59 protein-coding genes and 1 pseudogene (2 of these 60 only partly in view) are annotated in these 54,683 nt (G+C 65.7%); 22 read left to right on the plus strand and 38 right to left on the minus strand.

Annotated features, from left to right (window positions below; all coding sequences use genetic code 11):
• Positions 1–532: the 3' portion of an SDR family NAD(P)-dependent oxidoreductase gene (locus tag MTAI_RS11515; protein ID WP_027886468.1), read on the plus strand. 131 nt of this gene lie to the left of the window's left edge; the window shows 532 of its 663 coding nt (coding positions 132–663); the start codon falls outside the window, past its left edge; the stop codon is at positions 530–532.
• Between the two features lie 93 nt (positions 533–625).
• Here MTAI_RS11515 and MTAI_RS11520 read toward each other — a convergent pair whose 3' ends face one another.
• The gene (locus tag MTAI_RS11520) at positions 626–1,033 is read right to left on the minus strand and encodes a nucleotidyltransferase family protein (protein WP_027886469.1); all 408 of its coding nucleotides are present in this window, start codon (positions 1,031–1,033) and stop codon (positions 626–628) included.
• Positions 1,030–1,413 carry a HEPN domain-containing protein gene (locus tag MTAI_RS11525; RefSeq protein WP_027886470.1) on the minus strand — a complete coding sequence of 128 codons (384 nt, stop codon included), beginning with the start codon at positions 1,411–1,413 and terminating at the stop codon, positions 1,030–1,032. The genes MTAI_RS11520 and MTAI_RS11525 overlap by 4 nt, the downstream gene beginning before the upstream one ends.
• A gap of 61 nt (positions 1,414–1,474) precedes the next feature.
• Between MTAI_RS11525 and MTAI_RS11530 the strand changes: the two genes are divergently transcribed.
• Complete coding sequence (locus MTAI_RS11530) at positions 1,475–2,344, plus strand: ion transporter (protein WP_027886471.1); 870 nt, start codon at positions 1,475–1,477, stop codon at positions 2,342–2,344.
• Here MTAI_RS11530 and MTAI_RS11535 read toward each other — a convergent pair.
• Complete coding sequence (locus MTAI_RS11535) at positions 2,316–2,819, minus strand: DinB family protein (RefSeq protein WP_027886472.1); 504 nt, start codon at positions 2,817–2,819, stop codon at positions 2,316–2,318. The two genes, MTAI_RS11530 and MTAI_RS11535, sit on opposite strands and share 29 nt — an antisense overlap.
• A gap of 44 nt (positions 2,820–2,863) precedes the next feature.
• On the opposite strand from MTAI_RS11535, the gene MTAI_RS11540 reads away from it, so the two are divergent.
• The 3 genes from MTAI_RS11540 (at position 2,864) to MTAI_RS11550 (ending at position 5,112) form a co-directional block, all read left to right on the plus strand.
• Complete coding sequence (locus MTAI_RS11540; RefSeq protein WP_036196736.1) at positions 2,864–3,478, plus strand: lysophospholipid acyltransferase family protein; 615 nt, start codon at positions 2,864–2,866, stop codon at positions 3,476–3,478.
• A gap of 65 nt (positions 3,479–3,543) precedes the next feature.
• Entirely contained in the window at positions 3,544–4,620 is a 1,077-nt protein-coding gene (gene prfA / locus MTAI_RS11545) for a peptide chain release factor 1 (RefSeq protein WP_043981902.1), read from the plus strand.
• 15 nt (positions 4,621–4,635) lie between these two features.
• Positions 4,636–5,112, plus strand: a complete 477-nt coding sequence (locus MTAI_RS11550; RefSeq protein ID WP_027886475.1) for an NUDIX hydrolase — start codon at positions 4,636–4,638, stop codon at positions 5,110–5,112.
• Between the two features lie 3 nt (positions 5,113–5,115).
• On the opposite strand, the gene pheT is transcribed toward MTAI_RS11550, so the two are convergent.
• From pheT to MTAI_RS11635, 17 genes are all read right to left on the minus strand, one after another.
• On the minus strand, positions 5,116–7,470 hold the full coding sequence (gene pheT / locus MTAI_RS11555; RefSeq protein ID WP_043981899.1) for a phenylalanine--tRNA ligase subunit beta: 2,355 nt from the start codon (positions 7,468–7,470) through the stop codon (positions 5,116–5,118).
• Positions 7,471–7,486: 16 nt separating this feature from the next.
• A complete protein-coding gene (pheS, locus tag MTAI_RS11560; RefSeq protein ID WP_043981898.1) occupies positions 7,487–8,557 on the minus strand; it encodes a phenylalanine--tRNA ligase subunit alpha in 1,071 nt (356 codons plus the stop codon).
• A gap of 231 nt (positions 8,558–8,788) precedes the next feature.
• Positions 8,789–8,962 carry a hypothetical protein gene (locus tag MTAI_RS11565; RefSeq protein ID WP_182482364.1) on the minus strand — a complete coding sequence of 58 codons (174 nt, stop codon included), beginning with the start codon at positions 8,960–8,962 and terminating at the stop codon, positions 8,789–8,791.
• A gap of 40 nt (positions 8,963–9,002) precedes the next feature.
• On the minus strand, positions 9,003–9,800 hold the full coding sequence (locus MTAI_RS11570) for a DUF1932 domain-containing protein (protein ID WP_043981895.1): 798 nt from the start codon (positions 9,798–9,800) through the stop codon (positions 9,003–9,005).
• Positions 9,800–10,453, minus strand: coding sequence for a 4-carboxy-4-hydroxy-2-oxoadipate aldolase/oxaloacetate decarboxylase (locus MTAI_RS11575; protein WP_043981893.1), 654 nt, complete (start codon positions 10,451–10,453; stop codon positions 9,800–9,802). Before MTAI_RS11575 ends, MTAI_RS11570 begins: the two co-directional genes overlap by 1 nt.
• The gene (locus tag MTAI_RS11580; RefSeq protein WP_063843251.1) at positions 10,450–11,163 is read right to left on the minus strand and encodes a PIG-L deacetylase family protein; all 714 of its coding nucleotides are present in this window, start codon (positions 11,161–11,163) and stop codon (positions 10,450–10,452) included. Before MTAI_RS11580 ends, MTAI_RS11575 begins: the two co-directional genes overlap by 4 nt.
• On the minus strand, positions 11,160–12,092 hold the full coding sequence (locus tag MTAI_RS11585) for a DUF6282 family protein (protein WP_027886478.1): 933 nt from the start codon (positions 12,090–12,092) through the stop codon (positions 11,160–11,162). Before MTAI_RS11585 ends, MTAI_RS11580 begins: the two co-directional genes overlap by 4 nt.
• Positions 12,089–12,769 carry a GntR family transcriptional regulator gene (locus MTAI_RS11590; RefSeq protein WP_027886479.1) on the minus strand — a complete coding sequence of 227 codons (681 nt, stop codon included), beginning with the start codon at positions 12,767–12,769 and terminating at the stop codon, positions 12,089–12,091. The genes MTAI_RS11585 and MTAI_RS11590 overlap by 4 nt, the downstream gene beginning before the upstream one ends.
• A 1-nt stretch (position 12,770) precedes the next feature.
• Positions 12,771–13,775 (minus strand): catechol 2,3-dioxygenase, encoded by a 1,005-nt coding sequence (locus tag MTAI_RS11595; protein ID WP_051349779.1) that lies wholly within the window; start codon positions 13,773–13,775, stop codon positions 12,771–12,773.
• 83 nt (positions 13,776–13,858) lie between these two features.
• On the minus strand, positions 13,859–15,067 hold the full coding sequence (locus MTAI_RS11600) for a 4-hydroxybenzoate 3-monooxygenase (RefSeq protein WP_027886481.1): 1,209 nt from the start codon (positions 15,065–15,067) through the stop codon (positions 13,859–13,861).
• On the minus strand, positions 15,060–15,314 hold the full coding sequence (locus MTAI_RS11605; protein WP_027886482.1) for a hypothetical protein: 255 nt from the start codon (positions 15,312–15,314) through the stop codon (positions 15,060–15,062). The genes MTAI_RS11600 and MTAI_RS11605 overlap by 8 nt, the downstream gene beginning before the upstream one ends.
• A 9-nt stretch (positions 15,315–15,323) precedes the next feature.
• Positions 15,324–15,836: an aromatic-ring-hydroxylating dioxygenase subunit beta gene (locus tag MTAI_RS11610; protein ID WP_013014931.1), complete on the minus strand. Its 513-nt coding sequence runs from the start codon at positions 15,834–15,836 to the stop codon at positions 15,324–15,326.
• A 9-nt stretch (positions 15,837–15,845) separates the two neighbouring features.
• Positions 15,846–17,180 carry an aromatic ring-hydroxylating oxygenase subunit alpha gene (locus tag MTAI_RS11615; RefSeq protein ID WP_027886483.1) on the minus strand — a complete coding sequence of 445 codons (1,335 nt, stop codon included), beginning with the start codon at positions 17,178–17,180 and terminating at the stop codon, positions 15,846–15,848.
• A gap of 15 nt (positions 17,181–17,195) precedes the next feature.
• The gene (locus MTAI_RS11620) at positions 17,196–18,644 is read right to left on the minus strand and encodes an ATP-binding cassette domain-containing protein (protein WP_051349777.1); all 1,449 of its coding nucleotides are present in this window, start codon (positions 18,642–18,644) and stop codon (positions 17,196–17,198) included.
• Entirely contained in the window at positions 18,637–19,587 is a 951-nt protein-coding gene (locus MTAI_RS11625; RefSeq protein WP_027886485.1) for a branched-chain amino acid ABC transporter permease, read from the minus strand. The genes MTAI_RS11620 and MTAI_RS11625 overlap by 8 nt, the downstream gene beginning before the upstream one ends.
• Complete coding sequence (locus tag MTAI_RS11630) at positions 19,584–20,447, minus strand: branched-chain amino acid ABC transporter permease (RefSeq protein ID WP_027886486.1); 864 nt, start codon at positions 20,445–20,447, stop codon at positions 19,584–19,586. The genes MTAI_RS11625 and MTAI_RS11630 overlap by 4 nt, the downstream gene beginning before the upstream one ends.
• Positions 20,448–20,449: 2 nt before the next feature.
• A complete protein-coding gene (locus MTAI_RS11635; RefSeq protein ID WP_027886487.1) occupies positions 20,450–21,637 on the minus strand; it encodes an ABC transporter substrate-binding protein in 1,188 nt (395 codons plus the stop codon).
• 173 nt (positions 21,638–21,810) lie between these two features.
• Here MTAI_RS11635 and MTAI_RS11640 point away from each other — a divergent pair, with 173 nt between their 5' ends.
• From MTAI_RS11640 to MTAI_RS15620, 7 genes are read left to right on the plus strand one after another with little or no spacing between them, the layout of a single operon-like run.
• Positions 21,811–22,614, plus strand: a complete 804-nt coding sequence (locus MTAI_RS11640; protein WP_027886488.1) for an IclR family transcriptional regulator — start codon at positions 21,811–21,813, stop codon at positions 22,612–22,614.
• A gap of 2 nt (positions 22,615–22,616) precedes the next feature.
• Positions 22,617–23,411: a 3-oxoadipate enol-lactonase gene (pcaD, locus tag MTAI_RS11645; protein ID WP_036196737.1), complete on the plus strand. Its 795-nt coding sequence runs from the start codon at positions 22,617–22,619 to the stop codon at positions 23,409–23,411.
• Positions 23,401–23,802, plus strand: a complete 402-nt coding sequence (pcaC, locus tag MTAI_RS11650) for a 4-carboxymuconolactone decarboxylase (protein WP_027886489.1) — start codon at positions 23,401–23,403, stop codon at positions 23,800–23,802. Before pcaD ends, pcaC begins: the two co-directional genes overlap by 11 nt.
• Complete coding sequence (pcaH, locus tag MTAI_RS11655; protein WP_027886490.1) at positions 23,795–24,514, plus strand: protocatechuate 3,4-dioxygenase subunit beta; 720 nt, start codon at positions 23,795–23,797, stop codon at positions 24,512–24,514. Before pcaC ends, pcaH begins: the two co-directional genes overlap by 8 nt.
• Positions 24,514–25,065 (plus strand): protocatechuate 3,4-dioxygenase subunit alpha, encoded by a 552-nt coding sequence (gene pcaG / locus MTAI_RS11660; RefSeq protein WP_027886491.1) that lies wholly within the window; start codon positions 24,514–24,516, stop codon positions 25,063–25,065. Before pcaH ends, pcaG begins: the two co-directional genes overlap by 1 nt.
• Positions 25,066–25,068: 3 nt before the next feature.
• The gene (gene pcaB, locus MTAI_RS11665) at positions 25,069–26,427 is read left to right on the plus strand and encodes a 3-carboxy-cis,cis-muconate cycloisomerase (RefSeq protein ID WP_027886492.1); all 1,359 of its coding nucleotides are present in this window, start codon (positions 25,069–25,071) and stop codon (positions 26,425–26,427) included.
• Positions 26,424–27,770: a 3-oxoacid CoA-transferase gene (locus MTAI_RS15620; RefSeq protein WP_081698338.1), complete on the plus strand. Its 1,347-nt coding sequence runs from the start codon at positions 26,424–26,426 to the stop codon at positions 27,768–27,770. Before pcaB ends, MTAI_RS15620 begins: the two co-directional genes overlap by 4 nt.
• On the opposite strand, the gene MTAI_RS11675 is transcribed toward MTAI_RS15620, so the two are convergent.
• The gene (locus MTAI_RS11675) at positions 27,733–28,320 is read right to left on the minus strand and encodes a glycerol-3-phosphate acyltransferase (protein WP_027886494.1); all 588 of its coding nucleotides are present in this window, start codon (positions 28,318–28,320) and stop codon (positions 27,733–27,735) included. The two genes, MTAI_RS15620 and MTAI_RS11675, sit on opposite strands and share 38 nt — an antisense overlap.
• Positions 28,321–28,607: 287 nt before the next feature.
• Here MTAI_RS11675 and MTAI_RS11680 point away from each other — a divergent pair, with 287 nt between their 5' ends.
• The 8 genes from MTAI_RS11680 (at position 28,608) to MTAI_RS11715 (ending at position 35,571) form a co-directional block, all read left to right on the plus strand.
• The gene (locus MTAI_RS11680; protein WP_027886495.1) at positions 28,608–29,801 is read left to right on the plus strand and encodes an argininosuccinate synthase; all 1,194 of its coding nucleotides are present in this window, start codon (positions 28,608–28,610) and stop codon (positions 29,799–29,801) included.
• Between the two features lie 11 nt (positions 29,802–29,812).
• On the plus strand, positions 29,813–30,310 hold the full coding sequence (locus MTAI_RS11685; protein ID WP_027886496.1) for a GNAT family N-acetyltransferase: 498 nt from the start codon (positions 29,813–29,815) through the stop codon (positions 30,308–30,310).
• Between the two features lie 13 nt (positions 30,311–30,323).
• Entirely contained in the window at positions 30,324–31,760 is a 1,437-nt protein-coding gene (gene argH, locus MTAI_RS11690; protein WP_027886497.1) for an argininosuccinate lyase, read from the plus strand.
• Positions 31,747–32,292, plus strand: coding sequence for an N-acetyltransferase (locus tag MTAI_RS11695; RefSeq protein WP_027886498.1), 546 nt, complete (start codon positions 31,747–31,749; stop codon positions 32,290–32,292). Before argH ends, MTAI_RS11695 begins: the two co-directional genes overlap by 14 nt.
• 59 nt (positions 32,293–32,351) lie before the next feature.
• Positions 32,352–33,446 carry a type II toxin-antitoxin system HicB family antitoxin gene (locus MTAI_RS11700; RefSeq protein WP_027886499.1) on the plus strand — a complete coding sequence of 365 codons (1,095 nt, stop codon included), beginning with the start codon at positions 32,352–32,354 and terminating at the stop codon, positions 33,444–33,446.
• A gap of 77 nt (positions 33,447–33,523) precedes the next feature.
• Positions 33,524–34,690 (plus strand): glutamine-hydrolyzing carbamoyl-phosphate synthase small subunit, encoded by a 1,167-nt coding sequence (gene carA / locus MTAI_RS11705; RefSeq protein WP_027886500.1) that lies wholly within the window; start codon positions 33,524–33,526, stop codon positions 34,688–34,690.
• Positions 34,691–34,946: 256 nt separating this feature from the next.
• Positions 34,947–35,234 (plus strand): nucleotidyltransferase family protein, encoded by a 288-nt coding sequence (locus MTAI_RS11710; protein ID WP_027886501.1) that lies wholly within the window; start codon positions 34,947–34,949, stop codon positions 35,232–35,234.
• A complete protein-coding gene (locus MTAI_RS11715; RefSeq protein ID WP_027886502.1) occupies positions 35,224–35,571 on the plus strand; it encodes a HepT-like ribonuclease domain-containing protein in 348 nt (115 codons plus the stop codon). The genes MTAI_RS11710 and MTAI_RS11715 overlap by 11 nt, the downstream gene beginning before the upstream one ends.
• Before the next feature lie 48 nt (positions 35,572–35,619).
• Here the strand turns inward: MTAI_RS11715 and MTAI_RS11720 are convergent, their stop codons facing one another.
• Positions 35,620–36,246, minus strand: a complete 627-nt coding sequence (locus MTAI_RS11720; RefSeq protein ID WP_027886503.1) for a TapB family protein — start codon at positions 36,244–36,246, stop codon at positions 35,620–35,622.
• A gap of 179 nt (positions 36,247–36,425) precedes the next feature.
• Between MTAI_RS11720 and MTAI_RS11725 the strand changes: the two genes are divergently transcribed.
• A complete protein-coding gene (locus tag MTAI_RS11725) occupies positions 36,426–37,277 on the plus strand; it encodes an alpha/beta hydrolase (RefSeq protein WP_027886504.1) in 852 nt (283 codons plus the stop codon).
• A 186-nt stretch (positions 37,278–37,463) separates the two neighbouring features.
• On the opposite strand, the gene solA is transcribed toward MTAI_RS11725, so the two are convergent.
• Both solA and MTAI_RS11735 read right to left on the minus strand, forming a co-directional pair.
• The gene (solA, locus tag MTAI_RS11730) at positions 37,464–38,648 is read right to left on the minus strand and encodes an N-methyl-L-tryptophan oxidase (RefSeq protein ID WP_027886505.1); all 1,185 of its coding nucleotides are present in this window, start codon (positions 38,646–38,648) and stop codon (positions 37,464–37,466) included.
• The gene (locus MTAI_RS11735) at positions 38,645–39,616 is read right to left on the minus strand and encodes an NADPH:quinone oxidoreductase family protein (protein WP_198525948.1); all 972 of its coding nucleotides are present in this window, start codon (positions 39,614–39,616) and stop codon (positions 38,645–38,647) included. The genes solA and MTAI_RS11735 overlap by 4 nt, the downstream gene beginning before the upstream one ends.
• 84 nt (positions 39,617–39,700) lie before the next feature.
• On the opposite strand from MTAI_RS11735, the gene crtI reads away from it, so the two are divergent.
• Positions 39,701–41,353 carry a phytoene desaturase family protein gene (gene crtI / locus MTAI_RS11740; RefSeq protein WP_036196758.1) on the plus strand — a complete coding sequence of 551 codons (1,653 nt, stop codon included), beginning with the start codon at positions 39,701–39,703 and terminating at the stop codon, positions 41,351–41,353.
• Between the two features lie 26 nt (positions 41,354–41,379).
• Here the strand turns inward: crtI and ilvA are convergent, their stop codons facing one another.
• The 14 genes and pseudogenes from ilvA to MTAI_RS11810 form a co-directional block, all read right to left on the minus strand.
• Positions 41,380–42,612, minus strand: a complete 1,233-nt coding sequence (gene ilvA, locus MTAI_RS11745) for a threonine ammonia-lyase (RefSeq protein ID WP_027886507.1) — start codon at positions 42,610–42,612, stop codon at positions 41,380–41,382.
• A gap of 78 nt (positions 42,613–42,690) precedes the next feature.
• Complete coding sequence (bshA, locus tag MTAI_RS11750; protein WP_027886508.1) at positions 42,691–43,956, minus strand: N-acetyl-alpha-D-glucosaminyl L-malate synthase BshA; 1,266 nt, start codon at positions 43,954–43,956, stop codon at positions 42,691–42,693.
• 208 nt (positions 43,957–44,164) lie between these two features.
• Positions 44,165–45,595, minus strand: coding sequence for a phosphodiester glycosidase family protein (locus tag MTAI_RS11755; RefSeq protein ID WP_051349778.1), 1,431 nt, complete (start codon positions 45,593–45,595; stop codon positions 44,165–44,167).
• A gap of 242 nt (positions 45,596–45,837) precedes the next feature.
• Complete coding sequence (locus MTAI_RS11760; RefSeq protein WP_027886510.1) at positions 45,838–47,616, minus strand: acyl-CoA dehydrogenase; 1,779 nt, start codon at positions 47,614–47,616, stop codon at positions 45,838–45,840.
• 30 nt (positions 47,617–47,646) lie between these two features.
• A complete protein-coding gene (locus MTAI_RS11765) occupies positions 47,647–48,456 on the minus strand; it encodes a [LysW]-aminoadipate kinase (protein ID WP_027886511.1) in 810 nt (269 codons plus the stop codon).
• Positions 48,457–48,522: 66 nt separating this feature from the next.
• Entirely contained in the window at positions 48,523–49,047 is a 525-nt protein-coding gene (gene yjjX / locus MTAI_RS11770) for an inosine/xanthosine triphosphatase (protein ID WP_027886512.1), read from the minus strand.
• A gap of 3 nt (positions 49,048–49,050) precedes the next feature.
• Positions 49,051–50,091: an N-acetyl-gamma-glutamyl-phosphate reductase gene (argC, locus tag MTAI_RS11775; RefSeq protein WP_027886513.1), complete on the minus strand. Its 1,041-nt coding sequence runs from the start codon at positions 50,089–50,091 to the stop codon at positions 49,051–49,053.
• A gap of 3 nt (positions 50,092–50,094) precedes the next feature.
• Positions 50,095–50,940, minus strand: a complete 846-nt coding sequence (gene lysX, locus MTAI_RS11780; RefSeq protein WP_027886514.1) for a lysine biosynthesis protein LysX — start codon at positions 50,938–50,940, stop codon at positions 50,095–50,097.
• 48 nt (positions 50,941–50,988) lie between these two features.
• Positions 50,989–51,153 carry a lysine biosynthesis protein LysW gene (lysW, locus tag MTAI_RS11785; protein WP_027886515.1) on the minus strand — a complete coding sequence of 55 codons (165 nt, stop codon included), beginning with the start codon at positions 51,151–51,153 and terminating at the stop codon, positions 50,989–50,991.
• A gap of 22 nt (positions 51,154–51,175) precedes the next feature.
• Positions 51,176–51,487: a paraquat-inducible protein A gene (locus MTAI_RS11790; RefSeq protein WP_027886516.1), complete on the minus strand. Its 312-nt coding sequence runs from the start codon at positions 51,485–51,487 to the stop codon at positions 51,176–51,178.
• A 21-nt stretch (positions 51,488–51,508) separates the two neighbouring features.
• Positions 51,509–52,012, minus strand: coding sequence for a LeuD/DmdB family oxidoreductase small subunit (locus tag MTAI_RS11795; protein ID WP_027886517.1), 504 nt, complete (start codon positions 52,010–52,012; stop codon positions 51,509–51,511).
• Positions 52,005–53,255, minus strand: a complete 1,251-nt coding sequence (locus MTAI_RS11800; RefSeq protein WP_027886518.1) for a 3-isopropylmalate dehydratase large subunit — start codon at positions 53,253–53,255, stop codon at positions 52,005–52,007. Before MTAI_RS11800 ends, MTAI_RS11795 begins: the two co-directional genes overlap by 8 nt.
• A 56-nt stretch (positions 53,256–53,311) precedes the next feature.
• A complete protein-coding gene (locus MTAI_RS11805; RefSeq protein WP_027886519.1) occupies positions 53,312–54,550 on the minus strand; it encodes a LeuA family protein in 1,239 nt (412 codons plus the stop codon).
• Positions 54,551–54,613: 63 nt separating this feature from the next.
• Positions 54,614–54,683, minus strand: a pseudogene (locus MTAI_RS11810) (integrase core domain-containing protein) (it continues 1,087 nt past the right edge of the window).

Raw genomic sequence — 54,683 nt, forward strand, 5'->3', positions numbered from 1 at the left:
AGGGGCCCTGGAACTCGATGGCTGCACGGTTCAAACCTTTCCCGCCGATGTAGCCCGCACCCCCCAGCTCATTTCGGCCATTCGGGAAGCCGAAAGGCAGTTAGGCCCCATCGAGGTGTTGGTGTACAACGCCTATAGCTCGCTGGGCAGCCGGGCCTCGGAGCTGAGCCTGGAGGCCCTCGAGCAAACCCTCCAGGTCAACCTTCACGGGGCTTTGCTGGCAGCCCAGCTGGTCATCCCCGGCATGCTCTCGCGCCGCAAGGGCACCCTGCTCTTTAGCGGGGGCGGCCTGGCCCTGAACCCCCAGCCCGACCAGGCCGCACTCGCGATTGGCAAAGCCGCCCTGCGGGCTTTGGTGGGCGCCCTGAGCAAGGAGCTCTACCAGGAAGGTATCCATGTCGCTACCGTGACCATCGCCGGCCCAATCCGGCGCAACACCGCCTTCGACCCCGACCTGATCGCCGAAAAGTTCTGGGAGCTGCACGCGCAGCCTCCGGGCCGGTGGAAAACCGAGGTGATCTATCAGGGTTAGCGCACCCACAAAGCCTACAGATCTCAACCGCAGCCATCGCCCCAAATGGCGTTATAGGCAAGGGCCCGCGGAGCAACCCAATTGGCACCAGAGCTAGCCTTTAGCGCCCTGGCCTAAAAAAGCTTTGTTTCCCTCTCGAAACCTGGCCCATGCCCCCGCCCGTTCGAAGAAGCAGAGACCCTCCGCGAGGGCGGGCCGGATGGGGCCCAGCCCTTCGCGGGCCAGGGCCAGGGCCTCGTCCCAGGTGTAGGGAAAGACCTCGAGCCCCCGAACCCCCGGAAGCCGGTAGTCCACCAAGCGCGCCTCAAAAGGCAAGGGTGTATCCGCTAGCAGAACCAGGATATCCGCATCGCTCATGGCCGTGGCCCCCCGCGGGCCCTGCCGGGCCAGGGAACCAAAGAGCACCACCGCCAGAACCTCCGGGCGCTCCCCCAGCATCTGGGCTGCCCTGCGAATCTCCTGCAGGCGGGCCTCGCGGTCAAAGCGAAACACCTGGGTCATACATGGCTCCTGGCAAACTCCAGCACCTGCGCTGCCAGCCGCACGGCCTCCTCGGCCTCCCGGGCCACGTAGTGGCGCGCCGCCGGCCCGGCGGGGTGGGCGTCGGGGTAGCGGGTGGGGATGTAGTACTTGTCCAGAATTTTGCCCGCGTCTATAAGATCCTCCGGGATCTTGAGGTTTGCCGGAAGTGCGGTCAGAAGATCCAGGATGGAGTGACCCCAGGCCACCTGCCCATGCGCCAGATGCAGCCCTTTGAGGGCCGCCTCCGCGGCCTGCTGGGCCGCAAAGCAGGCCCAGGCATAATCCCCCAGCCCCAAGGAAGCCTGGGCATGGCGCAGGTTGTACTCCGACTGTTCCAACCAGTCCTGGGCCCGGTTCACTTTTCCAGTGTATCAGCCTGCACGCCCGGCCAGGAGGTTGCCAGGGCCTATACTTTGGCCTGTGAGCACCTCTGCACCAAACCCCCTCGGCCGCCTGGTGGCCTCAGCCCCTTTCAACCGCTTTGTTACCGGCGTTATCGTGTTTGCCGCCGTACTGGTGGGCCTCGAGACCTACCCACCCCTGATGGCGCGCTACGGCCCCGCCCTCCACCTGCTCAACGACCTGGTGCTGGCTATTTTTGCCCTCGAGGTGCTGCTGCGCATGGGGGCGCTCTGGCCCCGTCCGCTGCGCTACTTCCTCGACGGCTGGAATGTCTTCGATTTTTTGATTGTGGTGGGGAGCCTGCTGCCGGGGCTGGGGGCCTACGCGGTGGCAGCCCGCCTGCTGCGGCTTTTGCGGGTGTTGCGCCTCATCCGCACCCTCCCCGACCTGCAAATTATTTTGGGTGCGCTACTGCGCAGCATTCCTTCCATCGGCTACGTCTTGCTGCTGATGCTGCTTTTGCTCTACGTCTACGCGGTGGCCGGGGTGTTTTTGTTCGGTGCCAACGACCCCTTCCACTTCGGCAACCTGCACACCGCCCTGCTCACCCTCTTCAGCATCCTAACTTTAGAAGGCTGGGTGGATGTGCTGCGCATCCAGTACTTTGGCTGCGCGCGCTTCGAGCTGCCCAACCCGGCCCTGTGTACCCAGCCCCAGGCCCAGCCGCTGGTTGCGGTGGTGTACATGGTCTCGTTTGTCCTGCTGGGCACGCTGGTGTTTTTGAACCTGCTGGTGGGCATCATCGTTAATAGCATGGACGAGATGCGCAAGAGCCTGCAGGAGCGCAAAGCGCCATCCTCCGACCTCGAGGCCCGGCTGGAAGAGGTACAGGCCAAACTCGATGAGGCTCAGGAATTGCTCAAGTTGCTGGGGAGAGCGAAGGACTGACCAGATCGGTTTCGTAGCTGTCCGGAACCGGATGGCCCAGCCCCCGCCCCAGTGCCAACATCTGCCCCTTATGGTGAAACTCGTGCGTGATGGGGTGCATTAGCAACCAGCGCTGGCTCACATTGATCTTCCAACCCATGCTCGGATGCGTCCAGACATAGACCTCGTCCAGCCGGTCAAAGGAACTTAAGGCTTCCTCCACCAACCTGTCTACCCCTTCAAACACCGCCCTCACCGCAGCAACATTCGGAAAGTCTGCCCCCTTAAGGTCGGCCTTGGGGTGGCCCATACCAACTACCCCCACCCACCATAAGTAGCAGTCGGCTACATGGACGTGCAGGTTGCGGATGCTACCGTAGCCGAAGTCGGAGCGCTCCTGGGTATAGATTTCCGGGGGCAGCGATTCACAATAGCGAAAGAGGATTTCGCGGGAACGCTGCACCCAGCCGTAGAAAACCCGTAGATCATCGTTCATGATGAAGAAGCATACCACTGCCCGGTGTGGTATACCATGTAACAATGGTACATCCCTATGCGATTCAGCCCCGGACGCCCTGGCAGCGCTTTGGGGTATGGGCTTTGCAGCGGCTGGGCTGGACGCCCGTAATGGCCCCACCCCCCGGCCAGAAGTTCGTGCTGGTGGGCTACCCCCACACCTCCAACTGGGACTTTCTGTATGCCTTGCTGTGGGGGATGGCCTCGGGCACCCGCTTTAGATGGGTGGGCAAGAAAGAGCTGTTTCCGCCGGTGCTGGGCGTGGTGATGCGGTGGCTGGGGGGCATCCCGGTGGATCGGGCCAAGGCAGGCGGCGATTTTGTGGGCCAGGTGGCGCGCATCTTCGAGCAGCACGACAACCTGTGGGTGGTGGTGGCCGCCGAGGGCACCCGCAGCCGCGCCCCCTACTGGAAAAGCGGGTTCTACTACATGGCCCTCAAAGCCCGCGTGCCCATTGCCCTGGCCTATATTGATTACCGCAAGAAGGAGGTGGGGGTGGGCGGCTACCTTACCCCCACGGGCGACCTCGAGGCCGACTTCGAGCAGATCCGGGCCTTCTACCAGGACAAGGTGGGCAAAGACCCCCGCAAGCAAAGCCCCATCCGCCTCAAACCCAAAGACGGGCCGCCTCCAGCCTAGCCAAAGCAAGCCCGCGCCTATCCGCCCAACCGGTTCCGCGCTATTCTGGTAAATAGTGACCGTGTATGCTGGAGAAACTTGAGTCCTTAGAAGCCGAGTACCAGGCGCTCGAGCGCCAGCTGGCCGACCCGGCGGTGCTCACCAATCAGAGCGAGTATCAGCGCATCAGCAAGCGCTACGCCGAGATGGGCCACCTGGTCGAAACCATCCGCAGCTACAAAGAGGCCCTGACCCACCTGGCGGAGGCCCGCGAACTGCAGTCCGACCCCGAGCTGGGCGAGATGGCCCGGGCCGACATCGCGGCCCTCGAGCCCCGCATCCGCGAGCTGGAAGCCGAGCTCGAGCTGCTGCTGCTGCCCAAAGACCCCCTCGACGAGAAGAACGCCATCGTGGAGATCCGGGCCGGCACCGGGGGCGAGGAGGCCGCGCTCTTTGCCGCCGAACTGCGCGACATGATCATGGAGTACGCCCGGCAGGGCGGCTACCGGGTCGAGGTTCTGGACACCTCGCTCACCGACCTGGGGGGGGTCTCGAAGGTGGTCTTCGAGGTGAGCGGGCCGGGGGCCTACGGCTACCTGAAGTACGAAGCCGGGGTGCACCGGGTGCAGCGGGTGCCCGCCACCGAGACCCAGGGCCGCATCCACACCTCCACCGCCACCGTAGCGGTGATGCCCGAGGCCGAGGAAGTGGACGTGCAGCTCGACCCGGCCGACCTCGAGATCACCGTCTCGCGGGCCTCGGGGCCGGGGGGCCAGGGGGTCAACACCACCGACTCCGCGGTGCAGGTGCTGCACAAGCCCACCGGCCTGATCGTCTCCTGCATGGAGTCGCGCAGCCAGATCAAAAACAAAGAAAAAGCCCTCGCCATTCTGCGTTCGCGCCTCTTAGAGATCAAACGGGCCGAGGAAGCCGCCCGCCGCCGGGAAGACCGCCTGGCCCAGATTGGGGCCGGTGAGCGCTCGGAGAAGATCCGCACCTACAACTTCCCCCAGTCGCGCGTGACCGACCATCGCATCGGTTTCACCACCCACGACCTCGAAGGGGTGCTGGCGGGCGACCTCTCCAAACTGCACGAGGCCCTGCGCAAAGCCGACCAGGAACGGCAGCTCGAGGCTTTGTCCACCGCATCCAAGACCGCCTAGGCGCAGGTGGTCGGTATGCACGGGTTACGGCGTGACCTATTGGTGGCAGCCGCCATCCTGATGGACAAACAGGGACGGGTTTTGCTGGTCGCCAACGACTGGAGCCGCCGCGGGCGGGTGCGCTATACCCTGCCGGGGGGGATGGTCGAGGCTGGGGAGACCGTGCTGGATGCCATTGTGCGCGAGGTACAGGAAGAAACCGGCCTGCGCATCAAGGCCATCCAGCACCTGGCCTACGTGGTGCAGGTAGAGGATGCCCGCAAAAGCGAACGTACCATCGCCATGGCCTTCCGCGCCGATTACCAGGGCCTGCTCAACCCCAAAGACCCCGATGGGCACATCGTGGAGGCCCGCTTCTTTACAGCTGAGGAGGTTGCGGTCAAGCTCGACGAACACCGGCCCCTCCTGGAACCCCTCATGGACTATATCCGCGGGGAGCGGGGCCGGTTTTATGCCTACTCGAGCTGGGGCGGCGAAGGCACCCGGGTGTAAGCCTCAACGGCGAATGGCAAAACCTTTTTGCTCGAGCACGGCCATGATGTTTTGCATAAACCCATCGGTCTCCTGGTCGGTCAGGGTGCGCTCGGGGTGGCGGAAGGTGAGGTGGAAGGCCAGGCTCTTCTGCCCCTGCTCGAGCGGCTTACCCCGGTAGACATCGAAGATCTCGAGCTTTTCCAGGTAGGGCCCCGCGCTCGCGTAAATCAGGCGCTCGACCTCGGCATAGGGAATTGCGTCCGGTACTACCACGGCCAGGTCGCGCATGGCAGCCGGGTACCTGGCAATATCCACAAAGCCGCCGGAGCCCTTGCTGAGGGGAAGGGCCAGCTCGAACAGGAAAACCTGCGGCAGCTCCAGCGCCGCGGCGATGGCCGGGTGCAAAGCCCCGATATGCCCTGCTTTCTCCCCGTTCCACCAGACCGCCCCGCTGATGCCGGGGTGCAGGTAGGGCACAGCCTCTTTCTCGACCCGCACGCGGCTCCCCAGGTTGCGCGCAGCCGCCTCGAGCAGCCCCTTGAGGGCGAAGAAACTGCCTTCCAGACCCTTTTGCCACAGCCCCGGAACCGGGTCACCACACAGCAAGGCCGCCAGGTGCAGGGATTCGACCCGCCTGAAGACCTTGCCCACCTCAAAAAGCAGAAAAGGCCCCTCCTCCCCCTGGGCCCGTGCGGTCTGCAGGTTCTTGAGCAGGCCGGGGTAGAGGGCGGTGCGCAGGGCGGTGCGCTCGGGGGTCTGGGGGTTCTGCATGAACACCGTGGGGGCTGGCGCCCGCATCAGGGCGCATTCCTCGGGTGACGACCAGGAGTAGTTCAGCACTTCCTGAAAGCCCAGCCCTGCCATCACCTGCTTGAGCCGCTCGCTGGCCTCGTAGGGGGCCTCCACGCCCAGGTTGTCGGGGTGTGGGAAGAAGCTGGGTAGGGTGGTAGGGATCTGCTCGTAGCCCACGATGCGGGCCACCTCCTCCACCAGGTCTTCCTCGATCTTCAGGTCTACCCGGTAGCTGGGCGGGGTCACCGCCCAGACGCCGGCCTGCTCGGTGGGCTCCACGCTGCAGCCCAGGCGGCGGAGCACCTCGGCCTGGGTGGTCTCGGGGTACTCGAGCCCGACCAGCCTCGAGGTGTACGCGGGCCGGAAGGCGATGGGCGGGTGGGGCTGGGTGTGGTTGAGGTCGAGCCGATCCTGGGCCACCTGCACCCCCGGGCCGCCCCAGGCTTGCAGCAGCTCCATAAAGCGATCGGCGGCCAGAAGCTGCCCATCTTTGTCCACGCCGCGTTCGAAGCGGTAAGAGGCCTCGGTCTTGAGGCCCAGCCGCCGGGCGGTGCGGCGCACCCGCACCGGGTCGAAGTGGGCCACCTCCAGGGCCACCGCGGTGGTGGTCTCGCGGATCTCGTCTTCAAGACCCCCCATCACCCCCGCCAGCCCGGCCGGGCGGGTCTCGGGGCCGTCCTTGACCGCGATCAGCAGGTCACGCTCGTCCAGGGTGCGCTCCTGCCCGTCCAGGGTGACCAGCTTTTCCCCGTTGCGGGCCCGGCGCACCACCAGGCCCTCCCGGATGAAGGCGGCGTCGTAGGCGTGCATGGGGTTGCCCAGCTCGAGCATGGCGTAGTTGGTAGCGTCTACCACGTTGGAGATGGGCCGCATCCCCGCGGCATACAGGCGGCGCTGCACCCAGAGCGGGCTGGGCCCCACCCGCACCCCCTGCGCATAGGACAGGGTAAAGCGGTCACAGCCCTCGGGGTCTTCGATCCAGACCCCAAACGGCAGGGGCAGGGGGGTGGTCTGGGGCTTGGGGCTGGGCCGCACCAGGGTCAGGCCCAAAGCGGCCAGGTCGCGCGCCACCCCGTAGACCGAGAGCCAGTCGGGGCGGTTGGGGGTGATCTCGACCTCGATCACCTCTTCGGGGCCCCAGACCTCGGCCAGGGGCGTGCCCGGGGGCAGGGCCTCGGGCGCAAACTCGAGCAAACCCCCGGCATAATCGCCCACCCCCAGCTCCTTGGCCGAGAGGGCCATCCCGTAGGACTCGAGGCCGGCAATGCTACGCACCCGCAGCTCGCTCCCATCGGGCAGCACCGTCCCCGGCAGGGCCAGGGCCACCCCCAGGCCCGGCCGGGCGTTGGGCGCAGCGGAGAGCACCTGCACCTCCCGCCCAATGTCCAAAACCAGCCGGCGCACCTCCTTGCCCTCGAGGGCCTCGACCTGCAGCACCCGGCCAAACACCACCCCACTGGGCGGCGGGGCCAGTTTGCTGATGGACTCGGTCTCGAGGCCCAGCCCGGCCAGCAGCTCCTCCAGCCGCTCGCTCTTGGGCGCATCGGGTAGAAACTCCTTGAGCCAGCTATACACGATTTTCATCTGTAAACCCCACGGATTAGCCTCTAAACTGCCGCAAAAAGCTCAGGCGGTTCTGGTAGAAGTAGCGGATATCGGGGATGCCGTAGCGCAGCAAAGCCAGCCGCTCAACCCCCATGCCAAAGGCCCAGCCGGTCATCCCCTCGTAAACCCTGGGCAGGCCCTGCCGCTCGCGGTAGTCGTCCACCGCTTTGAACAGGTAGGGGTGAACCATGCCGGCCCCGCCCAGCTCGAGCCACTTCTGACGCTCAGGCCACCACATGGCAAACTGCACCCCCGGCTCCACAAAGGGGAAAAAGGTGGGCTGAAAGCGGGCCTTGCCCTCCTTGCCAAAAAGCCCCCGGGCCAGCTCGCTGATAGCCCCCTTGAGGTCGGCCATGGTGATGTTCGGCCCTACTACCAGGCCCTCGAGCTGGTGGAACATGGCCTCGTGCGAGGCATCGGTCTGCTCGTAGCGAAACACCCGCCCGGGCACCACAATTTTGAAAGGAGGGGTGTGCTGGATCATGTAGCGGATCTGCATCCCCGAGGTGTGGGTGCGCAGCACCGCCCCACCCAGCCCACTCACATCCTCAGCAAAAGGCCCCTGAATGGTAAAGGCTTCCTCGGTAGCACGGTTAAGCTCCACCCAGAAGGTGTCCTGCATATCCCGCGCCGGGTGCCACTCGGGCATGTTGAGGGCGTCGAAGTTGAAAAACTCGCTCTCCACCTCGGGGCCTTCCACCACGCTAAAGCCCAGCCTGCGAAAGATGTTCACCAGCTCGAGCACAATCCGGCTGGTAATGTGCAGCCCCCCCGAGGGAAAAGCGTAGCCCGGCAGCGAGACATCCAGGGCTTCCTGCTCGAGCCGGGCCTGCAGGGCCTGTTCCTTTAGCTGGGCTTCGCGCACCTCCAGGGCCTCCTCGAGGGCCTGCTTCCAGGCATTCAGCACCCGGCCCTTTTCCTTGCGCTCCTCAGGGGGAAGCTGGCCCAGGGTTTTCATCGCCTGGGTCACCTGGCCGTTTTTACCCAGGTACTGCACCTTCAAGCTTTGTAGGCTATCCAGGTTAGGTGCTCTGCTAATCTCTTCCAGCGCGGCTTCGATGTCCATGTAACCTCCAAGCAACCTTGCCCAGTCTACTCAAACGCGGTGGGCGGCACGCAGGCCGCCCACGAGAGAAGTGCATCTCCCGCGGGCCTAACTAAAAAACCACCCCCCTGCCATACTTGCGGGTTAGCCTACCACCCAATCAAAACCCCGGTCAATCACAGGCATCCCCCAGCACCGCAGGGAAAGCCCCATCCCTTGGCCGCCCGACAGCCAGCGGAGTACGGCACATTGCTAGCCGAGGACAAACAACAGCAGCCCTAGCACAGCCGTCCCCACCGCGCTGACCATCAGGATGGGGAAGGCTTTGTTAAGGTTTGGGTTGCGCGGGGCCAGCACCCGCCAGAGCACCACCTCCACCGCACTTAACACCAGCAGCAGCAGTCCCGCCAGTTTGATAGCTTCCACAGGCCCATTATATTGATAGGCTCATTGCTGCTGGCCTCGCTTATTCAGCGGGGCGTTGCTGCGATTGCTCGAGCAGAGCAGCCAGCCAGGCCTCGGTGGCCTGGGCCATGTGGGGGGTGATCCCCAGCGCCTTGAGCATCTCGGCCGCGGCGGCCATCTCCTCCCGCCGGCGCCGGGCGTGGCGCCGGCTGCCTTCTACAAGCCGGTCTACCAGGTGGGCATCGGCGGCGGCCAGGGTCTCGGCGATGTTCTGCTTTGTCTCCTGCTCGAAGCCGAGCCGGCGGGCGGCCTCGAGGGCCTCCCCCACGGCGGCCGCCATCCCCTTGAAAAACACGCTGCGCACCAGCTTGCGGGCGGCTGCCGCGCCCGCCTCCGGCCCCACCGGCTCCACCGGCATCCCCAGGGCCCCAATGGTTTCAACGAAGCGGGCCGCCCCCGGCCCCGAGACCAGGGCCGGGGTGCGCAGGCCCTTGCCCGGCACCGGGCTCATCAAGGCCACATCGGCGAAGAGGGCCCCGCTGGGGGCCAGCACCGCAGCCAGCGACCGCTTGAGGGCCGGGGCGGCGGTGTTGAGGTCGGCAAAGAGCTGCCCCGGGCCGAGGGCCGGGGCCACGGTTCGGGCCACCTCGAGGGCCACCCGGGCCCAGTTGACGCTCAGGATCACCCGAGCACCCCGAACGGCCTCGAGCTCGCTCCCCACCCGCTCGAGGCCCGCCACGCTGCGCTCGGGGATGGGGTCGTACCCCCGCACCCGCACCCCCAGGCCGACCAGGTCGGCGGCGATGGCCGAGCCGGCCTCCCCCAGGCCCAGAACAGCCACAACAAGCGGTTCGCCCACTACCCCTCCTTAGCCCTGGACAGCTCTTCTTCCACCTGGGGGCGCAGCCCGTAGAGGTCGATGGACAGCACCCCCGCCGCAAACTGCTCGCGCAGACCGGCCTCGCGCCGGGCCCGGGCCTGGGCCGCTTGCAGGACTTCTTCGGCCCGCTGAGCGGCCACCACCACCGCACCGTCGGTGTCCAGCACCACGATGTCACCGTTGTGGATGGTCGTGCCCCCCAGGGTGAGGGGCACCCCCAGCCGGCCCGGGGTTTTGCGCTCGGCCCCCCGGGCCCGGATGTAGCGGGCCCAGATGGGCAGGCCCATCTGGGAGAGCGCCTCGGCGTCGCGCACTGCAGCGTCGATCAGCATTCCGGCCACGCCGCGCCGGAGGGCCTGGGTGGCCAGCAGCTCCCCCACCAGGGCCACCGGCTGGGCCTCGGGCATGGCGATGACCAGCACCTCGCCCGGCTGGGCCACGGCCATCGCCGCGTGCACCATCAGGTTGTCGTTCTGGGCGCACAGCACCGTGCGGGCCGGCCCGGCCACCCGGCTGCCGGGGTTGAGCGGTTGCAGCGGGAGATCCACCAGGCCCTGCCGGCCCGAGGCCTCGTAGACGGTGGCCACCCCCAGCCCGGCCAGGGATTGCAGGGCTTCTTTGCTCAGACTCATAAGCTCCTCACCACCTGCGGCAATACCCGTTGAAAAGCCTCAGCCCGCTCGATGTCTTTGTAGCCGGCGATGCGCCGGGCGTGGTTGGCCCGGTGGGCGGCCCGCTCGCTGTAGTACTGGCGCAGATAGCTTTGCGAAGCGAAGACCGCCATGGCCTGCTGCTTCTTCTCCCAGACCGGGGTGATGTCCAGAAAGACGTTGGGCACGAAGCCGCACAGCTCGGGCTGGTGTGGCTCGAAGAGCAGCAGCTCGGGGGGGCGCACGGTGCGGAAGGCGCTGGCCACCCCGGAGCCGCTGGCCAGCTGGCGGGCCCGCTCGGTGGCGGCGTAGGCCACCGGGTGGTCGGGGTTGAAGGGATCCTGCTGGGCGTGGGTGAGGATCAGGTCGGGGGCGGTCTCCACGATGATGGCGGTGAGGCGCTCGAGCGCGGCTTTGTCCACCTCGAGGGGGTAGTCCCCCAGATCCAGGCACTCGAAGCGGGCCCCCAGGAGGGCGGCGGCCTCGCTGGCCTCGCGGTGGCGGATCTGCTTGACCCTCTCCTCGGTCTGGCCCGGCTCCTTCCACAGCTCGCCCGACTCGCCCCGCTCGCCGTAGCTGAGGGCCACCACCCGCGCCACCCCGCCCGCTGCGACAAAGGTGGCGATGGCCCCACCGGCCCGCCACACAAAGTCGGCGGCGTGGGCGCTGATCACCAGCAGGCTCCGGCTCATGCGCGCCCCCCTGTAGCCAGCCGGACGGTGTTGGTCACCGCCATAACCCGCACCTCTTCCTCGCTGAAGCCGGCCTCGAGCAGCCGGTCGGCAAACAGGGCCAGCCCGTCCTCCACCGGGGGGTTCTGGGGCTGGCCGAGGTCGGTGGACAGGAACGAGTGCGCCGGCCCGGTGGCCCGGATGGCCTCGAAGGTATGCTCCCAGGAGACCTTCCCGCTGACGATGGGGGCCAGGCAGCGCTCGAGGTAGGCCCCCTGCCGGGCCAGGGCCTGCTGGTCTTCAAAGGAGAGGTTCTGGGTGGGGTAGTCCGGGTGGGTGATAACGATGTGCTGCACCCCCTCCTCGCGGGCGGCCTGCACCACCGCCATAATCTCGTCGCGCCCGAGGTGGCCTGTGGCCAGTACCAGGCCGTGCCGGGCGATCACCTGCAAGACCTGCCGTAGCGCAGGACGCACGGTTCCGTCCGGGTTCAGCACCTCGATGGGCGGCAGCGGCAGGCCGGCTTCGCGCAGCTCGAGCTGTAGCTGGGCCCACAGGGGCAGCTTGCGCCCCGGTTTGGGTTCGGCCTCGTGGGCCTCGTTGGCCGCGTCCACCGTGGGCAGCCAGACGATGCGGGCACCCCCCCGCGCGGCGATCTCCACCGCCACCGGGTTCAGCCCGCCCACCGCGTGGTTGAGCACGATGGCCCCCAGGGCCTCCACCCCCGGCACCGCGGCGCGCACCACGGCGGCGCGCTCGGCGGTGGGGGTGTAGTGCGACTTAAGCACGAAGCCCCGCAGGCCCAGCTCGCTGTAGCGGCGGGCCAGTTCCAGGTCGCTGATGCGGCGGCGGATCACATCCGGCTCGATGTGCACGTGCAGGTCGTAGGCCCCGCGCACGAGTTCGCGGGCCCCTGCGCTGGGCGAAGGGATGGGGGTGGGTTCGCTCATGCTTCCTCCGGGTTGGGTTTTGACCTGTCTGAAGCCGCAGCCTGGCGCAACGCCTCGGCCACCTGGCTGAGGTGCTCGAGCATGGCCTGCGCGGCCTTTTCTTCGTCGTGGGCGGCCACCGCCTGCACGATGCGGCGGTGCTCCTCGAGCGAACGCCTCGAGCGGCCCGGCACCAGGATGGTGCGGAACTGGTGGCGCACGTTCTGGGCCCGCAGGCTCTCGATGAGCCGGGCGGCGGTGCGGTGTCCGGCGATCTCCAGCAGGCGCTGGTGCAGCTCGCTATTAAGCTCCGACATGCCCAGCAGGTCGCCGGCCTCGTAGCGGGCCTGCATCCGCTGAAGAATATCCTCCAGATGGCGCACCTGTTCGGGCGTGGCCTTGCGGGCCGCGTAGCGGGCGGCCAGGCTCTCTAAGGCCGCTCTGGCCTCGAGAATCTCCACCGCCTCGGCCTCGTCAATGGCCCGCACCGTGGCCCCGCGAAAGGGCTCGCTCTTCACCAGCCCCTCCTGCTCGAGGCGGGCCAGCGCGGTGCGGATGGCGGCCCGCCCCAGCCCGAAGCGCTCGGCCAGCTCCTTCTCCACCAGGCGCTGCCCCGGCAAAAGCTCCTCGGCCAGGATGGCCTGGCGCACCCGCTGGTAGGCGGTCTGGGTCTCGGTGGGTTTCTCGACTACCGGCATATCACTCCTTCAGGGCCTCCACCGGCGGGGTGCCGTAGGTGTGGAAGGTGGGTACGGTCTGCAGGCCCCAGGCCTGGCCCCGCTTGCGCTCCTCCTCGTTCCAGACGATGGGCTTCCAGTCCGGGGCCAGCAGCAGCCGGGCCCCCGGGCAGGCGATCTCGAAGCGGTTGCCCCCCGGCTCATACACGTAGAGGAAAAAGGTCTGCTGGATGGCGTGCTTGTGCGGCCCGGTCTCGATGAACACCCCATGCTCCAAGCAGATGTCGGCCGCCCGCAAGACCTCCTCCCGGCTGTCCACCGCGTAGGTGCAGTGGTGGAAGCGCCCCCGGGCCCCCAGGTGGTCCTTGGTGATGGCTACGTCGTAGGTTTTGTTGTTGGAGGTGAGCCAGACCCCCTGCTCGTCGCCGCCGCTGAAGATGATCTGCTCGGTCACCTTCATGCCCAGGCCCCCCTCCATAAACACCCGCATGGCCCGCACGTCCGAGGCCAGCAGGTTGAGGTGATCCAGCCGGCGCAGGTTGGCGCCTTTGCCCGGAAAGCGGGCGGCCTGGTTTTTCAGCGCAGGCCGGGTGGCTTCGCTGGGGGTGTACCAGCGGGTCTCGTAGTACAGCTCCATGGGGTGGCCGTCGGGGGTGGTGAAGCGGTAGGCCGGGCCGTGGCCGGCATCGCCGTCCGTCCAGCCCCCGCCCCAGCCGAGGGCCTCCAGTTGCCGCACCCGCCGCTGCAGGGCTTCGGGGCTTCGGGTGCGGAAGGCGAAGTGCCCCAGGCCGCTGGTCTTGGCGGCGGTGAGCTTGAGGGTGTGATGCTCGTAATCGTCCCAGCCGCGCAGGTAGACCGAGGCTTCCTCCGTGCCGCTCACCGTCAGGCCCATGACCTCGGTGAAGAAGCGCAGGCTCTCCTCCAGCCGCGGGGTGAGGAGTTCCAGGTGGGCCAGGTGGGCCAGGTCGCAGTAGGGCCAGACCCCTTCCTGGGCCGGATTGGCAGGTTGTGGATGTTCGGTAGACACGCGCACCTCCTCAATGGGTCAACTACATTGTCAACAATATTGTAGACGATAAACCGGCCTCGAGGGCGAAACCTCAAGGCCCTCTATCCCCGCACCGGGGCGCGCAGCACCCCCACGTAGCGCCCGCTGGTGTGCAGGCCCACGTAGTTCTCGGCCAGGAAGCGCTGCAGATGGGGGCTCTGGCCCAGGTGGCGCAGGTGGGCCTGGCGCAGCCCATCGTCGAAGGGGTCGGCGGGGGTGTGCAGCAAGGTGGTCATGAAGTAGGAGAAGAGTTCTGCTTGCCAGACGTGGCGCAGGGCCTCCGGGGTGTAGGCCTCGAGCGGGCCCGGGTCTTTCTGCTGGTAATAAGCCTTGAAGGCCCGGTACAGCAGCACCGCGTCGCACAGCGCCAGGTTCATCCCCTTGGCCCCGGTGGGCGGGACGATGTGGGCGGCGTCGCCCATCAGGAAAAACCTCCCGTGCTGCATGGGGGTGACCACCATGGAGCGCAGGGGGGTCAGGCTCTTTTCCAGCAGGGGGCCGGGCTCCACCTGGGCCACCCCCTCCAGCCGCCGGTTCAGCTCCTCCCAGATGCGCGCGTCGGGCCAGTCCTCCAGCCGCTCATCCACCGGCACCTGCAGGTAGTTGCGGGCGATGCTGGGCGAGCGCATGCTGAAAAGGGCGAAGCCGCGGGGGTGGCTGGCGTAGATGAGCTCCTCGGCGGCCGGGCGGGCCTGGGCCAGGATGCCCAGCCAGGCGAAGGGGTAGGTTTTCTGATGCACCTGGGCCCCCGGAATCTGGCTGCGCAGGAGGCTGTGCGAGCCGTCCGCCCCCACCACAAACTCGCAGACCAGCCGCTCGGTAGCGCCCTGGGGGGTGCGGTAGACCAGGGTGGGCTCTGCCTCGAGCGCCTCCAGGCCCACCACCTCGTGCTCGAAGTGGATGGTATGGCCCTTTTCCAGGTACAGCCGGATTAAGTCCTGCACCAGGTACTGCTGGCCGTAGACCCAGATGCTCCGGCCCTCGGTGAGCGCGGGGAAGTCGAGGCGGTGGAGGGCCCCGTCGAAGGCCAGGTAGACCCCCCGGTGCTCGAGGCCCTGCCTCAGCATGCGCTCGCCCAGGCCGGCTTGCGCCAGGATCTCCTTGCTGCCCCACTCCAGCACCCCGGCCCGGATGCGGTGGGGGCTTTGCTCCAGGTACTCGCGGCTGCGGGCCTCGAGCACGGCCACCTCGAGGCCCTCCCCAGCCAGCAGGTGGGCCAGCAGAAGCCCCGCCGGCCCCGCCCCCACGATGCCCACCTGCACCCTAGGCATGCTCACCCCCAAAAAGAATCAGGTCGGAAAGGGGCCGGGCCTCCACCCCATCCTCGTCGGGGCCGTAAGGGGTGGAGAGGAGCCTGGAAAAGGTCTCCACCGTCTGCCAGGTGAGGGACTCCAGTTCCAGCGGGTCGAGCTCGATGCTGTAGCCCAGGCGCGGGGAGGTGATGCGCAGGCGCTCGCCGTTGCGGGTGGCAATTTTCTCCACCGTAACGGTGGTGAACTCGTTGGTCAGGGTGAGCACAGGAACCCCCTAGAAGAAAAAGGCCAGGTTGTGGGTGGGCAGGGTGGCGCTGTCCAGGATCACCGTTCGGCGGGCCAGCCGCCAGCCTGCCGGGCTGTACCGCCATACGTCGCGGCGTTCGGCGGCGAGCAGGGTGTAGTCGGGGCGATCCCAGCGGCTGCGGAAGACCAGCAGGTTGGAGCGCACCGCGCTTTCCTCGCCCTGCGGGGTGGGCTGGGGGTCGCCGATGCGCACGTTGGTGACGAAGTGCCGCAGGCGGGAGGGGGGGTCTTCGGCCCAGGCAAAGCCGGTCTCGAGGCGCGCGACCCGCATCTCCAGCGAGGTGTAGTCCTCGTCGAGGTGGTACATCCCCTCCATCACCCCGCTCACCCCGCCCTCCGGGCCGCGCTCCTTGGTGACCCGTACCGGCACGCGGTAGCAGATGTCCTCGGCCAGCAGGCCCAGCCACTGGCGGTACTGCCCCTCGTCCAGCAGCTCGGCCTCCTGGTACAGCGTGTTGAGCAAGGCTTGGGTGCGATCCATGGGCTACCTCTAGGAAAGCAGCATCTCCACGTAGCGGCGGTGGAAGTTGCGCATGTTGGCGTCGGTGAAGTTGAGGCCGTAGGCCACCCCCGGCCCCGGCCAGTTGGGGTCGGGCTCGAGGGAGAGGCCCATGCGGTAGTTGAGGCGCAGCGTCCGGCCCTGGCTGCTGCTGGCGTTGTGGGCCACGTGGCTCCAGATCTCGGTGTCGTCCTGCTCGAAGGTGCCCGAGGAGCCGAAAAAGCGCAGGTAGGAGTGGCGGGTTTTCTCCTTGAACCAGTCCGGTGCGTCCTTTTCCACCAGGGCCCAGGAGAAGATCTCGATGCGGCCGGGGCCCAGCGGGTGCCAGACCCGGAAGGTCAGCATGGGCACGGTGCCCTGGTACTTGTGGTCGGGCTTGCGGATGGGGTTGTGGAAGGAGAAGTTGGGAAAGAGGGTGACCAGCAGGATGCGGGTCTCCTTGGCGGTCTCGAACTGCTCGCGGCTGGGGTAGGAGGCTTTGGAGCGCTCCATCATCTCCTCGGGGTAGCCCCAGAAGGGCGGCAGCTTGGCCCCCGGCGGGGCGCCCACCACCATGCTGCCGTGCCCCTTGCCGGGGATGTGGATCTGCTCGCCGTACATGGCGTACTTGGCGTCCTTGGGGGCGATGCCCAGCTCGATCAGCGAGCGGTGGGTCATGAGGGTGTGGTAGCTGTCGCTGAGGAAGGTCTCCAGGGCCAGCTTCCAGTCGGTGTTCACCACCCAGCGCTGGGGCGGCCCCAGCACCTCCAGGCCCGCCGGGCTGCGCTTGGTGACGAGCTCGAGGTACCAGCGGATCTCGCCCAGCCACTCCTCCAGCGGGGGGGCCTGGGGGTCCAGGTTGCCGAAGATCATCCCGTCGAAGACCTCGAGGCGGGGGATGGGGCGAAGCCCCCACTCGGCCTTGTCGAAGCCGGGGCCGAAGGCCTCGCGCTCGGCTGGCACCCCCACCAGTCTCCCATCGTTGCGGTAGGTCCAGCCGTGGAAGGGACAGCGGAAATGGCTGGCGTTGCCCAGCTCCGCCCGGCAGACCCGCATCCCCCGGTGGCGGCACATGTCCAGCAGGGCCCGCACCGCCCCGTCCTCCCCCCGCACCACGATGTAGGGGTTGTTGGCTACGTAGCGCAGCACGTAATCCCCTGCCTGGGGAATCTCCGACTCATGGGCCATATAGACCCAGGAACGGCTGAAAATCTTCTGCTGCTCCAGCTCGAAAAGCTCCGGATCGTTGAAGATCCAGGCCGGCACCAGCCCATCCTCGATGCCCTCGAGCAGCTCCTCCAGCATCTGGTTGAGCCGCGGGGAGACCCCGGTTTTGATTCTTGCCATCCGCACTCACCTCGCTCAGACGCCCAGGTAGCGGTGCAGCACCGCCTGGCTGGCCTCCTGGGGCCGGCCCTCCCAGACCACCTGGCCGTGCTCGAGGATGTAGACCCGGTCGGCCACCGAAAGGGCCATCTGCACGTTCTGCTCGGCCAGCAACACGGTCTCACCTTCTGCCTTGAGCGTGCGTATAATCTCGGCCACCTGCCGCACCATCAGGGGCGAGAGCCCCTCGGTGGGCTCGTCCATCAAGACCAGCCGGGGGTTGCGCAGCAGGGCGCGGGCGATGGCTACCATCTGCTGCTCCCCGCCGGAAAGGGCCCTCGAGGGGCTCCGGCGGCGCTCGGCCAGCCTCGGAAAGACCTCCAGCACCCGCTCCACCGTCCAGCGCCCCCGCTGACCCCAGGCCGCCATCTGCAGCTCTTCCTCCACGTTCAACCCGTCGAACATCCGCCGGCCCTGGGGCACCAGGGCCAGGCCCAGCGCGGCCCGGCGGTGGGGGGGCAGGCGGCCAACCCCCTGGCCCAGAAAAAACACCTCCCCTTCCTGCAAAGGCAGCAGGCCCATCAGGGCCGAGAGCAGGGTGGTCTTGCCCATACCGTTGCGCCCCAGGAGGGCCACCACCTCGCCCTGGGCGACCTCGAGCCGCACCTCCGAGAGCACCTGCATAGCCCCGTAGCCAGCGCAGAGCCCCTCGCTCCGCAGCACCTCCGGGCCTTGGGTGGTTGCTGCCCCGGTTTCAACGGCCCAGCCCGCCCCCACATAGATCTCCTGCACCTGGGGGTTCTGCCGGATCGCCTCCGGCCTGCCCTCGGCGATTACCTGGCCGTAGTGCAGAACCGTGACCCGCTGGGCAAAGCGCAGGGCGTACTCCAGGTCGTGCTCCACCAGCAGCACGGTCATCTGAGGATCCAGTCCCAGAATGAGCTCCCCAATCCGCTCCCGCTCGGCCCCGGAAAGCCCGGCCAGGGGCTCATCCAGCAGCAGCACCGAAGGGTTTTGCACCAGGGCCATGGCGATCTCGAGCTGCCGCTTCTCCCCGTGCGAAAGCTGGCTGGCTACCACATGGGCCCGCTCAGCCAGGCCCACCTGCTCCAGCACCCGCTGCACCCCCGGCTCCGGCCTCAGGGGCTGGCCGAGGGTGGCGCTCTGACCCTGGGCGGCCTTCTGGGCCAGGGCCACGTTCTCCCAGACCAGAAGCTCGGGGAAGGCGTTGGAGCGCTGGAAGGTTCGGCCCAGCCCCAGCCGGGCCACCCGTTCCTGGGGCATCCCGCTCACCTCCCGCCCCTGCAGAAAAACCCGCCCCTGGCTGGGCCGCAGTTCCCCCGCCATCACCTTGAACAGGGTGCTCTTGCCAGCCCCGTTGGGCCCGATGACCGCCCGCCGCTCGCCGGGGGTGACCTCGAGGCTCACCCCGGCCAGGGCCAGAAGCCCCCCAAAGGCCTTGCTGACCTGCTCGACCCTAAGCATTGCCACGGCCCCCTCCCAGACGGCGTTCCAGCAGGGGCCACAGCCCCTCGCGGGCAAACAACACGGTCAGCACCAGCAAACTACCCACAAACAACCCCCACAGATCGGTAAACGAGCTGACCCAGGCCTGCACGAAGGTATAGAGCAAAGCCCCAAAGACCGCCCCCCAGAGGCCCCGGCTGCCGCCCAGCAGCACCATGACCATCAGGGTGGCCGAGGTCAGCCAGAAGAGGTCGTGGGGGCTGATGAAGCTGCGGTGCAGGGCCAGCCCGCTGCCAGCCAGGCCGGTGAGCGCGGCGGTAAGCAGGTACAGGGAGAGCTTGTAGTAAAAGGTGGGCACCCCCAGGGAGCGGATTTTTTCCTCGTTCTGCCGGATGGCCTCGAGGGTCTTGCCATACGGGGTCTGCAGCAGTGCGCGCAAACCACCCACCGCGGCCAGCAGCACCCCCACCGCCACCAGGTGCAGCAGCACCGGGTGGATGGAGAGCCCGGAGAGGCTCAGCCCATCATCCCCCCCGGTGAGGCCGGTCCATTTGTGGGCCGCCGAGTAGACCATCTGCCCGAAGGCCAGGGTCAGCATCAGGATGAAGATGCCATGGGTGCGGAAGACCAGCAGGCCGGTCAGCAGGGCCAGCAGGGCGGCCACCAAAGGTGCGAGCAGCAAGGCCAGCCCCAAAGGAAGCCCCGCCTTGAGGGCCAGGCCGACCGTATAGGCCCCAAGCCCCAAAAAGGCGGCCTGCCCCAGCGAAGGCACCCCACCGTGGCCCAGCAGCAGGCTCAGGGCCACCGCGGCCAGGCCCAGCAGGGCCGCTTCCGTAGCCAGGTACAGCGGATAGCCCCCCAGGGCCAGCGGCAGCAGGAGCAGCCCCACCAGCCCCCAGCGCAGCAGGCCCTGCCGCGCCGTGCCCCCAGCGCGAACCTCACGCGACAGCCCGGCCATCATGCCAGCCTCCTACCCAAAAGACCCTCGGGCTTCAGGGCCAGCACCAGGGCCATCAGGGCAAAGATCAAAAACATTGCCAACTGCGGCAAGAAAAGTCGCCCAAAGCCATCCACCAGGCCCACCAGGATGGCCCCCCAGAAGGCCCCCTCGATGCGCCCCAGACCACCGATCACCACCACGATCAGGGCGAACAGGGTCATCTGGGCGTCCAGGCCGGGGGCCAGGGCGATCATGGGGGCCCCCACCACCCCCCCCAGCCCGGCCAGGGCCGTGCCGATGCCAAAGGTGAGCAAGCTTACCCGGGCCGGCTGGATGCCCAGGGTGCTGGCCATGCCGGGGTCGGCGGTGACCGCCCGCACCTGCACGCCGAAGGGGGTTCTGGCCAGCAGCAGGCGCACCAGGAGGAACAAAAGCACCCCCATCACCAGCACGAACAGCGGGTACTTGGGGTAGATGAACGACCCCAGGAAAAGCGGCCCCGCCAGCTCGGCGGGGGGCGGCACGGAGCGGATGGCCGCGCCGAAGAAAGCCCGCAGCAGGTCGGCCAGAATGAAGCCCAGGCCGATGGTGACCAAGACCTGCTCGAGCTCCCGTCCGTGCAAACCCCGCAAGAGAAAGCGTTCCACCAAGACCCCCAGGAGGCCCACCAGCAGGGGTACCAACAACAGCACCAGCCAGAAGCTACCCAGGCTGGCCCCCAGGGCCAGCCCCAGGTAAGCCCCCAGCAGGTAAAAGGCCCCATGGGCCAGGTTGACCACCCGGGCCACCCCAAAGATCAGGGAAAGGCCCAGGGCCAGCAGGAAGAGCAGCATGGCAAAGGCCAGGCTGTTGAGCAGTTGGGTAAGCAGGAGCAGCAGCATGCTTACTTACCGGGGTCGCGGATGGTGCCCAGGTCGGCCAGCAGGCGGTTGGTCAGTACCCCATCAATGCGGGCTACCTCCCGGGCGTAGACGTGCTGGGTAACGTTGTTGGTTTCCGGATCCATCTGCACAAAGCCCCGCGGGCTGATGATCTTGGCGCTTTCAATAGCCCCAAGCAGCCGCTGGCGGTTGCTCAGATCGCCCTGCACGGTGTTGATGGCGTCCACGATAAACTGCATGGCATCGTAGCCCCGCACGGCAAAGTGGTTGGGCACCGCGTTGAACTTCTGCCGGTAGGCCCGGATGAACTCCCGGTTGGCGCTGTTGTTCAGGGTATAGACCCAGTGGTCAGCGCTCTTGGCTCCCAAAGCGGCATCCCCGATGGCCTCGAGCACGTTTTCATCGGTCACCTCGCCGCTTACCGCGAGCTGGATGCTGCGGTTGAGGCCAAACTGGATGAACTGCCGCAGGAAGATGACCGCATCGCTACCGGAAAGCACCGCGTGCACCGCTTCCGGGCGGGCCGCGGCGATGCGCGAGATCACCGCGCTGTAGTCGGTGCTGCCCAGGGGGGTGTACAGCTCGGCCACCGGCTCCCCGCCGGCCTGCAGGAAGCCCTCTTTGAAGGCAGCGGTGGCTTCTTTACCAAAGGCGTAGTCCAGGGCCAGCAAAAAGACCTTTTTCCCGACGTTGCGGGCCACCCAGGGGCCCATGGGGTAGTGCTGCTGCCAGGCGCTGATGGAGGTGCGGAAGATGTAGGGGCTCCGGCGTTCGCGGGTGATGCCGTTGGCCGCGGCGTTGGCGATGATCAGGGGGATCTGCCGCTCGTGCACGTAGTCCCGGATGCCGTAGGCCGAGGATGAGAGGATGATGCCGCTCAGCAGGTTGACGCGATCCTGCTCGACCAGCTTGCGCACTTTGCGCACCGCCACCGCGGGGTCGGCCTCCTCGTCTTCTTTCAAGAGCTGGATGCGCCGGCCCCCCGCCTGGTAGCCCACTTTTTCCAGGTAGAGCTCCATCCCGCGGGTGATCTCCTGGCCCAGCCGGGCGTATGGCCCCGAGTAGGAGAGCACCACCCCGATGCGGATGGGTTCCTGCTGGGCCAGGCTGAAGGAAAAGCGGCTCGAGGCTGCCAGCCCCGCTAGCCCGAGCCCCGCCTTGATCAACTGCCTGCGACGTATTGTGGCCATTTTGACCTCCCTGCTTTTTTGCTTGTACCAGTGCCGCCAGCTTAGCAAATGGTCAGCTAGATTGTCAACAATCTTGTAAACCCTAAGCCGACACCGGTACTAAAAGCCCTGCATTTGTTCGTATAGCGAACATATATACATCTTGCGAACAAGTGTATGCTACACTAGCCGACATGAACCTGCAAGCGCCCCCGATCCCGGAAGAGGCCGATACGGCCCCGGAGGAGCGATTTTTCGTGGAGGCGCTGGCTCGAGGCCTGGCAGTCATGCGCAGCTTCGACCAGCAGCACGAGCGCCTGACCATCAGCGAGGTGGCCCGGCGCACCGAGCTCAACCGGGCCACCGCCCGCCGCTTTTTACTCACCCTGCAGGCCCTGGGCTACGTCGCCAGCGACGGCAAGTTTTTCTGGCTCACCCCCAAGGTGCTCAGCCTGGGCCATGCCTATCTGTCCTCTACCCCTTTGCCCCGGCTCCTGCAGCCGGTGCTGGAGCAGGTGAGCGAGGAGCTGCACGAGTCCTGCTCGGCCAGCATCCTGGAGGACGGCGAGATCGTCTACATCGCCCGTGCCGCCACCCGCCGGGTGATCTCCATCGGGCTGGGGGTGGGCAGCCGCCTGCCCGCCTACTGCACCTCGATGGGGCGGGTGCTGCTGGCGGCCCTGGAAGCGGATCAGCTCAGGGCCTACCTGGACAATACGCCCCTGCTGCCGCTCACCCCCCATACCCTGACCGACCCGCTGCGCCTCCGGGCGGAGCTGGAGCGGGTGCGGGCCCAGGGCTACGCCCTGGTGGATCAGGAGCTGGAACTGGGCCTGCGCTCGATTGCGGTGCCGGTGCGCAACACCCGCGGAAAGGTGCTGGCAGCCATGAACGTAGGGGTACAGGCCGGACGGGTGAGCAAAGAGGAGATGCTCGAGCGCTTTTTACCCGTGCTGCAGCGCGCAGCCCACGGGCTCACACCGTTGCTGGGGATATAAACATGGCTTCTTTTGCAAACCTAGACCACCTGACCTTGCACTACCGGCTCGAGGGCGAGGGTTCGCCCACCCTGGTCTTCCTCAACTCGCTGGGCAGCGATCTGCGCATCTGGGATGGGGTGGTGGCCTCGCTGGAAGGGCGCTGCCGGGTGCTGCGCTACGACCTGCGGGGCCATGGCCTTTCCGACGCGCCGGTGGGGCCTTACACCCTGGAGGATCACAGCTCGGATCTTGCGGCCCTGCTCGAGCGCCTGGGCATAGACCGGGCGGTTCTGGTGGGGATCTCGGTGGGGGGGCTGATTGCCCTGGACTTTGCCCGGCGCTGGCCGGAGCGGGCCGAGGCCCTGGTGCTGTGCGATACCGGGGCCCGCATCGGCAGCGAGGAATCGTGGAACGAGCGGATGGCCGCCATCCGGCAACAGGGTCTGCCGGAGGTGGCCCGTACGGTGATCGCCCGCTGGTTCAGCGAGGATTTTTTTACCCGGCGGAAGGCCGAGGCCGCGGGCTACTACAACATGCTGAGCCGCACCCCGGTGGAGGGGTATCTGGGCACCTGCGCGGCCCTGCGCGACGGCGACCTGCGCCCCTGGCTGGGCGGTATCCGGAGGCCGGCCCTGGTGCTGTGCGGCGAGCTGGATAAGGCCACCCCGCCCGAGCTTTCGCGAGAACTGGCGCAGGGGCTGGGGGCCCGGCTCGAGCTGATCCCCCAGACCGCCCACCTGCCCTGCGTGGAGGCCCCCGCGCTGGTGGGGCAGCACATCCGTAGCTTTCTAAAGGAGTTGGGCTATGTCCGATAGGTATCAGCAGGGCATGAAAACCCGCCGCGCGGTGCTGGGGGAGGCCCATGTCGAACGGGCCGAGGCCGGCAAAACCGAGTTCGACGCCGACTTCCAGCGCTTCATTACCGAGTATGCCTGGGGTGAGCTGTGGCAACGGGGGGGCATCGATCGCAAAACCCGCCACCTGATCACCATTGCCCTGCTGGCGGCCCTGGGCCACGAACACGAACTGGCCATGCACATCCGGGCCACGGCCCGTACCGGGGTGAGCCTGGTTGAGGTGCGGGAGGCCCTGCACCAGGTGGCCGTGTACGCGGGTCTTCCCGCGGCCAACAGCGCTTTTGCAGTAGCCAAGCGTACCTACGTGGAAATGGGGTTGCTTGAGCCTACAGGAGGAAGCCATGAGTGAAGCAGGTCATAAAGGCGTTTTAGATTGGAGCATCCAGCCACCCTACCTGCACGCACCCTATGTAGCCACGGTGCGCAGGGCCCCCCACCACCCCCTGGTGCCCCTCGCGGCCTCGCTGATGGAGCGCACCGGCCCGGTGTACGGCGAAGGGGATATCGGGCCCCTCGACCACGACCTCACCAAAAACGCGGCCAAAAACGGGGAACCCCTGGGCGAACGCATCATCGTTACCGGGCAGGTGCTCGACGAGAACGGGCGCGGGGTGCCAGGGGTCTTGATTGAAATCTGGCAGGCCAATGCAGCCGGGCGCTACGTTCACAAAAACGACCAGCACGACGCGCCTTTAGACCCCAACTTCGTGGGCGCGGGCCGCACCCTCACCGACGAGAAGGGGTTTTATCGCTTTATCAGCATCAAACCGGGGGCCTACCCCTGGAAGAACCACTTCAACGCCTGGCGGCCTGCCCATATCCACTTCTCCCTGATCGGGCGCAATTTCAGCGAGCGGCTGGTGACCCAGATGTACTTTCCTGGCGACCCACTGCTGGAGTACGATCCCATCTACCAGGGGATTCCCAACACCAAGGCCCGCTCGCGCCTGATCTCCCGCTTCGACCTGGAAACCACCCAGCCCGAGTGGGCCCTGGGCTACCGCTTCGACATCGTGCTGGCCGGTTACGACCAGACCTACTTTGAACCGGGAGGCCACTGATGCGCGCACAGTATCCCAGCCAGACCGTGGGCCCCTTCTTCGCCTTTGCCCTGGTACGCGAGGGCGGTAACATTCTGGTCGACGAGCAGACCCTGGGGGAGCGCATCACCCTGAAAGGCCGGGTGCTCGACGGGGACGGTGAGCCGGTAGACGATGCCCTGGTGGAGATCTGGCAGGCCGACGCCCATGGGCGCTTCCGCCACCCGGCGGATCCGCAGTACGCCCAGGCCGACCCCCACTTCAAGGGCTTTGGCCGTTCGGGCACCACCGGCGAGGGTTTTTGCTTCCAGACCATCAAGCCGGGGCCGGTTCCGCCCAGCCCGGTGCCCTGTATAGCCGTCCGGGTGTTCGCCCGCGGCATGCTGATTCACGCGGTCACCCGGGTGTACTTCTCCGACCACGACAACACCCAGGATCCGGTCTTTGCCGGGCTCGACCCCGTGCGGCGCCAGACCCTGGTGGCCCAGCGCTGCGAGCTGCCCAGCGGGGTGGTGTACCGCTGGGATATACGCCTGCAGGGCGAGGGCGAGACGATCTTTTTCGATTTGTAAACCATGCCGTTTTTGCCGCACGAATCGAGGGTCTGGTCGGGGGTTTTTGGCGACCCGGCCCTGGCCGAGATTTTTTCCGAAGAAAACTGGTTAAAGCGGGTGCTCGAGGTCGAAATAGCCCTGGCCAGGGTGGAGGCCCGGCTGGGGCTCATCCCCCCGGAGGCCGCCCAGGCCATCGGCCAACTGGCCGGCTTTACCCCCGACTGGGAGCGCCTGGCCCGGCAGACCGAGCGGGACGGGGTGCCCATCGCCGGCCTGGTGGCCCAGCTCCAGGCCCACCTGGGGCCGGAGTACGGCCGCTACCTGCACCTGGGGGCCACCACCCAGGACATTCTGGATACCGCGCTGGTACTGCAATTACGCGCAGCGCTGGAGCTGCTGGAGGGACGGCTGCGCGAGAGCCTGCAAGGCCTGGCCCGGCTGGCCCGGCAGCACCTCGAGATCCCCATGCCGGGGCGCACCCACGGCCAGCAGGCCCTGCCCATCACCTTTGGCTATAAGGTGGCCGGCTGGATGGCCCCCCTGCTGCGGCATCTGGAGCGGCTGCAGGCCCTCAGAGAACGGGTGCTGGTGGTGCAGATGGGAGGGGCGGTGGGCACCCTGGCCGCGCTGGGGCCGCACGGGGTCGCGGTGATGGAAGGACTGGCCCAGGCGCTGGGGCTCAAGGCCCCTCTGCTGCCCTGGCACACCGCCCGCGACGGCCTGGCCGAGCTGGCCGGCTGGCTCTCAATGCTCAGCGGGAGCCTGGCCAAGATGGCCCAGGACGTTATTCTGCTGGCCCAGAACGAGGTGGGTGAGGTGCACGAGAGCCTCGAGCCCGACCGGGGCGGTTCTTCGACCCTGCCACAGAAGTCCAACCCCATCAAAAGCGAGGTGATCATCGCCGCGGCCCGGGCCAACGCCGCCCTGCTCGCGGCCATGCACCAGGCCCTGATAGCCGAGCACGAGCGGGCCACCCACGCCTGGCAGCTCGAGTGGCTGACGCTGCCGCAGATGCTGGCCCATACCGGGGTGGCCCTCAACCAGGCCGTGTTTCTAAGCCAGAACCTGGCCGTCCACCCCGAGCGGATGCGGGCCAACCTGGCCGCCTCGCGGGGGCTGCTGCTGGCCGAGGCCCTGAGCTTTGCCCTGCTCGAGCACCTGGGAACCCAGGCCAAGGCCCTGGTACGCGAGGCAGCCCAGGTGGCGCTGGCGGAGGGGCGGCACCTGCTGGAGGTGGTGCAGGAGCGGGTGCAGGCGCCGCTGGACTGGGCGGCCCTGCGCGAGGAAGCCTACCTGGGCTCGAGCCGGGTTTTTACCGAGCGGGTGTTGGAGGAAGCCAATCGGCTGCTGGGCCAGCCCGCAGAGGAGGGAGTAAGGTGAAGCGAGTACCGCGAATTACGCCGCAGGAAGCGGCCTCGATGGTCAAAGATGGCGATATTTTGTTGGTGGGGGGTTTTGGCATGACCGGCAATCCGGTGCACCTCCTGCACGCCCTGGCGGAGACCTCGGTCAGAAACCTGGTCTACGTAGCCAACAACGTGGGCGAGCCGGGGCTGGGAGGGGGCCGGCTGCTGCGCAACGGCCAGATTCGCAAGGCCATCGGTTCGTATTTCACCTCCAACCCCGAGGCCGTGCAGGCTGCACAGAGCGGGGCCATCGAGGTGGAACTGCTGCCGCAAGGCTCGCTGGCCGAGGCCATCCGGGCCGGGGGGGCGGGTCTGGGCGGCTTCTACACCCCCACCGCGGCCGGAACCCTGCTGGCTGAGGGCAAGGAGACCCGCGTGATAGGTGGTAAGACCTACGTGCTGGTCGAGCCCATCCGGGGCAATGTGGCCTTTATCCGGGCCTGGAAGGCGGATGAGGCCGGCAACCTGGTCTACCGCATGACCGAGCAGAACTTCAACAAGGCCATGGCCACCGCCGCCGACCTGGTCATCGCCGAGGTGGAGCAGATCGTGCCGGTGGGGGCCCTGGACCCCGACCAGATCCACACCCCGGGCTGCTACGTGGACTACCTGGTGGAGGCCAGGATGACCCCCGAGGATCTGGGCTCCTCCGCCTCCATCGAAAACTCCAGTAAAAAGGTGGATCCCCTGCGCCTGCGCATGGCCCAGCGGGCTTTGCAGGAGCTGAAGCCCGGACAGGTGGTCAACCTGGGCATCGGCATCCCCACCCTGATTGCCGACCTGATCACCCCGGAGATGGGCATCATCCTGCACACCGAGAACGGGATGCTGGGCGTGGGGCCGGCCCCGGAAGAAGGGGGGGCCATGGATTACCCGGTCAACGCTGGGAAAATCCCGGTGACCGCCCTGCCCGGGGCCTCTTACTTCGATAGCGCCGACTCCTTTGCCATGATTCGCGGGGGGCATGTGGACGTGGCGGTGATGGGTGGTTTGCAGGTGGACGAAAAGGCCAACCTGGCCAACTGGGCCGTTCCGGGCAAGCCCCTGCTGGGGGTGGGAGGGGCCATGGATCTGGCCTCGGGGGCTAAAAAGCTCATCATCACCATGACCCATACCAACCCCGACGGCTCCCCCAAGATCGTACCGGAGTGCACCCTGCCGCTCACCGCGGTGGGCGCGGTGGATCTGGTCATTACCGAGCTGGCGGTGTTTGGCTACCCCGAGGGGCGTCTGACCCTGCTCGAGCTGATGCCGGGAGTGACCCTCGAGGAGGTCAGGGCTAAGACCTCGGCCCGCTTTGTGGAGGCCTTGCGGTAGGCTGGCGGTTCCAGTCGCCCAGATACCTGAGCACCACCGGCAGAGCCAGGCCAAAGCCAAACCACAGATAAGAAAGGCTACCGCCGATAAGAAGCGCCGCCGGTGGAAAGGCCAGCGCTGCCAGCACCACACCCCGGTAGCGGCTCTGCGTCAGCAAAAAGGCCAGCCCAAACAGCCCCAAAGCGGCCGCGAGCAGGGCTGGCTGGACCGCGAACAAGACCCCCACCGAAGGGGCGATGCCCTTGCCCCCACGCCCCAGCAGCCACAGCGAGTAGCAGTGCCCCAGCACCGCCAGGGCCCCGGCCAGCAGCCCGCCGCCGGGGTCGCGCACCAGAAACTCGCCCAGCGCCACCGCCATAATGCCCTTGGAAACGTCCAGCACCAGCACCATCAGCCCCGGCACGGCCCCCAGCACCCGCCAGGCGTTGGTGGCCCCGATGTTGCCCGAGCCTTCCTGCAGCAGATTTTTGTTTTGCAGCACCCCAAACCAGTAGGCAAAAGGCAGTGAACCCAGCAGATAACCGCCCAGGGCCGCATAAAGCCATTCCATAGCCTTCAGGCTATCAGATGGCAGTGGGGTGGGCGCGCCGAAGCTTTGAACATTTATGCAACCTTACCCCCTGCTTATGCGTGTGGGTGTGGGCCGGCGACGGCATCTTGATGCAGGCCCATTTCGCAGACCGCTGCCGCACAGCCTGCTATTTTCCGGACAAAACCACCTTGACCGGGCTGGGTGGGGTATGTATCCTTATACTTCATGCCCGGGTTGTATCCAGGGCGGTTTGGCGGTACTGTATGGCTTTGTGTGGGGCCTATAGCCCGTTCCGAGGTGAATGAATGAAAATCGTGCTTGCATACTCCGGCGGTCTGGACACCAGCATCATCCTTAAGTGGCTCATCGAAAACTACAACGCCGAGGTGATCACCTTCACCGCCGATATCGGCCAGGGCGAGGAGGTCGAGGAGGCCCGCCGCAAGGCCCTCCAGACCGGGGCCAGCAAGGCCTATGCCCTGGATCTGCGCGAGGAGTTCGTGCGCGACTTTGTTTTTCCCATGATGCGCTCGGGGGCGCTCTACGAGGGCTACTACCTGCTGGGCACCTCCATCGCCCGCCCGCTGATTGCCAAGCACCTGGTGCGCATTGCCCAGGAGGAGGGGGCCGAGGCCATCGCCCACGGGGCGACCGGCAAAGGCAACGACCAGGTGCGCTTCGAGCTGACCGCCTACGCCCTCAAGCCCGACATCAAAGTAATCGCCCCCTGGCGCGAGTGGAACCTGGTGAGCCGGCCCCAGATGATGGAGTATGCAGCCATGCACGGGATTCCGGTGCCCACCACCCTCGAGAAGCCCTACAGCGTGGACTCCAACCTATTGCACAACTCCTTCGAGGGCGGGGTGCTGGAAGACCCCTGGGCCGAGCCGCCGGCCGGGATGTTCCGCCTGACCCAGGACCCCTGGCAGGCCCCCGACGAGCCTGAGCTGGTGGAAATTCAGGTCGAAGGTGGGGATGTGGTGGCGGTGAATGGGGAGCGGCTTAGCCCTGCCAATCTCCTGGCAAAACTCAACGAAATTGGCGGGCGGCACGGCATCGGACGGGTGGATCTGGTGGAGAACCGCTTCGTGGGGATGAAGTCGCGCGGGGTCTACGAGACCCCCGGCGGCACCCTGATCTACCACGCGCGGCGGGCCGTCGAGAGCCTCACCCTCGACCGTGAGGTGCTGCACCAGCGCGACCAGCTCTCGGTCAAGTACGCCGAGCTGGTCTACAACGGCTTCTGGTTTGCCCCCGAGCGCGAGGCTTTGCAGGCCTACATGGATCACGTGGCCAAGAGCGTCAGCGGCACGGTGCGCTTCCGGCTCTACAAGGGCAACATCATCCTGGCCGGGCGCAAGTCGCCCCTCTCGCTCTACGACAAGAGCCTGGTCTCCTTCGACGAGAAAGGTGGCTACAACCAGGCCGACGCCGACGGCTTCATCAAGCTCAACTCGCTGCGCTTGCGGGTACGGGCCAAAGCTCAACCGAAGGACTGAGGGAGCCCGGCATGGCCGCCCAGGTATGCGTTCGCCCCGCCACCCCTGCCGATGCAGCGGCCATGGCCCAGGTGGTGCGGCAGGCCTGGGCCGACCGGGTGGCAGGGGACTCCTCGGGGCATCGGGAAAGCCTCGAGCAGGTGCGGGCCGACCTCGAGCGCGGCTACGGCTGGGTGGCCCTGGATGGAGAAGTGGTGGTGGGTACGGTGCGCCTGGTACGGCACCCGGATCCGCTGGAGCGGGGGGTGTGGGAGGTGCGGAGGCTGGGGGTGCTGCCCGGGTACCGCCGGCAGGGGGTGGCCCACCGGCTGATGGAAGCCCTGCTGCGGCAGGCCTTCGAGCTGCGGGCCAGGGAGCTGCGGCTGGCCGTGCGCCACGACCAGCCCAAACTCCTGAAGTGGTACACCCAGTTTGGCTTTACCTACGACCCCAATCTGCGCTACAGCATGCCCAACCCCCAGACCCCGCCCCCTTTTGTGATGTCGAAAAAGCTCGAGGTGCAGTCGTGACGAGGAGGAAGGTTTGAGCCAGGAAACCCAAAAAACCTGGGGCGGCCGCTTCAGCGAGGCCCCCAGCCGGATCGCCCAGGAGTTCAACGCCTCCTGGAGCTTCGATAAGCGCCTGGCCCTGGTGGACATCCAGGGCTCGCTGGCCCACGCGGCCATGCTGGCCCAGCAGGGCATCCTGACCCCCGAGGAAGAGGCCCAGATCCGCCAGGGCCTTCTGGACGTGCAGCAGGAGATCCTGGAGGGCCGCTTCCAGTGGCGGGAGGAGCTGGAGGACGTGCACATGAACATCGAGGCCCGCCTGATCGAGCGGGTGGGCCCGGTGGGGGGCAAGCTGCACACCGCCCGCAGCCGCAACGACCAGGTGGCCACCGACCTGCGCCTGTGGGTGCGGGGCGAGCTAACCCGCTTACTGGACGAACTCAAGGCGCTGCGCAAGGTTTTGCTGCAGGAGGCCGAGAAGTACCTCGAGCCCCCCCTCATCCTGCCCGGCTACACCCACCTGCAGCGGGCCATGCCGGTGCTGCTCTCGCACTGGTTCCTGGCCTACTACGAGATGATCTCCCGCGACGCCGGCCGCCTGCAGGACGCCCTTCGGCGCCTGAATGAGTCGCCCCTGGGGGCGGCGGCCCTGGCCGGCACCGGCTTCCCCATCGACCGCCACGCCACCGCCCGGGCTTTGGGCTTTGAGCGCCCCATGCGCAACTCCATGGACGCGGTGGCCTCGCGCGACTTCGTGCTCGAGGTGCTGGCGGCTTTAGCCATCGGCCAGATCACCCTCTCGCGCCTGGCCGAGGAGATCGTGCTTTACACCACCGCCGAGTTCGGCTTCGCCGAGCTGCCCGATGCCTTCTCCACCGGATCTTCCATCATGCCCCAGAAGAAAAACGCCGACCACGCCGAGCTCATCCGGGGCAAGGCGGGCCGGGTGCTGGGCAGCTTTGTGGCGCTGGCCACCCTGACCAAGGGCCTGCCCCTGGCCTACAACAAAGACCTGCAGGAGGATAAAGAACCCCTCTTCGACGCGGTGGACACCTACCGGGCCTCGGTCAAGCTGCTGGCCGCCATGCTGCCGGGCCTGACCTGGAAACCCGAGCCCATGCGCAGGGCCGCCGAGTCGGGCTTCTCGCTGGCCACCGAGCTGGCCGACTACCTGGCCGAGCACGGCCTGCCCTTCCGCGAAGCCCACCACGTGGTAGGGCGCATCGTGCGGTACTGCCTCGATCGCGGCAAAGAGCTCTGCGACCTGAGCCTGTCCGAGCTGCAAGCGTTTCATCCGCTGTTTGGCGAGGATGCCTTGCCGCTCACCCGCCTGGAAACCGCCATCCACCGGCGACGAAGCTACGGCGGCACCGCGCCCGAGGCGGTGCGGGAGGCTTTGCGGCAGGCCAGGCTCGAGCTCGAAGAATCAAGCGGGATGGGGGAGGCTTTAGAGAGAGATGAGCACGATTGAAGTTGGAACCACCGTGCTGCCCAAGGTGCGCTGGAACGCCCAGGTGGAGCTGCGCAAGGCCCGGATGAAGGATGTGGAGCCGATCTACACCCTCATCAAGTACTGGGCCGAGCGCGGCCTGATGCTGGTGCGCAGCCACAACCACCTGTACGAAAACCTGCGCGACTTTTTCGTGCTGGAAGACGAGGACGGGCAGATTGTGGGCAGCGGGGCCCTGCACATCCTCTGGCACGACATCGCCGAGGTGCGCGGTCTGGCCATCCACCCCGAGCGGCAAGGGCAGGGCTTGGGCCGCTGGATTGCCCTGGCCGCCGAGCGCGAGGCCAAAGACCTGGGCATCCCCCAGATCTTCGCCTGGACGCTGCAGGTGCGGTTTTTTACCTCCCTGGGCTACCAGGTGACCACCCGCGAGCAGCTCCCGCCCAAGGTGTTCGCCGAGTGCAGCGCCTGCCCCTTCTACGACAACTGCCGCGAGATCGGGGTGACCAAGGTGCTGGATCCGGAAAACGCCTACCGCAAGCCCGGGGCATGAACCGGACAATCCCGCTATGTGGCCCGGCGCACCCGGGCTAACCTTTAGAATCGGAAGGTATGGGATTGATCAGCGAATACCTCTCGGCGGCGCTGCGGCAGGCCCGCTACAAACCAAGCGAGGGTGGGTTTATCGAGGCCAGTGTGCCGGGCTTGAGCGGTGTGATGGTGCGGGGGCGCACCTTTGAGGAGTGCCGCGAGCGCTTACAGGACGAGCTCGAGCTCTACCTAGCCCGCACCCTGCTGGCCCACGAGGCCCTGCCGGAGATACCGGGGGCCTCTGGCGCCCTGCAGGCCCTGGCCCTGGAGATTCACCCCAGCGCCAGCCTGGTCGAGCAGACCATCCTCCAGACCGCCCGCACCATCCTCGAGGAAGTGCGGCTGCTGCGGCGCGGGGGCGGAAGCCCGGAAAAACCACGAACCCCGGAGGCCCGGCGGCCCTCGCTGCGCATCTCCGAGTATGTGCAGGAGGGGGGGCTGGGTCTACAACCCGCCCACAACGGCCTGAGCGAGGCCGAGGAAAAAATCTTTGAGCGGGTGAGCAGTTTCCTAGGCGAGCGCTACAGTTCGCTCGAGGGCCTCTACCAGAAGCTCAAGGCCGCCACCCAGAAGAATGGCGGCGAGTTCCAGTACTCATTGGCCTCGCTCAGCCAGCAGGACATCGGCACCAACACCCAGTTGTGCACCCTGCTCAAGGAGGGGGGCCTGCTCAAGAGCTATACCTACAGCTCCAAACAGCGCCGCATATACGGCCGCCTCTCCGACGACAGCAAGACCCGCAGCCTTCTGACGGGGGGCTGGCTCGAGCGCTACGCCCGCCAGGTGGTGCAGCTCACCCTGCGGCGGCGCAACATCCCCCACGACCTGCTTTTGAACCCGGTGCTGCTCTATCCCAACGGCGACCGCTTCGAGGTAGACCTGCTGCTGCGCACCCCCCAGCTCTTCCTGCTTCTGGAGTGCAAGACCGGGGGTTACGAGGAGAACCTCGAGCGCCACCAGCGCATCGCCGCCGACCTGCGCATTCCCGCCAAGCAGGTGCTGTACCTGCTCCTGGGCGTGCCCGAGACCGTGCTGGACGAGCTAAGCCGCCAGTGGGGCTTTACCTTCGTCAACGAGAAAACCCTGCCCGAGCGGCTCGAGCGCCTGCTGGGCTAGTTGCCAGGGTGAGAGCCAAGATTGCATAGATTTGCAAAAAACCTGTATATTGTTCGTTTGAGAAGAGAGGCGCTGGCATGAGAGAACGCGCAGTTTTGGTTCTGGAAGATGGCACCACCTACCACGGCTACGCCTTCGGGCACCGCGGCAAGAGCGTGGGCGAGGTGGTGTTCAACACCGCCCAGACCGGCTACCAGGAGATCCTGACCGACCCCAGCTACAACGGGCAGATCGTGGTGATGACCTACCCCCACCAGGGCAACTACGGGGTGAACGTCTTCGACATGGAGTCGAACCGGCCCTGGGTGCGGGGGTTTGTAGCGCGGGAGTTCAGCAAGTACACCGCCGGCCCCCGCGCCCAGCAGAGCCTGGAAGAGTTCATGCGCGATACGGGGGTGATCGGCCTCGAGGGCATTGACACCCGCGCGTTGGTGCGCAAAATCCGCGAGGGCGGGGTGATGAAAGGCGTGATTGCCCACGCCACCCACTTCGGCTCGCCCAGCTACCGCTTTACCCCCGAGGACATCGCGGCCCTGCGCGAGGAAGCCCGCAAATGGACCGACATCGACGGGCGCGACATGACCCCCGAGGTCTCCACCCCGCTGCCCTACCAGTTTCCCACCTTCAAGGGGCAGCGCCGGGTGGTGGTGATGGACTTCGGCATCAAGCACGCCCAGATGCGCTACATGGCCGAGCTGGGCTTCGAGCTGATCGTGGTGCCGGGCAAAACCAGCCCCGCACAGATCATGGCCCTGGAGCCCCACGGCCTGTTCGTCTCCAACGGCCCCGGCGACCCCAGCATGCCCCGCTACGCCCACGAGACCCTCTGGAAGCTGATGGGCCTCCTGCCCACCTTTGGCATCTGCCTGGGCCACCAGCTCCTGGGCCTGGCCGCCGGGGGGCGCACCTTCAAGCTCAAGTTTGGGCACCGGGGGGCCAACCACCCGGTCAAGAACCTGCTCACCGGCAAGATCGAGATCACCAGCCAGAACCACGGCTACGCCGTCGACCCCGACACCCTCAAGGACTTCAAGCCCACCCACATCAACCTCAACGACGGCACCCTGGAGGGCATGGCCCACCTGCGCTACCCGGTGTTCAGCGTGCAGTACCACCCCGAGGCCTGCCCCGGCCCCCACGACTCCATCTACCTCTTCCACCGCTTCCTGGAAGAAGTGGATGCCTTCAACGGCCTGACCGGGATGCCCGTAGAGAAGCAGCGCGTGGGGGGGCTGGGGATTTAGTGCAATATTTCCGCTTTGTTGTGGTGATAGGCGCTGCTGCATTTGAACCGGCACAAAACCAGTCACCGCGTTGAGCTTTGCGGCAAATCGGTAGCGCGTTTTGGTGTGCAGGCGTACCCACAGCTATTGGCCTCAAGCCTAATTCTGGGGTCAGAAGTTTGGCGCGAACCTCAGTTATTCTCGTGCTTTGAGGAGATGCCCCAGAACGCTCTTCACAGAGCTATTTTCAATGCTCTAGCCTTGCTACAATAACGCTGTGACGCTTTCGAGGCTGGAAAATATCTTGAAAGACCACCAAGCCGAGCTGCATGCGTTTGGGGTTCGGCAGCTTTATATTGTGGGTTCCGTGGCCAGGGGGGAGGCACGGCCCGGCAGCGATGTTGACTTTGTGGTTGAACTCGAGCGCTACACGTTGCGTGATTTCGTAGGGCTCAAGCTGGCCCTCGAGGACTGGCTTGGTATGGCTGTTGATCTGGCTACCCTAAGAAGCCTCAAACCCCGGCTTCGTAAGGAGCTCGAGGGAGACATGAAGCGTGTCGCTTAGGCTAGACCTGTACTTTCAGGACATCCTTGAGGCTATCGCCCGCATTCGCCGCTATACCCAGGGTCTGGCCTTCGAGGATTTTGATCAAAATGAGCTAGTTGTAGATGCATGTATTCGCAATTTTTTAGTCATAGGTGAAGCGGTTAAGCAAATCCCAGACGAGTTGCGTCTCCGGCAGCCCGAAATCCCTTGGCGCTTGATTGCGGGGATGCGAGATGTACTGGTTCATGCCTACTTCTCCACGGATAGCCGGGTGCTTTGGGACGTGATTGAAAATGAACTAGAGCCTCTGGAACAGGCTATTGGAAAGATGCTCGCCAATGAGGCTTCCGAGTAGCTCCCAAGTGTCCTGTGCGGGTTTTGGCTGAAAGCGCAGATTTATTGGTTATCCACCGCGCCTGAACTCCAGCAGCTCACTGCTCTGCCCGCCCAAATTGCCCTCGCTGACCTGCTTGACCACCCCCACCCCCTCGGCAAACCAATAGGTGGCCTTGCCGCTGAGGCCGATGCCGAACTCACCTCGAAACACAGCCTCGACCCGCAGGGCTTCGAACTGGCCGGCGGCTACGGTGATGCTCTCTTTCGCCACGATGCGGTTTTCGACCTCGAGGAACCCGGTGAGATCGAAAAATGCTATTCTTCCCTTCAACTCATAGCGGTAGGCCCAGCGCCCCCCTACCAGCCAGGTTTCACCGCTGGGGATGATCACGCCCGTCAACTTGGTGAACCGCAGGCTACCCCCCGGAATGGCCCGCTCACCCTCTGGCAAGGTGCGCAAGCCCTGGGGGGTGCACACCCACTGGGTGGTCTCGGTGCGGTCGGGGTAGCGGCGTTGCTCGAGCAGGGTGCTGGAGCCTGTGGGTGTAAAGGTTTGGACGTAGGTTTGGTTGCTGCTCAATTCGCGATAGCGCCAGCGCAGGCTGGGATCGGTGGGGTAGAAGGGGCTCGAGCACACATTGCCCAAAGCCAGGCCACCCAACCCTAGCACCATGCCAAAAACCCAGGCTTTCATACCCCCAATGGTGGGCTTTTAGCTTCGGGGAGATGTGGAAGCATCTGACAAAATCCCCCTTGCTCAAGAAATCGTTAACCGCCCAATACCACGGGCCAGCAGAACGCCCGGGGTGCTTTGCAGGGGAAAGCCTGTTCGCTTATGCTCGACTTTGGGCGGCAAGCCCGTACAATACCCCAATGGGCTATCTCGCTCAGGCACAAACATGGAAACCCCACCCCACCGGCCCCGGTCACACCGTGGTGGGGGAGGTGCTGGTCTACGAGGACTTGCGCAGCCCACAACTGGGCAATCAGCGTGACATCCTGGTCTACCTGCCGCCTTCCTACCGTAAAAGCAGCCGTCGCTACCCGGTGCTCTATATGCACGATGGCCAGAACCTCTTCGACGAGGCCACCAGCTATGTGGGCGAGTGGCAGGTGGACGAGAGCATGGAGATGCTGGCTCGAGAAGGGATAGAGGTCATTGTGGTGGGCATTCCCAACATGGGGGTGGAGCGCCTCAACGAATACAGCCCCTTCCACGACCCCAAGCATGGGGGCGGTAAGGGCGGGAAGTACCTCAAGTTTTTGGTCGAGACCGTCAAGCCCTTCATCGACGACGAGTTCCGCACCCTGCCCGACCGCGAGCATACCGCTGTGGTGGGCTCCTCGATGGGGGGCTTTATCAGTCTTTGCGCTTACTACATGCACCCCGAGATCTTTGGTAAAGCGGGCTTGGTAAGCCCCGCATTCTGGTTTGCCGATGGGGCCATCTACAGCTTTGTGGAAAAAGCCCCTCAGGTGCCCGGCAAGCTCTACATGGATGTGGGCTTCCGTGAGCTCACCCTCTCGCACGTGAGCAGCCGCCAATACCTGGATGGGGTGCGGCGCATGCACCGCCTGCTACTACAGAAAGGCTGGCAGCCCGGCCACGATTATCTTTATCTGGAAGACCCGGAGGGCGTGCACAACGAAGGCCACTGGGCGCGACGTTTTCCCGAGATGATGCGTTTTTTGTTTGGCGATAAGATCGAAGCGCAGCAAGGGTAGCGGCCGTGCGGTAGCCCGACCGCGGGCTTGGCCTGGCACCGCGCCGCGCCCCCGGTGTTGAAATTCCAGGCCTGATCCGGCAGTACTGCCGGTAGCGGATTCAAAAAGATGGTCATCCAAAGCAAAGACCTCCAGAGGCTATCCTTTTGAATCCTTCACCTTCGACTACGCATGGCAGCCAAGGACTCAAGCGGAAACGTTATGAGCCCATGGCGGCCTGTGGCTCAGGCGGAAGGGGGTTATATCCAGGGTGCTTTGCCCCTCCAGGGCCAGTTCGGCCATGATCTCCCCCACCGCCGCCGAGTGTTTGAACCCGTGGCCTGAACAGGGCGAGGCCACCAGGATGCGCTCGGAATCGGGGTGGTGGTCGAGGATGAAGTCGCCATCGGCGGTGCAGGTGTACAAGCAGGTGGCGCTTTTAAGGCAGGCGGGGCCCAGCCCTTTCAGCCGGCCCTGCACGTAGCGCTCGAGGAAGGCCTGGGTTTCGGCCCCCTGCACGCTGCGCTCGACCTGGTCGGGGTGGGTGGATACCCGCGACTGCTCGGTGGCCACCTTCACCCCTTGGGCAACCTGGGGAAAGCCATAAAAGTGCTCACCCTCGCCGCTGCCAAACATCCAGATAAAAATGGGGAACCGCCCCGGTGCGTAGGTCTGGGGATCCCGGGCCTCGAGCCAGAACAGCACCTGACGGTAGACCCGGAGCACCCGCTTGAAGGGCTCGCCCAGCAGGTCGGCTGCCCAGGCCCCCGCGCTTACGACCACTTTGGCGGCGGTGTAGCGGTTCTTATCAGTCTCGACCCAGACCCCATCGGCTTGGGGGATCATCCTCTGCACCCTTTCACCCGTGTGCAGGCTGGCGCCGAGGCGCTGGGCCTGCTCGAGCTGAACCTGTATACAGCGCTCGGGGTAGAGCAGCCCGGCCCCCGGCTCGTAGTAGCCGGTCTCGTCGCCCTTCAGGCCAAACTGGGGAAAGCGCGCCTCGATCTGGGCCGCGTCCAGAACCTCGTGGGGGATCCCAAACTGCCGGGCCGCCTGGATGGTGCACTGCAGAAACTGCGGCTTGCCGTGGTGCAGGGCCTCGCCCACCGGGCTGCTTAGCATCAGGCCCCCACAGGCCAGGAAAAGCGAGGCCCCGGTCTGGGCCTCGAGCTCGCGCCAGATCTGGTGCGAGCGCAACACCAGCGGCACATACGCCGCCCCCTCCCCAATGGCCTGCCGGGTGATGCGGGTCTCGCCGTGGCTGGAGCCATAGTTATGTGGGGGCACATGACGATCTATTCCGATTACCCTGGCCCCGCGCCTGGCAAGTTGATACAGGCTGGCGCTGCCCATCGCGCCCAGGCCCACCACCACCACATCGGCGCTGTTCATGGCTCCAGGATCACCTTTCCGGTGTTCTTTCGGCTCAGCACGAAGCGGAAGGCCTCGGCGGCCTCTTCCAGCTTGAAGCGCTCCCCCACCACCGGCCTGATCTGGCCCGAAGCCACCAGGGGCAGCAGAAAATCCACAGCGGCCTGCATCTCGGCGGGGTCGCTCAGGAAGGGGGTGAGCCAGACCCCGATCACGCTCTGGTTCCCCTTCATCAGGCCCACCGGGTGCATCTGGGCCATCTCGCGCGAGGCCGAGCCGATTACCAGCAAGCGGCCCCTGTAGGCCAGCATCCTGAGGCTCTGGGCGAAACCCGCGCCCCCCACCACCTCCATCAGGACGTCCACCCCGTGGCCCTCGGTGGCGTTCCTGACAGCCTCGAGCAGGCTGTCCTGGGTGTTGAGCAGGGTTACATCGGCCCCCAGGCGGCGGCACAGGGCCAGCTTTTCTTCACTGCTGGCCAGGGCGATCACCCGCAAGCCCATCTGCTTGGCAATCTGAATGGACGCTGTGCCCAGCGCACCGGCAGCCGCCTGAATGAGCACCCATTCGCCGGGCTGGGCCCGGGCCTGGGTTCGCAGGGCAAAGTAGGCGGTGAAGTAGGAGACCGGAAAGGCCGCGGCCTCGGCTGCGCTCATCTGGGGCGGCAGCGGCAGCACCGAACGGGCCGGCACCACCGCATACTCGGCAAAAGCGCCGCTGCCCCCCAGGGCCGCCACCCGTGCCCCTGGCTGCAACCCCTCCACCCCTTCGCCCAGGGCCTCGATAAACCCCGCGAACTCCATGCCCGGCACCGTGGGGTAGCGGGTGCGCACCAGGTACTCACCGGCCACATAGAGGATATCGGCAAAGTTGAGCCCCGCGGCCTCGACCCGGATCAGCACCTGCCCAGGGCCGGGGCTGGGCTTGGGAAGATCGGTAAGCTCCAGAACCTCGGGGCCGCCTGCGCGCTGTACCTGAATGGCTTTCATGTTGTACAGCATAAGCGCATAAATCGCGAAATGTAGCTCCACCGAAAAATGCCCCGGGCCCCTGGGGGTATCCTTGGCCTTGATATGACGAGAACGGCCATTGTGATTGGATCGGGTATCGGAGGCCTGGCCATGGGGCTCCGCCTGCAAAGTTTGGGCTTCGATACCACCATTGTAGAAAAACTGGACGGCCCCGGCGGGCGGGCCTACGTGCGGCAGGTGGACGGCTTCACTTTCGACATGGGGCCCACCGTGATCACCGTGCCGCACTTCATCGAGGAGCTGTTTAGCCTCGAGCGGGGCCGGCCCAACCTAAATCCCCCTGACTTCCCCCCTGAGATCCTGGGCGACGACAAACGTATAACAACGGGTATCTCCGGCGGGCCCAACACCAGCCGCTATGTTCAGATCGTCCCCATTCGGCCCTTTTACCGCATCTACTTCGACGACGGCACCTTCTTCGACTACGACGGCGACCCCGAGAACACCCGCCGGCAGGTCAAGGCGCTGGGCGAGCCGGGCGACCTCGAGGGCTACGAGCGCTTCCACGCCGACGCCAAGGCCATTTTCCAGCGGGGGTTCCTCGAGCTCGGCTACACCCACTTCGGCGACCTGGGCACCATGCTGCGCATCGTGCCCGACCTGCTACGGCTGGACGCGGTGCGCACCCTGTTCAGCTTCGCCCGCAAATACTTCAAATCGCCCAAGCTGCGCCAGGTCTTCAGCTTCGAGACCCTGCTGATCGGGGGCAACCCCCTCAGCGTGCCGGCCATCTACGCCATGATTCACTTTGTGGAGAAAACCTGGGGCATCCATTTTGCCCTGGGGGGTACCGGGGCTTTGGTGCGGGGTTTGGTGCAAAAGTTCGAGGAGCTGGGCGGCCAGATGCGCTACAACGCCGAGGTCAAGAAGATCAACGTGGTGCGGGAGGGCCGAAAGAAAATCGCCAAGGGCGTCACCCTGGCCGATGGCAGCGTGCTAGAGGCCGATATTGTGGTCTCCAACGCCGACTACGCCCACACCTACCTGAAGCTCATCGAGCCCCAGTACCGCTTCTGGCACTCCGACATCATTGTGAAGAAGCGGCCCCAGAGCATGTCGCTGGTGGTGATCTACTTCGGCTTCAAAGCCGACGGAACCGAGGGCCAGAAGCTGCGCCACCACAACATCATCCTGGGGCCGCGCTACGAGGGGCTGCTCAAGGACATCTTCGGGCGCAAGGTGCTGGCCAAGGACTTCAGCCAGTACCTGCACATCCCCACCCTCACCGACCCCAGCCTGGCCCCGCCCGGCCACCACGCCGCCTATACCCTGATTCCAGTGCCCCACAACGGCAGCGGGCTGGACTGGGATCTGCTGGGCGAGCCCTTCGTGAACAAGGTGCTCCGCTTCCTGGACGAGCGCGGCTATCTGCCGGGCCTGATGGAGCGTTTGGTGCACAAGAGCTTTATCACCCCCGACTACTTCGAGCACACCCTGAACAGCTACCTGGGCAACGCCTTTGGGCCCGAGCCCATCCTGGCCCAGTCGGCCTACTTCCGGCCCCACAACCGCAGCGAGGACATCGCCAACCTCTACCTGGTGGGCGCGGGCGTGCAGCCGGGGGCCGGCACCCCCAGCGTGATGATGTCGGCCAAGATGACCGCCCGACTGATTGCCGAGGACTTCGGGCTGATGGGCGAGGAGAAGAGGAGCCTCGAGCCCCCCCAGCCAGCGGAGCCGGTCGCCGGGGATTGAGGCAGTCTAAGGCGCAGGAATGAGGATCAGTCCGGCCACTCCCCCACCCGTTCCCGCTCGGGGTGGTAGCCGGCCTGCTCGAGCCTCGCCATCACCTCTTCGCCGTGCTCGGCGTCGCGCACCTCCAGCACCAGCTCCACCCCCACCTTGCCCAGCGGGGCCAGCCAGAGCGCCCGGCGGTGGAAGATGTCGATGATGTTGGCCCCGGCGGCCGCCACGTGATCCACCACCCGCGCCAGGGCCCCCGGCCGGTCCACCACCGCCAGCTTGAGCAGCAGGTAGCGGCCCTGCCGCACCATCACCTGCTCAATCACGCGGGAAAGCAGGTTGCCATCGATATTGCCCCCACACAGCACCGTGGCCACGGTCTGGCCGGGCTGCACCGGCACCTTACCGGCCAGGAGGGCCCCCATCCCGGCGGCCCCGGCCCCTTCCACCACCAGCTTGAGGTTCTGGGCGCAGTGTGCGATGCCGCGGGCGATCTCGTCGTCGGTGACCTCGAGCACCTGGTCTACGTACTGCTGGATGAGGGGGAGGGTAAGCTCCCCTGGACGTTTGACCGCAATGCCGTCGGCGATGGTCTGGGCCACCGGCACGCTCACCGGATGCCCGGCCCTGAGCGAGGGATTGACCGGCGCACAGCCCGCCGCCTGCACCCCCACAATCCGGGTCTGCGGGCGCAGGTGCTTGACCGCCAGGGCAATCCCCCCAATCAGCCCACCCCCGCCGATGGGCACCACCAGCACGTCCAGGTTGGGCAGGGCCTCGAGCAGCTCGAGGCCAATGGTGCCCTGTCCGGCGATGATCTTTTCGTCGTTGAAGGCGTGCACATAGGTGTAGCCGTGCTGCTGCTGCAGCTCGTGGGCGTGGGCCACCGCGTCGTCGAAGCTGGCCCCATAAAGCACCACCTCGGCCCCCAGGCGGCGGGTGGCCACCACCTTGGTGAGGGGGGCGTGCTGGGGCATCACGATCACCGAACAGATGCCCTGCAGGGCTGCGGCCAGGGCCACCCCCTGGGCATGGTTGCCGGCCGAAGGGGCGATCACCCCACGGGATTTTTCCTGGGGGGTGAGGGCGGCAATTTTGTGATAGGCTCCGCGAATCTTGAAAGAGCCAGCGCGCTGTAAGCACTCCGCCTTCACAAAAACCTGGGCCCCTAGCTCGTCGGAGGTGAGCGGGTCGGGAAGGGTGGGGGTGGGCGCAATAACCTTGTGAATGACCGCACGGGCGGCCTGGATGTCTTCAAAGCGAACTGCCATGCGGTGATTGTATCGCCAAGCGCCCCACCGCTGGTTTACCTGCATCCTAGAGAAATTTACGCTCGATCTCCGGGCCCATCAGGCATCGGTTAGGTTTCGCTCGAGGGTTCGCTCGTAGACCTCGAGGTACCGGGGTAGCACCACCTCGGGGCGGAAGTGCTCGATGGCCCGTGCGCGGGCCGCCTCACCCATGGCGCGGCGGCGGGCTCGGTTGGTAAGGATCTCCAGGCTGGCCTCGAGCATCGCCGGTATATCCCCCATGGGCCGCAGGAAACCGGTTTTACCCTCTTCAATCAGCTCGGGCAGCCCACCCACCCGGCTCGCCACCACCGGCACCCCGCTGGCCATGGCTTCCAGGGCCACCAGGCCGAAGGATTCCTGTTCAGAAGGTACCAGCAAAAGATCGGCCACGCTCATGAACTTCTCGATGCTGGGCGTGGATTCCAAAAACTGCACCCGCCCGGCGATCTCCAGCTCATCGGCCAGCTCAATGCACTCCTGGCGCAGGGGCCCATCCCCAATCATCAGCATGCGGGCCGGCATCCGCTCGAGGATACCGGCAAACACCCGCAGCGCATCCAGCGGGCGCTTGACCGCCCGGAAGTTGGAGACATGCAGCACGATGGCCTCCTCGGGCTGGGCAAAGCGGGCCCGGTAGGCCGGGTCTCTGTTGGGCTGGAAGCGCTCGGGGTCTACCCAGTTGTAGATCACCTCAATCTCGCGCTCCACCCCCAGCTGGACACGGGCCTCCTCGGCCAGCGCACGGGAAACCGCCGTCACCGCGTCCGAGCTGCGCACCGCGTGCTGGGTGGTCTTGGCAAAAGCCGGCTCACGCCCGACCAGGGTAACGTCGGTGCCGTGCAGGGTGGTAACTACCTTGATCTCCAGCCCCATCTCACGGGCCAGAATGGCGCTCGTAGCATGTGGAATGGCGTAATGGGCGTGTACCAGATCGATTTTGAAACGTTCGATGAGCTCGGCAATGGAGTTGGCCGCCGTCAGGGGGGTGAGCGGCTCCTGGAACAAGGGGTAGTCGGCGCTCAGCACCTGATGGAAGTTGAGGGAGCCAGCCCGCAACGGCTTTTTAAGCAAACCCAGCCAGCGGGCCACGCTCTGTTTGGAAGCCTGAAAAATGCGGCCCAGCCCACCCACCGGGTTCTGGCCCATCGAGCGCAGGTTGCTGCTAAGACCAAGCTGGTTAAGCCGTTCTTCAGTCAGGCGAAAGGGCCGTTCGGTAGCCACCAGATGCACACTATGCCCCAGGCCCGCCAGGGCCAGGGCCAGCTCAGTCGCCACCACACCCGAACCCCCTGCGCTGGCGTGACAAAGAATTGCGATGTTCATAAAACCTCCTGTTCGGGTTAGCTCAAGATTCGGAACGGGACACCCCCTAAAGGCTGTGCTCCATACTGCATGAACCGGGTCAGCGCAACTTCAGATAGGGGGCTCACTGAGCTTAAAGTGCAGATGTGAGAAAATGCCGAGAGCCCCACCTCCAAATTGTACTAAGAGCCACCAAGTGCAGCAGGGGCTGGTTTTTACGAATGCCGTTTTATGGTTTGGGATAAAGCGCCAGCCCGCTCACCACCGGGCGCACCCCCAGCAGGCTGCCCGCCGGGTTGCGCAAGCGCCCCTGCACCCAGAGCTGGGCCGAGCCCCCGCCATCCATGCGGATGGCCCCCCAGAAGCCCTGCTCCTGCAGCACCCGGGCCAGCGCCTCGGGGCGCATGGGCTCGGTCACGATAAAGTAGAGCGCCCCCTCCTGCGACCAGGCCACCACCGACTGGGCCGCCAGCGCCTCTACCGGGGCGCGGTCGCGGAAGGGCTCGGCGTTGGGGTCGAAAACGTTGGCCCCGCTTTGGATAAGCAAAGGGCCGGCCTCGAGCGCATAATTGATTGGGGGCTCGAGGCTGATCATCAGCCGCAGGGTATCGCCGGTGCGGGCGATGGGGGCGTCGGCGGGAAAGGTGAGCGCCCAGTAGCCCTCGGGAAGTTCGTGCGGGGCAGGGTAGGTGGCAACAATCCGGTCGCCCTGCACGATGTGCACGTTCTCACCCGGACGCCCCACGGGCCCGGCCAGGGTGTGCGCCGTGTACCTCGCCCGGCTCAGGTTGACCCCCACCCGAATGCTGCGCCCATCCATGAGCTGCACCGAGGCGGCAAACTGCGGCCGCCCAGCAAATATGTTGTCGTCTTGCCAGAACAGCGTGCTGCGCCCATAGGGAAAGCTCAGGGGCACGCCCCCGCGCACCCAGAGGCCAATGGGGGTTCCGGTGCGGCCATCGAAGTAGCCCCCGTTCAGGATGGCCAGGGCCCCTGGGGCCATCTCCGGTAACACCCTGCGCTCGCCGGGGCGGCCCACCGGCTCCATGCGCCAGCTACCGGGCGCGGCCTCGAGCCAGTACATGCGCACCGGCTCGGGCGCCCAGGCCCACAGCTCGCGGTAGCGGAAGCCCGGCACAAGGGCCTCCTGGCGCTCGGGCTCGAGGTAGTAAACATCCAGCACATAGCGGCGGGGGTTGGTAAGCAAAAAAGTGCGGTAGCGGTAGAAGCGGCCCGGCGGGGCCTGCACCCTGAGCAGGGTGCTTTGCAACTCGTAGCGGGCCTCTATCCCCACCCCGGCAGGCCGCACAGCCTCGAGGCCCGGCGCAAAGTAGGGCAGGCTCAGCTCGAGGGAGCCGGGGTAAGGGGCCAGGTCGGAAGGGGCGGGCTGCACCGCATCGCCCTCCGGCAGATCGAAGACCAGGCGCAAGCGGTTGGCGCTGGCCGAGTAGCGCACCCCAGCCTCCGGTGCCGCCACCAGGCCCACTGCCCGAACCACCTCTACCGGCAGCATGGCCCCCTGGGGTGGGGGCAGGCCGGCCTCCAATGGGGGTATCCAGCCCAGGCCCTCCACGTAGGTAAAGCTCAGCTCGGCTTTGCGAAAGGTGATGGCCCCGTTCTCCTGGGTCACACCCAGCCCCAGCCTGGAAGCCGGCAGCATCGGGGTTGTGGAAGGCGGGGTTTGCGCATAGGCCACACCCCAAAGCGTCAAAAGAATCATCCACCAACGCACCATGGCTCTATTTCAAACCATATTGGTTTCGCAAAGATGGGCAAAGACTCAATCGAGCCTCCTTATACCAGATTCGGTTAGTTCGCCGCCTTCCGGTGCCGAACCAACCCGACCGAAGTTATCCGCGTAGCAGAGGGCGATACCGCCCCTTGGAAGAGAGTGCGATGGGTTTAATCTGTGGTCAACCAGTCCTGCTCGGGGTACAAAAACACATCGTCCAGGCGCATCAACCTTTCAGCCAGCAGGGGCACCTTGTCGAGCTCGTAGAGGAAAAAGTAGCGGGCGGCCTCGAGCTTGCCCCGGTAAAAAGCCCCTTCCTTTCCCAACGCTTTGCGCGCCTGCTCCAGCCACAGCCAGGCCAGCGTCACGGTGCCGAACAGCTCCAGATAGGCAAACGAGTTGGCAAAAGCCCGTTCCACCTCCCCCTGGGCCGCTTTGTTCAGCAGTTGCTGGGTGACCTGGGCGGTGGTCTTCAGGGCCTGCTCGAGGGCTTCGGCGTAAGGCCGCAGGGCGTGGGTGTCCCGGCTGGCCTGGATGGTTCGTTCGACCTCCTGCGCCCACAGCCGGAAGCCCAACCCCTCCTGCATCCCCACCTTGCGCGCCAGCAGGTCGAGGGCCTGGATGCCGTTGGTGCCCTCGTGGATGGCGTTGAGGCGGTTGTCGCGGTAGAACTGCTCGACGTTGTAGTCGCGGGTGTAGCCATAGCCCCCGTGCACCTGAATGGCCAGCTCGTTGGCCCGTATACCCAGCTCGCTCGACCAGCCCTTGACCACCGGGGTGAGCACCTCGAGCAGCAGACGGGCCTGCTCGGCCGCCTCGGGGGTAGGGGCGGTGCGCTCCTCGTCGACCAGCCGGGCCGCATACAGGCACAGGTGCAAGCAGCCCTCGGCGTAGGCTTTTTGCATTATCAGCATGCGGCGCACATCGGGGTGCTGGATGATGGGAACCGCGGGGCTGGCCGGGTTTTTGTCGTGCATACGACGGCCCTGGGTGCGGGTCTGGGCGTATTCCAGGGCGTGCAGGTAGCCGGTGTAGGCCAGCGCCATGGCACCCATGCCCACACCAATGCGGGCCTCGTTCATCATGGTGAACATGTAGGACAGGCCCTGGTGCGGCGCCCCCACCAGCTCACCCACCGCGTCCTCGAGGCTCAGCAAGCAGTTGGGAATCCCCCGGTAGCCCATCTTGTGGTTGAGGCCGGCCACCCGCACCCCGTTGCGGGGCCCCAGGCGGCCATCGTCGTGCACCAGGTACTTGGGCACGATGAAGAGCGATATCCCCTTGACGCCAGGGGGGCCTCCGGGAATCTTGGCCAGCACCAGGTGCACGATGTTCTCGGCAATCTCGTGGTCACCCCCGGAAATCCACATCTTGGAGCCGTTGAGCCGGTAGGTGCCATCCGCCTGGGGTTCGGCGCGGGTCAGGAGGTCGGTGAGGGAGGAGCCGGCGTGGGGCTCGGAGAGGCACATGGTGCCAAAGAAGCGGCCCTCGAGCTGGGGCAGCAGGTATTTCTTCTGCTGGGCTGGCGAGCCGTACTTGCGAAGCACGTTGGCGTTGCCCGCGGTCAGCAGGGCGAAGCTGGCGGTGGCGATGTTGGCCGCCTTGAACAAAGCACCGCAGGCCGTGGCAATCACGTAGGGCAGTTGGATGCCGCCCAGCGCGTAGTCGTGCGTGGCCGCAAACAGGCCCGCTTGGCGGTAGGCCTCGAGGGCCGCCTTGACCTCGGGGTTGGTGTGCACCCGCTCGCCGTCGAACCAGGGCTCTTCCTGGTCGTTTTTCTTGTTGTGGGTGGCGAAGTGTTCAACCGCGATGCGATAAGCCACATCCAGGGTATCTTTGAAGGTTTCGCGGCTATGGTCGCGGTAGCGCTCGCGCTGGGTGAGGGCCTCCACGTCCAGCACTTCGTACAGCAGGAACTCGAGGTCGCGCCGGGAGATGAGCCTGTCCATATTGGGGCGATTGTACCGCCTGGCTCGAGCTTACCGCACCACCGTGCCAGCCCCCGCCAGCGCCGCCGAGATGGGCTGCTCGATGCGGGCGTCGCCAAACACCACCCGGCCCACCCCACCCTGCACCGCCTCCACCGCCCCCAGAACCTTTTTCTTCATGCGCCCCTGGGCCACGCTCATGTACTGGGGGTCGCCCACCCGGGCTGCCGGAATCTCGCGGATCAGGCTCGACTCGTCGGGAAAGTTGGCCAAAAGGCCCGGAATGTTGGAAAGGAGCAGCAGCGCCTCGGCTTTGAAGGCCGTTGCCAGCAGGGCGGCCGCGGTGTCGCCGTCGGTGTTGATGGCCTCGCCCTGGTAGGAGATGGCCGGCGGGGTGAGCACCGGCAGGTAGCCCGCCTCCAAGAGCAGGTTTAGCAGGGCCGTGTTCACCTTTTCCACCGAGCCCGTGTAGTCGCCCCGGTGGATCTTGATTTTGCCGTTTTCGATGTACTTGACCGCGTCCTTGCGCTTGCCCTCAAAGATGCGCCCATCCAGCCCCGAAAGGCCCACCGCATTGACGCCCTCTTTCTGCAACAGCTCCACGATGCGCTTGTTCACCAGGCCGCAGTAGACCATCTCGAATATTTCCAGGGTCTTCCGGTCGGTGAGGCGGCTGGTGAGGCCGCCGGGGTGGGTCAGAAACTGCGGCGGGTGGCCCAGGGCCTCGGCGATTTTATTGGTCTCGCTGCTGCCCCCGTGCACAATGATAAGTTTCTGGCCCGACTTCCAGAGCGAAGCGGCGTCCTTCGCCACCGCCTCGTAGTTGATACCTTCCGAACCGCCTACCTTGACTACAATCATCGCCCAACCTCTAGCCCGCCATCATACCGATTTTTTGTACACATCGGGGAAATGCCGCTCCATGTTTTACTCCAGCGGATAAAGCTCCGGGCGCAGAAAAGGGGGCAGGGCCAGCTCGAGGGTGTGCCGCCAGAACTCCACCCGTTCGACGCGCGAAAGGGTGAGGATGCCCACCGCACCGCTGCCCTTTTTGGTGTCTTTTTTTCCCACCAGGTCGTCCATGATGAGGCCCAGTTCCTCGCCTCTAAAGAGGCGCTCCCCCACCTGCGGGGGCAGCAAAACCGAGCCGCCGCGGGCCAGGCCCCGCCGCCCATCGGCCCGCAAAATCACCGCAATGTTGAAGAGCCAGCTCCCCTGCCCATTGAACTCCACCCCGGCTTCCAGCCCCAACCCCCAGCTTGCACCGGGCTGGGCCAGGGCCGCCCGGGCCCGGTTTAAGGCCCCCTGCAGGGTCTCATCGTAGCCAATCGGCTGGGCCCGCACCCCGCTGGGCACCTCCACCCCGCGAACTTCCAGCCCCGGAAACACCTCTGCGAACACAAGGCGCACGGGCTCGAGCTTGGCCGGGTTGGTGCTGCCGACAACGACCATGGCCTACGGATGCAGCCCGCTGAACTCGAGGCCCGCGGTCTCGGGCCAGCCCATGCGGATGTTCAGGCTTTGCAGGGCGTGGCCGGCGGTGCCCTTGACCAGGTTGTCGATGGCCGCAATCACCACCAGCCGCCCGGTCTCCTCTTCCAGCTCGAAGCCCACATCGCAGTAGTTGGTGCCCTCCACCATCTTGGGGTCGGGGTAGCGGTGGATGCCCTTCTTGAGCTTGACCATACGGATGAAAGGCTCCGCCCCGTAGACCTTGCGGTAGGCCCCCCAGACCTCTTTTTCGCTCAGGCCCGGACGCAAAAAGGTCTGGGCGGTCATCAGGATGCCGCGCACCCGGTCGGTGGCGATGGCGGTCAGGTGGAGTTCGGGGTGGCCCGGCAGGTTCTCGCGTATTTCGGCGGTGTGGCGGTGGCCGGTGGGCTTGTAGGCCCGCAGGCTGCCCGCGCGTTCGGGGTGGTGCGAGGCCAGGCTGGGCTCGGCCCCGGCGGCGCTGGTGGAGATCAGCACCGTGGTGAAGATGGGCCCCGGGGCCAGCAGGCCCTCCTGCAGCAAGGGATAGAGGCCCAGGATGGTGGCGGTGGCGTTGCAGCCGCAGCCGGCGATGTAGTTGGCGGTCTTGAGGGCCTCGCGGTACAGCTCGGGGTTGGCGTAGACCCACTGGCCCACCAGGTCGGGGCGGGGGTGGTCCTCGCCGTAGTATTTCTTGTACAGATCCAGGTTCTTCAGGCGAAAGTCCGCCGACAAATCCACGATGACGGGGGCCAGGTGCTGGTATTTCTCAAACTCCCTGGCCGCCACCCCGTGCGGCATGGAAAGCACCAGAATATCGCAGGGCTCGAGGCTGGCCGGGTCTACAAACTTCAGGTTGGTGCGGCCCCGCAGGTTGGGGTGCACCAACGTTACGGGATCCCCTACCATCCTGCGCGAGGTCACCTGTTTGACCTCGAGGTAGGGGTGCCCCAAGGCCAGGCGCAAAAACTCCCCCCCGGCGTAGCCGGAGGCACCCACAATCGAAACCGTCTTTTTCTCGCTCATACCCTAACGCAAACGCAGGCTCCAGGCGTACTCCAGTATCCTGGCCGGGATGTCCACCCCGGTGGTGCTGACCGAGTTCTTGAACTCCATGGTGTGGTTGACCTCGTTGACCAGCAGGCCTCGAGGCGACTCGAAAAGGTCGATGGCCACCACCCCACCCCCCACCGCCCGGGCCGCCCGAACCGCCAGCTCGGCCAGCTCAGGGGTCACCGGGCAGTTGGAGGCCTTCCCACCGCGGGCGGTGTTGGTAATCCAGTGGCTCGAGGAGCGGTAGATGGCCGCGATGCAGGTATCCCCTACCACAAAGGCCCGGATGTCCCGGCCTCCTTTGTCCACCAGCTCCTGTATGTAGTAAAGCTGGTGCTGGTAGCCCCCCAGCACCTCCTTGTGCTCAATCACCGTTTCGGCGGCGTCGCGGTCGCGGATTAGCGAGAGCAGGCGGCCCCAGCTCCCCACCACCGGCTTCATCACCACCGGGTAGCCCATCTGCTCGATCAGCTTGAGGGCTTCCTCGGCCTCGGTGGCCAGGGCGGTCTTGGGCTGGGGCACCCCGTGGGCCTCCAGGGCACAGCTCGTGGCCCACTTGTCCCCGCACACCTCGATCACTTCCGGGGCGTTCACCACCGGAATCCCCAGGCTTTTGAGGTAGCGCGAGACGGCCAGGCCCTTGCTCTGCGAGACCAGTCGCTCCACCGCACAGGTAACGCCCTCGAGCTCCGGCGGGCGTTCCCCCAGGCGCATGGGCATCTGCTTGGCGTAGATTTTCTTGAAAGGAATGCCCAGCCCCTCAGCAGCCTTGAAGAGCATCTCCTCGTCGGGGCGGATGCGGTCGTACAGAATCGCCAGCATAGCATTGGGGGCCGGGAGCAGGCCGGCAAGCCCGCTCCCAGGTGCTATTTACTCGCCCCAGTCCTCCGCTTCCTCGGGGGCCGTCTGTAGCTTGAGGGGCTCCAACCCCACCACCTCGAGCTCCGCACCACAGGTCTCACAAACCACCAGCTCCCCCAGCTCGGGGTTCTCCAGTTCGATTGGGCTTCCACATTCCACGCACTCAGCCGTCATAATTTCTCCTCCCATCTCGAAGCTATTCCAGATCGTCTTCCTCGTCTATTTCCGACCAGTCCGGCGCAAAACGATGCCCGCACTCCGGGCATACCACCTCTTCTTCGCCGCCATCCACCTCGAAGGTCAGGCCGCACTCGGGGCAGTCTACAAAAAAACCCTCTTCACCATCTTCAATGACCACCACCTCGAGCGGGTCGGTTGAAAGAACTTGCAGGTAGGCCCCGCAGGACTCGCACTCGAGGTAATCATCGGGTGTGAGCTCCTCGAGGTCTTCAGCGGGCAGGTAGTTGGGCTCGTTGCATACCGGACAGATCACTTCTATATCTTCCATAAAGGCCTCAACCGCCCCAGTTTACCCTTCAAGCCCTTCACCGGGAAACCGCCCATACTTGCGGTAGTACTCCAGGATGCTGCCCTCTTTGAGGGCTTCCAGCAGAAAAGCCGGGGGCGGGCGAAGCTGGAAGGTCTCGGCTCCACGGCGCAAAAGACCCCGCTCGAAGTCCAGCTCCACCTCGTCGCCGTCCTGCAAAACCTCCACCACCTCCGGGGCCTCAAAGGGCATGATGCCCAGGTTGACCAGGTTGCGGTAGAAGATGCGGGCGTAGCTCTTGGCGATAATGGCCTGCAAGCCCAGTTTGCGCAGGGCCTCCGGGGCGTACTCGCGCGAAGAACCAAGGCCGGTGTTCTTGCCGCAAACCAGGATATCGCCCGGCTGGTAGTTGGAGGCAAAATCGGGGCGAAGGTGGGCAAAAGCATAGGTGTGAAACTTATCCTCACCCACCATGAAAGGGGCATACTTACCGGGCAAAATGTCGTCGGTGTTGATGGCATCGCCAAACTTCCAAACCCTAGGCATGGGACACCTCCAGCTCTTCCGGGGTGGTGATGTATCCGGCCACCGCCGAGGCAGCGGCCACCCGGGGCGAGGCCAGGTAGATCTCGGCATCCGCTGCACCCATGCGGCCTCTAAAGTTGCGGTTGGAGGTGCTCACGCACACCTCCCCGGGGGCCAGCACACCCTGGTGCCGCCCCATACAGGGCCCGCAGCCTGGGGTGCCCAAGGTGGCCCCGGCTTGCAGGATAGTTAGGAGCGTGCCATCCCTGGTGGCCGCCTCGAGTACCTGCGAACTGGCCGGTATCACCAGCATCCGCACCCCCGGCGCCACCTTGCGGCCTTTGAGCACCTCGGCCACCTGGTGCAGGTCGTCCAGCCGTCCGTTGGTGCAGGTACCCACAAAAACCTGATCCACCTTCTTACCCTTCACCTTCGCCACTTCCTCGACGTTGTCTACATAAAATGGCACCGAGACGCGCGGGGTCAGGCGCGAGAGGTCGATCTCGACCTCCTTGGCATACACGGCATCGGGGTCGGGGTAGAGCCAGTCGGGCACCTCGTACAGCTCCAGAATCTCGCCGCTGGGCACCACCAGCCCGCACTTGGCCCCAGCCTCTACCGTGAGGTTGGCCAGGGTCAGGCGCTGGCTACGGCTCAGGGCCTCGGCCCCGTCTATCAGGTGTATCTCGATGCTCATGTAGGTAGCCCCATCGGCGGTCAGCACCCGGATCATCTCGAGGGCCGCGTCCTTGGCGGTCACGCCCGGTGCGAGCTGCCCCCGGAAGGTGACCTTGACGGTTTCCGGCACGCGCAGCCAGGTGCGCCCCGAGGCCGCAGCCAGGGCGATATCGGTGGCCCCCATCCCACTGCCAAAGCAGCCGATGCCGCCATAGGTGGTGGAGTGGCTGTCCGATCCCAGCACGATACCCCCCGGCAAAGCCAGGCCTTCCTCCACCAGCACCTGGTGGCAGATACCCCGCCCCACGTCGAAGACCCGGCAGCCATACCGGTTGCCCCAGGCCCGGATCTCCTGCTGGGCCTTGGCTACCTCGACGTTGGCGGCGGGGGCCACATGGTCAATCACAATGGCGATCTTCTCCGGGAAGCGCGGTGCGGCACCCAGCTGCTCCAGTCGCTTGAAAAAGCTCCCGGCGATGGAGTCCACCACCATCACCTGGTCTACCTCCACCACCACCAACTCACCCGCTTCGACCGGACGACCCGCCCGCCGAGAAAGGATTTTTTCCGCTAAAGTTAGTCCCATCACCCCCTCCTATCGCTGTAGCTGTACATCGAAACCTCGCAGGCCGAATAGGCCCCTCAATCCAGGTTCTCCAGCCGCGCCGTGGGCACCTCCTCGGGTAGGGTATGGCGCAGCAAACCATGGGCCTCGGCAATTTCCAGCAAAAGCTCCTCGGGTTTCTTCCAGCGCCCAATCTCGCTGGTACGACCCTTGAACTCCTGGGCGATCTGCTTGGCCTGCTCCTTACTGATCACAAAGCCTTCCACTTCTTTCAGATAGTAGTAAATCAGGTTCCAGCCCGACAGGGGCCCCAGCAGCAACTGGTTTTTGTCCACCCCAAAGTCGTGCAGGTTGTGGGCCTCATAGACTTTCTTTTCGTTTAGAACAGCTTTCTGGTGCACGCCAGCGGTATGGGTGCGGTTGGTAAGCGAGACCGGCTCGGTGTAGGGCACCAGGGTTCCCAGAATAGAGGCCATCAGCACGTTGAGGGGATAGCACTGGCTCAGGTTGTACTGCTGGGCTATCTCAGGGTAGCGCTTCGAGAGGTTGAAGAGCACCCCCGTTACCGAGGGGATGCCCGAACGCTCAGCCAACCCCCAGATAGAGGCATCCACATAACGCACCCCAGCCCGTACCGCGGCAATTACGTTGGCCAGGGCCAGGCCCCGGTCGTTGTGGAAGTGGCACTCGAGCGCGGCCTTGGGATAGCGCTGGCGCAGCTGGGCCACCACAGCGCTCACGTCCTCGGGCTCGGCAATGCCCACGGTATCGGGCATGCCCAGGGTATTTACGTAGGGGTAAATGGCGTCGTAGAGGCGAAAGATGTCCTCGAGCGGGGTGCGGAAAGCATCTTCGGCGCTAAATCGGATATACAGGTTGGGGTGGGCTTTGCGGGTAGCAGCGATCACCTCCTGGGCCAGTTGAACCGATTCCTCCAGGGATTTTTGGGCATTGTGCTGCTGGGCCAGGGGCGAGACCCCCAGGTAGAGGTTCAGACCGTTGCAGCCGGTCTCGAGCGCCCGCTCGATGTCTTCCAGGTTGCAACGGCAGTGGGCCAGGAAGCGAAGGGGCTTCTGGGTGAGGGCGCTGGCATGGGCTATTAGCTCTCGCACATCCCGCGCCTCGGCCACCCCCACCACCGGTGAAAAAAACTCGAAGTGGGTGACCCCCAGCTCGAGCAAGCCGGTCATCAGAACCTTCTTCTCTTCCAGCGTGAAGCGGTACTTCTCGGTATCGAACAAAAGCGGTGACTGCTGGCCGTCACGGAAGGTGGTATCCACAATTTCAATGCGGTGGGCTTGGGTGGGCGCTGACATAAACTCCCTCATAAAAAAAACCGCCCGCAAGCTGTGTGCGGGCCGGGATACGCAGTGCGCGGGCTAGCTCAGACTAGCCTCCCGGCACTGGATTTTTTTGCACTTAAGATCATCCCAGGGGGCAGTGTACCCA

Origin of the sequence: Meiothermus taiwanensis WR-220 (assembly GCF_003568585.1) — a bacterium.
In the GTDB taxonomy this organism is placed as follows: domain Bacteria; phylum Deinococcota; class Deinococci; order Deinococcales; family Thermaceae; genus Meiothermus; species Meiothermus taiwanensis.

Coding starts and splice junctions, on each gene's coding strand:
- MTAI_RS11755 (WP_051349778.1), bottom strand. CDS start 45,595: ATGCTGCCGGCTTCCAGGCTGGGGCTGGGTGTGACCCAGGAGAACGGG.
- yjjX (WP_027886512.1), bottom strand. CDS start 49,047: ATGGTCGTTGTCGGCAGCACCAACCCGGCCAAGCTCGAGCCCGTGCGC.
- MTAI_RS11580 (WP_063843251.1), bottom strand. CDS start 11,163: ATGAGCCGGAGCCTGCTGGTGATCAGCGCCCACGCCGCCGACTTTGTG.
- pcaC (WP_027886489.1), top strand. CDS start 23,401: ATGTCCGATAGGTATCAGCAGGGCATGAAAACCCGCCGCGCGGTGCTG.
- MTAI_RS11630 (WP_027886486.1), bottom strand. CDS start 20,447: ATGCTGCTGCTCCTGCTTACCCAACTGCTCAACAGCCTGGCCTTTGCC.
- MTAI_RS11610 (WP_013014931.1), bottom strand. CDS start 15,836: ATGGATCGCACCCAAGCCTTGCTCAACACGCTGTACCAGGAGGCCGAG.
- MTAI_RS11590 (WP_027886479.1), bottom strand. CDS start 12,769: ATGCCGGTAGTCGAGAAACCCACCGAGACCCAGACCGCCTACCAGCGG.
- MTAI_RS11805 (WP_027886519.1), bottom strand. CDS start 54,550: ATGTCAGCGCCCACCCAAGCCCACCGCATTGAAATTGTGGATACCACC.
- MTAI_RS11685 (WP_027886496.1), top strand. CDS start 29,813: ATGGCCGCCCAGGTATGCGTTCGCCCCGCCACCCCTGCCGATGCAGCG.
- MTAI_RS11735 (WP_198525948.1), bottom strand. CDS start 39,616: ATGAAAGCCATTCAGGTACAGCGCGCAGGCGGCCCCGAGGTTCTGGAG.
- prfA (WP_043981902.1), top strand. CDS start 3,544: ATGCTGGAGAAACTTGAGTCCTTAGAAGCCGAGTACCAGGCGCTCGAG.
- pheS (WP_043981898.1), bottom strand. CDS start 8,557: ATGGACATCGAAGCCGCGCTGGAAGAGATTAGCAGAGCACCTAACCTG.
- MTAI_RS11620 (WP_051349777.1), bottom strand. CDS start 18,644: ATGCTTAGGGTCGAGCAGGTCAGCAAGGCCTTTGGGGGGCTTCTGGCC.
- pcaB (WP_027886492.1), top strand. CDS start 25,069: ATGCCGTTTTTGCCGCACGAATCGAGGGTCTGGTCGGGGGTTTTTGGC.
- pcaH (WP_027886490.1), top strand. CDS start 23,795: ATGAGTGAAGCAGGTCATAAAGGCGTTTTAGATTGGAGCATCCAGCCA.
- MTAI_RS11800 (WP_027886518.1), bottom strand. CDS start 53,255: ATGGGACTAACTTTAGCGGAAAAAATCCTTTCTCGGCGGGCGGGTCGT.
- MTAI_RS11640 (WP_027886488.1), top strand. CDS start 21,811: ATGAACCTGCAAGCGCCCCCGATCCCGGAAGAGGCCGATACGGCCCCG.
- MTAI_RS11615 (WP_027886483.1), bottom strand. CDS start 17,180: ATGGCAAGAATCAAAACCGGGGTCTCCCCGCGGCTCAACCAGATGCTG.
- MTAI_RS11550 (WP_027886475.1), top strand. CDS start 4,636: ATGCACGGGTTACGGCGTGACCTATTGGTGGCAGCCGCCATCCTGATG.
- MTAI_RS11720 (WP_027886503.1), bottom strand. CDS start 36,246: ATGAAAGCCTGGGTTTTTGGCATGGTGCTAGGGTTGGGTGGCCTGGCT.
- MTAI_RS11585 (WP_027886478.1), bottom strand. CDS start 12,092: ATGAGCGAACCCACCCCCATCCCTTCGCCCAGCGCAGGGGCCCGCGAA.
- MTAI_RS11700 (WP_027886499.1), top strand. CDS start 32,352: ATGGGATTGATCAGCGAATACCTCTCGGCGGCGCTGCGGCAGGCCCGC.
- MTAI_RS11760 (WP_027886510.1), bottom strand. CDS start 47,616: ATGGACAGGCTCATCTCCCGGCGCGACCTCGAGTTCCTGCTGTACGAA.
- MTAI_RS11600 (WP_027886481.1), bottom strand. CDS start 15,067: ATGCCTAGGGTGCAGGTGGGCATCGTGGGGGCGGGGCCGGCGGGGCTT.
- pcaG (WP_027886491.1), top strand. CDS start 24,514: ATGCGCGCACAGTATCCCAGCCAGACCGTGGGCCCCTTCTTCGCCTTT.
- MTAI_RS11765 (WP_027886511.1), bottom strand. CDS start 48,456: ATGATTGTAGTCAAGGTAGGCGGTTCGGAAGGTATCAACTACGAGGCG.
- lysX (WP_027886514.1), bottom strand. CDS start 50,940: ATGCTGGCGATTCTGTACGACCGCATCCGCCCCGACGAGGAGATGCTC.
- lysW (WP_027886515.1), bottom strand. CDS start 51,153: ATGACGGCTGAGTGCGTGGAATGTGGAAGCCCAATCGAACTGGAGAAC.
- MTAI_RS11625 (WP_027886485.1), bottom strand. CDS start 19,587: ATGATGGCCGGGCTGTCGCGTGAGGTTCGCGCTGGGGGCACGGCGCGG.
- MTAI_RS11535 (WP_027886472.1), bottom strand. CDS start 2,819: ATGAACGATGATCTACGGGTTTTCTACGGCTGGGTGCAGCGTTCCCGC.
- MTAI_RS11520 (WP_027886469.1), bottom strand. CDS start 1,033: ATGACCCAGGTGTTTCGCTTTGACCGCGAGGCCCGCCTGCAGGAGATT.
- argC (WP_027886513.1), bottom strand. CDS start 50,091: ATGAGCGAGAAAAAGACGGTTTCGATTGTGGGTGCCTCCGGCTACGCC.
- MTAI_RS11540 (WP_036196736.1), top strand. CDS start 2,864: ATGGTACATCCCTATGCGATTCAGCCCCGGACGCCCTGGCAGCGCTTT.
- MTAI_RS11575 (WP_043981893.1), bottom strand. CDS start 10,453: ATGAGTCTGAGCAAAGAAGCCCTGCAATCCCTGGCCGGGCTGGGGGTG.
- pcaD (WP_036196737.1), top strand. CDS start 22,617: ATGGCTTCTTTTGCAAACCTAGACCACCTGACCTTGCACTACCGGCTC.
- solA (WP_027886505.1), bottom strand. CDS start 38,648: ATGAACAGCGCCGATGTGGTGGTGGTGGGCCTGGGCGCGATGGGCAGC.
- bshA (WP_027886508.1), bottom strand. CDS start 43,956: ATGAACATCGCAATTCTTTGTCACGCCAGCGCAGGGGGTTCGGGTGTG.
- MTAI_RS11795 (WP_027886517.1), bottom strand. CDS start 52,012: ATGCCTAGGGTTTGGAAGTTTGGCGATGCCATCAACACCGACGACATT.
- MTAI_RS11635 (WP_027886487.1), bottom strand. CDS start 21,637: ATGGCCACAATACGTCGCAGGCAGTTGATCAAGGCGGGGCTCGGGCTA.
- pheT (WP_043981899.1), bottom strand. CDS start 7,470: ATGAAAATCGTGTATAGCTGGCTCAAGGAGTTTCTACCCGATGCGCCC.
- MTAI_RS11790 (WP_027886516.1), bottom strand. CDS start 51,487: ATGGAAGATATAGAAGTGATCTGTCCGGTATGCAACGAGCCCAACTAC.
- ilvA (WP_027886507.1), bottom strand. CDS start 42,612: ATGGCAGTTCGCTTTGAAGACATCCAGGCCGCCCGTGCGGTCATTCAC.
- MTAI_RS11680 (WP_027886495.1), top strand. CDS start 28,608: ATGAAAATCGTGCTTGCATACTCCGGCGGTCTGGACACCAGCATCATC.
- crtI (WP_036196758.1), top strand. CDS start 39,701: ATGACGAGAACGGCCATTGTGATTGGATCGGGTATCGGAGGCCTGGCC.
- carA (WP_027886500.1), top strand. CDS start 33,524: ATGAGAGAACGCGCAGTTTTGGTTCTGGAAGATGGCACCACCTACCAC.
- MTAI_RS11695 (WP_027886498.1), top strand. CDS start 31,747: ATGAGCACGATTGAAGTTGGAACCACCGTGCTGCCCAAGGTGCGCTGG.
- MTAI_RS11675 (WP_027886494.1), bottom strand. CDS start 28,320: ATGGAATGGCTTTATGCGGCCCTGGGCGGTTATCTGCTGGGTTCACTG.
- MTAI_RS11725 (WP_027886504.1), top strand. CDS start 36,426: ATGGGCTATCTCGCTCAGGCACAAACATGGAAACCCCACCCCACCGGC.